Genomic DNA, 54,020 nt, shown 5'->3' on the forward strand with positions numbered 1-54,020 from the left:
CGCCGAGGGTGGCAATTACAAACTCGGACCGCAATCCACGCGACTGCGGCCCTCTCTCCTGACGTCTTCGGCCTCAAAAAGCAGTAGCGCAACAGGCCCACAAGGGGAGAAGGGAAGAGCACGTTACTTGAACACGTGCAGCGCCACATATTGCAGCAGCATGATCGCCTTGGCATCGATGATGCGGCCGTCGGCGATCATCGCCAGCGCCTCGTCGATGGACAGCTCCAGCACCTCGATGTCCTCGCCCTCGTGCTCGAGGCCGCCGCCGTCGCTGACGCGCATCTCGGGCTCGTATTCGGCGACGAAGAAATGAAGCTTCTCGGTGATGGCGCCCGGGCTCATGAAGGCCTCGAACACCTTGTGGACGTGGTGCAGGCGATAGCCGGTCTCCTCTTCCGCCTCGGCCCGGATGCGCTCCTCCGGCTCGGCGTTGTCGAGCACGCCGGCGGCGGCCTCGATCAGGAGGTCGTCGTAACCGCGGATGAAAGCCGGCAGGCGGAACTGGCGCACCAGGATCACGGTCCGTCGCGCGAGATTATACGGCAGCACGGCGGCGGCATTGTCGCGCTCATAGGTCTCGCGGTGCTGGGTCTGCCACTCGCCACTCGCGCGCCGATATTCGAAGGTCGTGGTCTTCAGCGTGGTCCAGCCGTCCGAGAGCACGCGGACGTCCTTGATGCGGACGCGGTCGGAAATGGTCATGGCTGGACCTCAATTGCTTGGCGTGGTGGCGCGGCCGTCGAGCCATTTCTGGAACATCACGGATGTCGACAGCTCGAAGCCGAGCGAGCCGTAGAACGCGTTGGCCTGCGCGTTCTCGCGGCGGACCAGGAGCTGCAGCTTTGCGATATCCGCACGCTGCAGCCAGTTCTCGGCGGCTGCCATCATCACGCGGCCGTAGCCGCGCTTCTGACAGCTGGGATCGACGGCGACGTAATAGACCCAGCCGCGATGGCCGTCATGGCCGACCATCACGGTGGCGACGATCGCGCCATTGTCGCGGCCGACCAGCACGGTGGAATTGTCGCGCCGCCGCGCCAGGGCGATGTCGGCATGCGGATCGTTCCAGGGCCGCGTCAGACCGCAGCGCTGCCACAGCGCGACGACGCCCTCGACATCGGCATCGGTGATCGCATCGATCGCAAGGCGGCCAGGCGAGGCTGAAGCGCTCACAGCACCTTCCCCGGATTCATGATGCCGAGCGGATCGAGCATCGCCTTGATCGCGCGCATCAGTTCGATCGCGGTCCTGTCCTTCACCTCCGGCAGCTCGTCGCGCTTGAGCACGCCGATGCCGTGCTCGGCCGAGATCGAGCCGCCCATGCGCAGCACGATCTCGAACACCACCGCGTTCACATCATGCCAGCGCGCCAGGAAGTCGGCGGTGTTGGCGCCGATCGGCTGGCTGACATTGTAATGCAGATTGCCGTCGCCGAGATGACCGAACGGCACCGGCCGGGCGCCGGGGATCAGCTTCACAACGGCGGCATCGGCTTCCGCGATGAATTCGGGCACGGCGGCGACGGGCACGGAGATGTCGTGCTTGATCGAGCCGCCTTCCGGCTTCTGCGCCGCCGACATCTCGTCGCGCAGCTTCCAGAACGCGCCGCGCTGGGTGAGATTGGCCGCGATCACGGCGTCGTCGACGATCTCCTCCTCCATGGCACGGCTGAGGATCGTCTCCAGCGGCGTGCGGGCATCCTCGCTCGGTGATGACAATTCCATCAGCACGTACCAGGGATGCTTCTCTGCGAGCGGATCGCGCACGTCGATGCCGTGGCGGACGGAGAAATCCACCGCCAGCTGCGACAGCAGCTCGAAGCTCGTCAGCGCATTAGCGGCTTCGCCTTGCGCGATGGTGAGCAGCTTCAAGGCTGCCGCCGGCGACTTCAATCCCACGAAGGCGGTCTCGATCGCCCGCGGCTTCGGAAACAGCTTCAGCGTCGCAGCGGTGATGATGCCGAGCGTGCCTTCGGCCCCGATGAAGAGGTTGTGCAGATTGTAGCCGGTGTTGTCCTTCTTCAGCTTCGACAGCGAATTGAGGACGCGCCCGTCGGCGAGCACCACTTCCAGGCCCAGCGCCATCTCGCGCGCGACGCCATAGGCGAGCGCCGCGGTGCCGCCGGCATTGGTGGAGAGATTGCCGCCGATGGTGCAGCTGCCTTCGGCCCCGAGCGACAGCGGAAGCAGCCGGTCGACCTCGGCGGCCTTGACTTGCGCGATCTGCAGCACCACGCCGGCCTCACACGTCATGGTGTTGGAGGCGGTGTCGACCTCTCGGATCTTGTCGAGCCGGCGCAGCGACACCACCACCTCGCCATTGTGCGGCGTCTGGCCGCCGACGAGCCCGGTGTTGCCGCCCTGCGGCACCAGCGCGATGTTGTGTGCGGAGGCGAGCTTGCAGATCGCGGAGACCTCCGCGGTCGAACCCGGGCGCAGCACCAGCGGCGAACGGCCGTGGAACAGATTGCGCTCCTCGGTGACGTAAGGTTCGATATCGGTCGGGTCGGTAATGGCGTGGCGGTCGCCGACGATCTTACGGAATTGCGCGATCAATTCGGGCGCAAGCGGCGGGGCGGCAGGCTTGTCGATGTTCATGTCCTCGTCTCTTGCTTCACCGCGCCACCGCGGCGCGGCGCAGCCGGTCGTTGATCGCCTCGCCCAGACCATCTTCGGGTATCGGCATCACCGCAATCGCCCGCGGCGCTTTTGCATCGAGGCTGCGAAGATAGCCGAACAGATTCGCCGCGGCCTCGTCGAGATCGGCGGCGGGCGACAAATTCATCACGGCCGAGGCGGCGTCAAGACCGGGCAGGCGCGATGGTCCAAACGCCAGCAGCGCTTCGCCCGGCGCGACCTCACGGGCATTGAGCCGCACATGGGCGCGCGGTGCATAGTGCGAGGCCAGCATGCCTGGCGCCAGCGGCTGGCTATCATCGCTGCCAGCCTCCGCCGGCGGCCGCGCCAGCGGCGCGCCCAGCACCGCCTCGATCCGCTCGCGTGACAGCCCGCCGGGACGAAGCAGCGTCAGTGCGTCGAAGCAGCCGATAATCGTGGATTCCACACCGACCGTAACAGGCCCGGCGTCGATGATCAGGTCGATCCGCCCGGCAAGGTCGCTCTCGACATGGGCAGCCAGCGTCGGCGAGACGTGGCCGGAGATGTTGGCCGATGGTGCCACCACGGCCCCGCCGAAGGCGCGCAGGATCGCCTGCGCGACGGGATGGGCGGGGATGCGGATCGCCAACGTGTCGAGGCCGGCGGTGGCGAGATCCGCCACCGGGCAGTCCTCGGTCTTGGGCACCACCAGCGTCAGCGGCCCCGGCCAGAACGCCTCCGCGAGCGCCAGTGCGCGCGCATCGAACCGCCCGATCCGCCGCGCGGCTTTGAGGTCCGCGACATGCGCGATCAGCGGATTGAACGCCGGCCGGCCCTTGGCGGCGTAAAGATGGGCGATCGCGACGGCATTGGCGGCATCCGCCCCGAGCCCGTAGACCGTCTCGGTCGGAAACGCGACCAGCCCGCCGGCCGCAAGTCGCCGGGCGGCGGCTTCCGCACCGGCCGCGCCGGCCGGCAAAATCAGCGTCTCGACACCCGTTTTCACAGGGATAAAATTCCTCATCTCGGCCGCTTGCAGTGCGTCAAGCCCGACGCTATAAGCCGCCTTCTTGTCGGAGTGTGGCTCAGCCCGGTAGAGCACTGCGTTCGGGACGCAGGGGTCGCAGGTTCGAATCCTGCCACTCCGACCATTCTTCCAAAAGTTGACGTTTTGTTAGGGACTTGGCAGGCGACTGCCGTGCCTTGCGGCGTCTTTTTGCACGGATTGCTGACACCCGTCCACGGCCAAGTCACGCCGGCGGATGGCCGGTTCCGGCGCGCCGGGAACGATAGCGCACCCGGACTGCCTGACTTTCTCGATCCGGCATGGCTCCTGTACAGTGCCGAGGCGGGCGCTGACGCGACGCATGCGTTCTTTGCGCTGGCCGCGCCCACGGGAACGCCGACGCCATTGCACTGACGACATCGCTTATACGATCGCCGTCGGGGAGGAGCTTGGCCATGACGAGATATGTCGACGTCTTCATCTCGCACAAGATGGAGGACACGGAGAAGGCAAAGCAACTGAAGCGGCGCATCGAGGGTTTTGGCCTCTCCTGCTGGATTGACGACGACGATACGGAGATGAAGCGGATCCAGACTTCCTCTCCCGTCGATTACGCGGCGCTCACCGACCGCATCCGCGAGAATCTTCGGACCTGCCGCTGCCTGATCTATGCCTACACCGCCCGCTCGCGCAGCTCGCGCTGGATGCCGTGGGAGCTCGGCTTCTTCGACGGGCGGTGGGGGCGCCGGCTTGTCGGCCTCTACGATCTCGACGAGGGCGCAGAGAAGGCGGAGTCGTCGGGCGAAGAGGAGGCCGGAATTCCGGAGTTTCTCCAGATCTACACCGAGTTGCAGCCGGCGACGCTCGAAGACTTCCTGCAATATGTTCGCTCGCCGCGCGCACTGTCGGATCGCGCCGACGTGGACGTCGATCGCTCGGCCAATCTCGCCGCCGGCCTGATGCGCGATCCCGTCAATGTCTCGATCGACGCGATGCAGTTCTGGATCGCTTACCACCAGGCTTTCCTCGGACGCGCGCTCGGTTCGTCCGGCCCCGATTTCAGCCGGCCGCTGCTGGCCTGGACCGAGATGGCCCGCGCAGCGATGGCGCCGTTCGGGAAGATGATGCAGCCGGTCGCGCCGGGCGCCTTTGACTGGTGGATCCAGCGGCAGGCCGGCGCGAGCATTGCCGCGCAGAGCGAAAGCATGGTGGTTCCCGACTGGCGTCACTTCGCGCCGCATTTTCCCGCGGTCGCGATGCAGTCGCCGTTCGGCGATCCCGATCGAATGGTCAAGTTGCTTCATGACGCCAATGCGGACGCCATCAAGATCAGTCGCTGAGTCCCTGCGAAAATGCCTGCCCGGATGGGGCGCGCGCCTCTCGACGCATCGCCAGACGTTTCGGCCGGACTAGCTGCGAGATGACGCAACGAGGAGGCGTGGCCACGAGACATGCGGCAATTGCCGTGAGGGTGTCGTCCTCGTAATCGCGCTCAGATCGACTCCACGAACGCCTTCAGCGACCGCTCGATCGGCTGGATATCGCCCCGCGTGGGCAAGGCCGCATAGATGTCGCCGCCGAGATCGGCCGGCAGTTTTGATCCGGACTCCCGGATGACCAGAACGTTGTTCTTCCCCTTCTGACCGATGAAGTAGCCCGCCTCGAACACGACGTTGTCACGCGGCACGGCCGCGATGCCGGGCGGCGGATCGGCGAGATCATCGTCCTTCGTGAAGAGAAATATGCCGCCGATCGATCGCGCAGCTGCCTGCTCGATCTGATTCAGAATGGTCCGGCCAGGAATGAAGTCCGTTTGCCAGTCCAGCACCTCGGCACCGAGGCTCTTCAGGTAGGTCTTGATCGATTGTGCGGTCTGGCTCGACGTGCTCGCGTAGCCGAGAAATACGTCCTTGCGCTCCCTCAGCTTGTCCAGCCAGTAATTGAACGGCACCAGAAATTCGTCCGTGTGCAGCCATTCGACGTCTGCATTGCCGTCAAATCCGCCGACGAACCCAGCGAAGTTGAGGTCGAATACGACGCGGCGCTTGATGTCGCGCTGGGCCAGGACCAGCATCGGCAATCCGAGAGTCCGGGTGAGTGCTCCCTCATAATGGTTGAATTCGGTCGGCAGGAGGACCGGCTGCGAATTCGCATCATTGAAATTCCAGCGCGCCATTCCGAGCAGCGCTGCGCCGACGCAGCGCCGCGCGATTTCATCCGCGTCGCGAGGGTGCCAGGATCGCGAAGATGCCAGCCCCGGCTTTCCTCTCGGATTGGTAAAGACCTCCGGGACGAAATTGTGCTTTTCGATCTCGTCGACGATCGCCCATTTCAGACGATTGAGGTTCGGCGGTAGCCAGGGATCCGCGGGCAAGCTCACGTAAATTCGACGCGTGACTGACATTGGCTATCCAGACAATCAAATGCATCCAAAAGCTGCGTGGCCGCAATATATCTACCAATCTGACAGGATGCCTCATTCGAGTCAAAGGGGTTGGTTGCAGGTCAAAGCAAACGCACGGCGGTATGGTGCGATCCGGATCGGCATGCCCTGATCGTCACCTCGCGCCACCACCACCCCCACCAGGAACGCCACCATCAGCGCCGGCACGCCCATCGCTCCTAAGCCCCTCATCGCCCTTCAAACGCAAAACGGCGCGGCCGTGATCGGCCGCGCCGCTGTGATCTTGCGATGTGACGGGCGCTATTCCTCGTAGTCGTAAGGCGCGTAGGCTGATGCGCCCCAGCGGGGCTCGTTGTAGCCGTAACCCGGGCCCGAATAACCGTAGGTGTTGGTAGGTTGCCAACTGCCGATGCGCTGGCATTGGCCCACGCCGGCCATCAACTGGCCGCCACTCATGGCGGGCCCGGCGGCGCCGACTGCTTCTCCGGCCGGTGGGGTGCACGGGCCGGGACCGCGTCCCGCAGCGAGGCTGGGGCTTGCAGCTGCGAGCGGCAAAATCGCGGCCAGAGTTGCGGCGACGCTCACGAGTTTCGTAGGTGTCATGGTTGTCTCCATGTTCGAGGTTCAACGGGGGACCAATCCCGCCTGGCTGGAGACGTTCCGCGCGGAACGGTCGCGATTTCGCGAGCAAGAAGGTTTCCTCGGGTTCACGGAACGCTGCGATTTCCATTCCCGTGAGCGCGCATCATCTGCGAGCCACCAGTACACCGACGAGAAAGGCCACCAGCAGCGACGGCAGCGGGGCGTCGCGCACCATGCCGCGGAGGACGTCTTGCCAGTGCTGCTCCGGCACCAGTTTCGGTGATCGCACGTTGGGCGCGGGCGCGATGCCCCAGTTGGATGCGAGCTCGGCGATCTCGCTTTGCGCGAGGCGCACGCCGTCGCGGACGCGAAAGATCGCGGCCTCGGACCGCTCGCGCGGTGCGAGCAGCATCAAGGTCTCGACCGCAGTGCGCAGCGTCATCTCGCCGTAGCCTTGCAGCCTTACCTGTTCCTCGGGCTCGGACGTCATGCGGAATCCCTCACAGCGTCAAATTCTTCACAATGAGAAGTGGCGCGCGATGGTGAAGGCCGCCGCCGTGCACAGGTCACGTCGCGCGCGAGATCGGCGCGCGTCAGGTGCCTGCTCATGGTCTTGCTCCATGCTTTGCATGGAAATTGCCGCCGCCGCGCTTGGTTCCCTGCGCCGGCGCCGAATCGGCAGGCCGACTATTTCCGCAGCAGCTCGCTCAAGGCCGCCGTCGCCTCGGCGCAGCGGATGTCGTCGATCTCGCGCGACAGGCTGAGCGCGCTCGATCTCAGCTCCTCGAGCTTCCAGCTGTCCGGATGCTGGTTTTCGAGCTGACCGAGACGCTTGTTCAGATCGTCCAGTCTCGATTGAAGCTGCCCGATGCTGGTGGCCCCATTCACTTTCCAAACGCGTTGTGCACGCATCGTCGTTCCCCTGATAGTCTCACGGCCTTGTGAGAGCGGTTCATGGCCGGAATGGGAGTTTGTTTTGTCCAGCTTCAGACAGTGGGGAACCGTTGCAGATCGGCAACGGAATTGTCTGTTTGGGTGCTCACCCCGCGCCGCACGATGATACCCGCAGGCACGGAATTTGATTGTGTCCTCAGTGCGAAGGGCCGCGGCGGCCTCTGTGCGCGGTGATAGGCTCAGGCTTGGTGCACTCGAAAAAATGAGGAATGACGCGTGGCGAGAATTGTGACCATGGCCGCCGGCCAGCTCGGCCCGATCGCGAGGAGCGATACCAGGACCGCGGTGATGGCGCGGCTGATGGCGTTGATGCACGAGGCGCGGGCCTGCGGCTGTGACCTGATCGTCTATCCCGAGCTGGCCCTCACTACGTTCTTTCCACGCTGGTACTTCGAGGATCAGGCCGAGATCGACGGCTTTTTCGAGCGCGAGATGCCCGGTCCCGAGACACAGGCGCTGTTCGATCTCGCGCGTCAGCTCGGCATCGGCTTCTGCCTCGGCTATGCCGAGCTGACGCTCGAGGCCGGGATCGTCAGGCGCTACAACACGTCCATCCTCGTCGACAAGAGCGGCGCGATCGTCCTGAAATATCGCAAGGTGCATCTGCCGGGCCATGCCGAGCACGAACCGTGGCGCGAATTCCAGCATCTGGAGAAGCGCTATTTCGAGCCCGGCAGCGGCTTCGGCGTGATCGATGCCTTCGGCGGGGTGATGGGCATGGCGATCTGCAACGACCGCCGCTGGAGCGAGACCTATCGCGTGATGGGCCTGCAGGGCGTCGAGATGGTGCTGATCGGCTACAACACGCCGGTGCACAATCCGCCCGCGCCGGAGCATGACGATCTCTCGTTGTTCCACAATCATCTGGTGATGCAGGCCGGCGCCTATCAGAACGGCACTTTCGTTGTCGGCGTCGCCAAGGCCGGCATCGAGGAAGGTGTCGATCACATCGGCGGCTCCTGCATCATCGCGCCCTCGGGCGAGATCATTGCGGCCTGCACCACCAAGGGCGACGAGGTCGCGCTGGCGCGCTGCGATCTCGATCTTTGCAACTCCTACAAGCGCACCACCTTCAATTTCGACGTCCACCGCCAGCCGCGCGCCTACGGCATGATCGTCGAGCGGAAGGGCGTGACGATCATGGCGGATGGGACGCCGGTGCCGCCGAGGGGGTGACGCTGTCTCCTTCGTCATTGATTCCTTTCACAACCACGTGTCTTTATTCGGAAACGTTCATTCCCTATTTTCCCGCGATGCAAAAGACTGCCCGCCGCCGCTCCCGGCCTGCCGCCCGTGCGCCCGGCCGCCCCCGGGAATTCGACATGGACACCGCGCTCGACCGCGCCGCGCGTGTGTTTCGCGAGCGCGGCTATCATGCCACCTCGATCGGCGAGCTCTCTGCGGCCATGCGCCTCGCGACGGGGAGCATCTACAAGGCGTTTCGCGACAAGCACGCGGTGTTCCTCGCCGCCTTCGAGCGCTACACGGCCCTGCGCCAGCAGCAGACCCGTAGCGCGGCGGCGTGTGGTGCGAACGGCCGCGAGCGAATCCGCAATGTGCTGCTGTCCTATGTGGAGCATTCCCAGGGCAGCGAGGGGCGGCGTGGCTGCCTCGTCGTCGGCAGCGCGGTGGAGCTGGCCGCGCTCGATCCGGTCGTTGGCGGCCGCGTCAATGCGCAGCTCAAGAGCAACGAAAGCTTCATCGCCGGCCTCATTCGCGAGGGTCAGGCCGACGGCTCGATTCCCCGCCATGTCGCGGCCGACGACACCGCGCGGCTGATGATCTGCATCACGCAAGGCTTGCGCGTCGTCGGCAAGGCCCGCGTGCCCCTCGAGGGCGAGCGCCTCGTCGGCGTCGCGATGAAGCTGCTCGCCTGATTTTTTTGTCACAATAGGGAATGATTATTCTCTATTCATGTGGAGTTGATGCGAATGACCATGAATGCCACGATCGAGACCGCGCCCGGGCCGGATGCAGTGTCGCAGCGCCTGACCTTCGTGCTTGCGGCGGCCTGTGGCATGGTCGCCGCCAACATCTATTATGCGCAGCCGCTGATCGCCCCGATCAGCGCCGCGCTCGGCCTGTCGCATGCAGCCAGCGGGCTGATCGTGACGATGACGCAGATCGGCTACGGCACCGGGCTGCTGCTGATCGTGCCGCTCGGCGATCTCGTCGAGAACCGCGCGCTGATCTGCTCGGTGATCATGCTCGGCGCCGCCGCGCTGCTCGCCGCGGCGTTCGCAACCCATGCGCTGCCGTTCCTGCTCGCGGCGCTGTTCATCGGCCTCGGCTCTGTCGCGGTGCAGATCATCATCCCCTATGCGGCGCATATGGCGCCCGAAGCCATCCGCGGCCGCGTCGTCGGCAACGTCTCGACCGGCCTGATGCTCGGCATCATGCTGGCGCGTCCGGTGTCGAGCTTCGTCACCGCCTTGCTGTCGTGGCACGCGGTGTTCTTCGCCTCCGCCGCGCTGATGATCGCGCTCGCGGCCGTGCTCTGGATGACGCTGCCGAAGCGCAAGCCGGTCACGCGGATGCATTACGGCCAATTGCTGCTGTCGATGCCGCATCTGGTGCGGGCCACGCCGCTGCTGCGGCGCCGCGCGCTGTACCAGGCGAGCCTGTTTGGCGCCTTCACCCTGTTCTGGACCGTGACGCCGCTCCAGCTCGCTGGCGAGTTCGGCTTCTCCCAGCGCGGCATCGCGCTGTTCGCGCTGGCCGGCGTCGCCGGCGTGTTCGCAGCACCGATCGCCGGGCGCCTCGCGGACCGCGGCCATAGCCGGATTGCGACGCTGGTCGCGATGCTGCTCTCGGCCGCCGGCTTCCTCGTGACCTCCATCGGCGCGCCGGGCTCGATGCTGAACCTCGCCTGCCTCGTGGTGGCGGCGATCGCGATCGATATCGGCGTCCAGGGCAATGTGGTGCTGGGCTTCCGCGCCATCTTCGCGTTCGGGCACGAGCACCGCAGCCGCCTCAACGGTCTCTACATGGCGACGTTCTTCGCCGCCGGCGCGGCCGGATCCGCGGTCGGAGCCTGGGCGTTCGCACATGGCGGCTGGACGCTCGCATCGGCCATTGGCCTTGCTTTGCCCGTCGCGGGGTTGCTCTACGCGCTGACCGAGTAGCGCGGTCGGTCGCCGGAACGGTGCGATGCGGCCTATCATGACGCAATTTCCATCTCGCGGATTGATTGTGGTTGTAGTACTTTGGTCGCAACGCACCTGGTTAAAGGGCGGCAGGGGGAGGCTGATGAAGCGTGCGGGGCTGTTTGGCGTACTGCGGGTACAGCCATGGTCGTGGCAGGCGTTTCTGCTCGGGCTCGCCGTCGTCGCGGTGTCGGCCGTGATTCAGGGCATCTGCGTCCTGCTCGGCGCAAAACTTTATTTCGCAGCGTTCCTGCCTAGCCTGTTCGTGCTTGCGCTGATGACGGGCGCACCGGCCGCGGCGTTCGCCGCGCTGCTCACGGTGCCGCTGGTGTGGTGGGCGTTCATCCCGCCCTTCTTCGAGTTCAATGCGCTGACCAGCGCGCATGCCGATTCCATCAACCTGTTCTGTCTTCTCGCCGTCCTCCTGATCGGCCTTGCCGATCTCTGCCGCGCGACGATGACGATCGTCAGAAGCGGCGGGATGAAGCCCTCGGGCGAGAGCGCGGCAACGAATCCGCAATAGACCGCGCCGCGCGCGTTGCGCCCGAGCAACAGTCTGGCAACCATCCGCGAACTTGCCGCGCGCCGCTAACTTTTCGAAAAAGATTTGGCCGCAGTTTCTCCCGCGGGAATGACGAGGGAGTTTTCGCACATGAACGGTCACGCCATCCTGGAGAACGTGCGCCGCTACCGCGGCATCGCATCGCTCTATCGCCAGACCGCAGCATTCCGCCCGGGCCAGAGCTGGTCGCTGCTGGAGCAGGCGAGCGAGTGGGAGGCGCGGGCGCTGTCGGAGCTGGAAGCCTATTTCGCCTCGCGCACGGACCACGCCGCCCCGCTCGCGGCCTGATCGTTGACGGCCTGCACGGCCGCGAACCGCCCGGCGCAGGCGAGATCACCCACGGGGCGATTACGGAGTTGTCTCCGCGCCCTTCTGTGCTAGCAACGGGCCGATCGAAACATTCTTCACGTCGGCCGGGGCACGCGATGACCACCTTCAACCGCATCTTCACGACGGAGCGCCTGCTCCAGATCATCGTGGTGCTGGCGGCGACGCTCGCCATGAAGCTGATGAGCTGAGCGAAGGCCGACCTATCGCCCGCCGAGCTCGGGCACGTCGGGCAGATAGTTCGAGCCTTCCGAGCCGAGAAAATCGAACATCGCCTGCGCAGGCGGCAGCAGCACCTTGTCGCTGCGGCGGATCACGTACCATTGCCGGACGATCGGCAGGCCGGCGACGTCGAGCACGACGAGCCGGCCCTCGGCGAGCTCATGCGCGACAGTGTGGGCCGAGATGAAGGCGATGCCGAGCCCGGCGATGACCGCCTGCTTGATGGTCTCGTTGCTGCTCATCTCCATGCCGATGATCGGCTCGAGATCCGATTTCTGGAACATGCCCTCCATCAGCGTCCGAGTGCCCGAGCCGGGCTCGCGGGTGAGGAAGGTCTCGTGCACGAGGTCGGTCAGGCTGAGGCCGGAATCCTTCTCCAGCCAATGTCCCTTGCGCGCGACGATGATGTGCGGGTTGCGCCCGAGCTGGCGGACGTCGACGGTGACGTCGGCCGGTGGCCGACCCATGACCGCGAAGTCGAGGTCGTAGCCGTGCATGGCCTCGCGGATCTCCTCGCGATTGCCGATGGTGAGTTTGATCTCGATCTTGGGGTAGCGCTTGGAGAACGCCGCGATCGCATGCGGCACGAAGTACTTGGCGGTCGAGACCGCGCCGAGATGCACCGTGCCGCCGGTCCGCCCAGCGAGCAGGTCGAGCGCGCCCTGGCAATCCGTGATCGCGGCTTCGACCCGCTCGGCCAGCGCCAGCACCTCCTTGCCGGCTTCCGTCAGCAGCATGCCGTCGCCGGTTCGCTGCACCAGGGGCAGGCCGGCCAGGTCCTGCAGCTGCCGTAGCTGCTGGGTCACGGCCGGCTGGGTCAGCCCGAGATGGCTCGACGCCGCCGTCACGCTGCCTTTGGCCGAGAGCGCCGCGAGCGAGCGCAGCTGCCGGATCGTCAGATGCCGGAGCTGAGCCGCTGCATGGCTGGGGCCATTATAAGAAAATTCTTTGAGACGCATCATAATTAGAAATTTTCCTTATTAAGCCGCCCCTGTCAATCTCCTGATGCCGCAACTGACCGCAACCTGCCTCCACGGGAGGGAATGGATGCGGCACCGGCAAGGGGATGGACGCAGATGACCGGGCAACTCAGGCTGGACGACCACCTTCATCGGTATTCCGAGACCGCGGCGCATGCGCTGGCCGTGGCAGCCGCGGTCGATGCCATTGCGGCCGCGGCGATCGAGATTGCCGATCTCATTGCCAGCGGCGATCTCGCCGACGCCTCGGGCCTGACCACCGGGCGCAACAGCGACGGCGATCTCCAGCGCGACCTCGACGTCCAGGCGGACGCGATCCTGCGCCGCTGCCTCGGCCGGCTGCCGATCGCCGCGCTGGCGTCGGAGGAGATGCGCGAGGCCCAGATCGTCGATCGTCAGGGGCGCATCTGCATCGCGATCGATCCGCTCGACGGCTCCTCCAACATCGACATCAACATGACCGTCGGCACGATCTTCTCGATCCTGCCCGCCTCGGACGACCTCGCGATCGCCTTCCACCAGCGCGGCTCGGCGCAGCTTGCGGCGGGCTTCGTCACCTACGGCCCGCAGACCTCGCTGGTGCTGACGCTCGGCGACGGCGTCGACATCTTCACGCTCGACCGCAAGGCGGGCTGCTTCCGCCTCGCGCGCAGCGCCGTGCAGATCTCCGAGGCCTGCGAGGAGTTCGCGGTCAACGCCTCGAACCGCCGGCATTGGGATCCGCCGGTGCGCGCCTTCATCGACGAATGCCTCGCCGGCGTCGACGGGCCGGCCAACCACGATTTCAACATGCGCTGGATCGGCTCGCTGGTCGCGGAGGCCCATCGCATCCTCACCCGCGGCGGCGTGTTTCTCTACCCTTCCGATGCGCGGCCCGGCTACGGCGACGGCCGCCTGCGCCTCGTCTACGAGGCGCACCCGATGGCCATGATCATCGAGCAGGCCGGCGGCTCGGCCTCGACCGGGCGCGAGCGCATCCTCGATCTGTCCGCGCAGAGCCTGCACCAGCGCGTGCCGCTGATCATGGGTTCGAGCAACGAGGTGCGGCGCGTCGAGGAGCTGCATTGCGATCCGCTGCTGGTCGCCAGCGTTTCAGCGCCGCTGTTCGCGCGGCGCGGATTCTTCCGGCTCTGAGCGAGGCGTCCCATGTCCAGGAAGCATCCGATCATCTCGATCACCGGCTCCTCCGGTGCCGGCACCACCTCGGTCAAGAAGACCTTCGAGCAAATCTTCTTCCGCGAGAAGGTCAACGCCGCCTACATCGAGGGCGACGCCTTTCATCGCTACGACCGCGCCGAGATGCGTGCGCAGATGGCCAGGGAGGCCGAGCGCGGCAACAAGCATTTCAGCCATTTCAGCCCCGAGACCAACCTGTTCGAGGAGCTGGAGCGCGCCTTCCGCGACTACGGCGAGACCGGCACCGCGGTGACGCGGCACTACGTCCACGACGCCGAGGAAGCGGCGCTGCATGGCGCGGCACCAGGCACCTTCACCGACTGGAAGCAGCTGCCGGAGGATTCGGACCTGCTGTTCTACGAGGGCCTGCACGGCGCCGTAGTCACCGACCAGGTGAACGTCGCGCGCTATGCCGACCTCAAGATCGGTGTCGTGCCCGTCATCAATCTCGAATGGATCCAGAAGCTGCACCGCGACCGCAGCGCGCGCGGCTATTCGACCGAGGCGGTCACCGACACCATCCTGCGGCGGATGCCCGACTACATCCACTACATCTGCCCGCAATTCACCGAGACCGACATCAACTTCCAGCGCGTGCCGACGGTGGATACCTCCAATCCGTTCGTGGCGCGCTGGATCCCGACGCCGGACGAATCGATGGTGGTGATCCGCTTCAAGAATCCGCGCGGTATCGATTTCCCCTATCTGCTCTCGATGTTGCCGCAGAGCTGGATGTCCCGTGCCAATTCGATCGTGTGCCCGGGCGCGAAGCTGGACCTCGCGATGCAGCTGATCCTGACGCCGCTGATCATGCAGCTGATCGAGCGCAAGCGCAGCCTGAAGTGAACAGGGAGAGACTCCGATGAACATCTCCGTCCATGCCGAAGCCGACCTCAATGCGGTCACGCACAACGATCTCGCCAATGCCGTCCGCTTCCTTGCGGTCGACGCCATCGAAGCAGCGCAGTCCGGCCATCCCGGCCTGCCCATGGGCATGGCCGATGTCGCAACGGTGCTGTTCTCGCGCTTCCTGAAGTTCGACTCGGCGCATCCGAACTGGCCGGACCGCGACCGCTTCGTGCTGTCGGCGGGGCACGGCTCGATGCTGCTCTATGCGCTGTTGCATCTCACCGGCGGCGATGTCAGCCTCGATGACATCAAGGCCTTTCGCCAGTGGGGCTCGAAGACGCCGGGCCACCCCGAATATGGCCATACGCCCGGTGTCGAGACCACGACGGGACCGCTGGGCCAGGGCATTGCGACCGCGGTCGGCATGGCTCTCGCCGAGCGGATGGCGAACGCGCGGCATGGCGACGGGCTGGTCGATCACTTCACCTATGTCATCGCGGGCGATGGCTGCCTGATGGAAGGCCTCAGCCAGGAGGCGATCTCGCTCGCCGGCCATCTCGGACTCGGCCGGCTGATCGTGCTGTTCGACGACAACGGCATCTCCATCGACGGTCCGACCTCGCTGGCGACGTCCGACGACCAGCTCGCGCGCTTCGCTGCCTCCGGTTGGTCGGTGCGCCGCGTCGACGGGCATGATCCCGAAGCGGTGGCGCAGGCGATCGCGGAGGAACGGGAGACCGCAAAGCCCTCGCTGATCGCCTGTCGCACAATCATCGGCTATGGCGCGCCTGATAGACAGGGCACCGAGAAAGTGCACGGCGCGCCGCTCGGCACCGAGCAGACGGCAGCGGCGCGGCGGACGCTGGGTTGGGACTATCAACCTTTCGTAGTGCCGATACCGGTGCTCAAGGCTTGGCGGATGATCGGGCAGCGCGGGCAGGTCGACCGCCTCGCCTGGCTCGATCGTTACGAAGGTGCGACGCCGGAGCAGCGCGACCTGTTCGTCGAGGGCAAGGCCGTCGGCTTGCCGTGTGCCTATGCGCTGGCTGCGGCGAAGTTGCGCGAGCGCTTCGCTAGCGAGCGTCCGAAGATCGCAACGCGCCAGGCCTCGCAGCAGGTGCTCGATTCCGTCGCCGGGACGGTCCCGGGTCTGGTCGGCGGCTCGGCCGACCTGACCCATTCGAATCTGACGCACGCAAAGGCGCAGGCCCCGGTCAAGAGCGGCGCGTTCGCCGGCGACTATATCCACTATGGCATCCGCGAGCACGGCATGGCCGCAGCGATGAACGGCCTTGCGCTGCATGGCGGCTTCATCCCCTATGGCGGCACGTTCCTGGCGTTCTCCGACTACAGCCGGCCGGCGATCCGACTTGCGGCCCTGATGCGGCTGCGCGTCATCCATGTGATGACGCACGACTCGATCGGTCTCGGCGAGGACGGCCCGACGCACCAGCCGGTCGAGCATCTCGCCGCGCTGCGTGTCATTCCGAACCTGCTGGTGTTCCGCCCCGCCGATGCCGTGGAGACGCTGGAGGCCTGGGATTGCGCGCTTGCGGCGGAGCATCGCCCCTCAGTGCTGTGCCTGTCGCGGCAGGCCTTGCCGACCTTCCGCAGCGATGCCCGCGGCAGAAACCGCGTCGCGAACGGTGCCTATCTCGTCGTCTCGCCGGACGGCGGCCGCGACGTGACGCTGATTGCAACGGGCTCGGAAGTCTCGATTGCCCTGGAAGCCGCCCGCCTGCTCGCGACCGAGCACGTTCGCGCGGCCGTGGTCTCGGCGCCGTGTTTCGCGCTGTTCGAGGAGCAGCCGGATCATTACCGCGCCTCGGTGCTCGGCACCGCGCCGCGCGTCGGCATCGAGGCCGCTGTCGCCGGCGACTGGCATCGCTGGATCGGCACCGACGGTGAGTTCGTCGGCATGCGCGGCTTCGGTGCCTCGGCCCCGGCGCCGGTGCTGTACCGCGAATTCGGCATCACGCCGCAAAGCATTGCGGAAGCTGCCCGCCGGGCGATCGCCCGCAAAAGCCAATAAGGAGGACGATTCTTGGCCCGTATCACACTTCGCCAACTGCTCGATCACGCTGCCAGCCACGGTTACGCCGTGCCGGCGTTCAACATCAACAACATGGAGCAGGGCATCGCGATCATGCAGGCGGCGGCCGCGGTCGATGCGCCGGTCATCATCCAGGCCTCGCGCGGCGCGCGCAGCTACGCCGGCGATCTCATGCTCTCGCACATGATCGACGCGCTGGAGCGGACCTATCCGGACATTCCGCTCTGCATGCACCAGGACCATGGCAATGACGAGGCGACCTGCGCTTCCGCCATCGCCCACGGCTTCACCTCGGTGATGATGGACGGCTCGCTCAAGGCCGACGCCAAGACCGCGGCCGACTATGATTACAACGTCGCCATCACCCGCCGCGTCGTCGATCTCGCGCACTGGGTCGGCGCTTCCGTCGAAGGCGAGCTCGGCGTGCTCGGCTCGCTCGAGCACGGCGGCGGCGAGCAGGAGGATGGCCACGGGGTCGAGGGCAAGGTCGGTCACGACCAGCTCCTGACCGATCCGGACCAGGCCGTCGACTTCGTTCGGGCAACCAGGGTCGATGCGCTCGCCATCGCGATGGGCACCTCGCACGGCGCCTACAAGTTCAGTCGCAGGCCGGATGGCGATATCCTGGCGATGCGGGTGGTCGAGGAGATCCACCGCCGGCTGCCGAACACGCATCTGGTCATGCACGGCTCGTCCTCGGTGCCGCAGCGGCTGCAGGACATGTTCAACCAGTTCGGCGGCGAGATGCCGCAGACCTGGGGCGTGCCGGTGGAGGAGATCGTTCGCGGCATCCGCAGCGGCGTGCGCAAGGTCAATATCGACACCGATTGCCGGCTGGCGATGACCGCGGTGTTCCGCAAGGTGGCGGCGGAAGCGCGCTCCGAGTTCGACCCACGCAAGTTCCTGAAGCCGGCGATGGACGCGATGCGCGAATTGTGCCGCGAGCGGTTCGAGCAGTTCGGTACCGCAGGCCACGCCAGCAAGATCAAGGTCATTCCGATGAGCGAGATGGCACGGCGCTATCGCGCCGGCGAACTCGACCCGCGCATCGATGCCCGCGAACCCGTGGCGGCCTAGTCCATCGGAAAGCGCAGAGAAAAGAGCAGGAGAGAGACATGAACGCACATACAGGCACGGTCCGCGGCAAAGAGCGCTATCGCTCCGGCGTGATGGAATACAAGCGCATGGGCTATTGGGAGCCCGACTACACGCCAAAGGACACCGACGTCATCGCGCTGTTCCGCGTCACGCCGCAGGACGGCGTCGACCCGATCGAGGCATCGGCCGCTGTGGCAGGCGAATCCTCGACCGCGACCTGGACGGTGGTGTGGACCGACCGCCTGACCGCGGCCGAGAAGTATCGCGCCAAGTGCTACCGCGTCGATCCTGTTCCGGGCTCGTCCGGCTCGTACTTCGCCTACATCGCCTATGATCTCGACCTGTTTGAGCCGGGCTCGATCGCCAACCTCTCGGCCTCCATCATCGGCAACGTGTTCGGCTTCAAGCCGCTGAAGGCGCTGCGGCTCGAGGACATGCGCTTTCCGGTCGCCTATGTGAAGACGTTTCAGGGGCCGGCGACCGGCATCGTGGTCGAGCGCGAGCGGCTCGACAAGTTCGGCCGGCCGCTGCTCGGCGCCACGGTGAAGCCGAAGCTCGGTCTGTCCGGCCGCAACTACGGCCGCGTGGTCTATGAGGCGCTGAAGGGCGGGCTCGACTTCACCAAGGACGACGAGAACATCAACTCGCAGCCCTTCATGCATTGGCGCGATCGCTTCCTCTACTGCATGGAGGCGGTGAACCGCGCGCAGGCCGCCTCCGGCGAGGTGAAAGGGACCTATCTCAACGTCACCGCCGCCACCATGGAGGACATGTACGAGCGGGCGGAGTTCGCCAAGGAGCTCGGATCGTGCATCGTGATGATCGACCTCGTGATCGGCTACACCGCGATCCAGTCCATGGCCAAATGGGCACGGCGCAACGACATGATCCTGCATCTGCATCGCGCCGGCCACTCCACCTATACGCGGCAGAAGAACCATGGCGTGTCGTTCCGCGTCATCGCGAAATGGATGCGCCTTGCCGGTGTCGACCACATCCATGCTGGCACGGTGGTGGGCAAGCTCGAAGGCGATCCCAACACCACGCGCGGCTACTACGATGTCTGCCGCGAGGACTTCAACCCGACCAAGCTCGAGCATGGCCTGTTTTTCGACCAGTCCTGGGCGAGCCTCAACAAGATGATGCCGGTGGCCTCCGGCGGCATCCATGCCGGGCAGATGCACCAGCTGCTCGATCTGTTAGGGGAGGACGTCGTGCTGCAGTTCGGCGGCGGCACCATCGGTCATCCCATGGGCATTGCGGCCGGCGCGACTGCCAACCGCGTGGCGCTGGAAGCGATGATCCTCGCCCGCAACGAGGGCCGCGACTATGTCCACGAGGGCCCGGAGATCCTGGCCAAGGCGGCCCAGACCTGCACGCCGCTGAAGGCCGCGCTCGAGGTCTGGAAGGACGTCACTTTCAACTATCAATCCACCGACACGCCGGACTTCGTACCGACGGCGCTGGAAACCGTCTGAGGAGATTTGAGATGAAGATCACCCAGGGCTGCTTCTCGTACCTGCCGGATCTGACCGACGAGCAGATCACCAGCCAGGTGCAGTATTGCCTCGCCAATGGCTGGGCGGTGAACATCGAGTTCACCGACGATCCGCATCCCCGCAACACCTATTGGGAGATGTGGGGCCTGCCGATGTTCGATCTCCAGGATGCTGCCGGCGTGATGATGGAGCTCGCCGAGTGCCGCAGGATTTGCGGCGACCGCTACATCCGCATCAGCGGCTTCGACGCCAGCCACGGCTGGGAATCGGTGCGGATCTCCTTCCTCGTCAACCGGCCGAAGCAAGAGACGGAGTTCGAGCTGGTGCGACGGGAGGTCGACGGCCGTGCGGTCCGCTACACCACGGTTCGAAAGCCGGCCGCGCACGCGCCAGCTTAGGTCATCCGCTTCCGCGCGGAGCTCTCCCTGCTCCGCATCCTGGCGGACCACTGCTTCGCCGCCTCGCTCGCGGCGAAGCTCTTTTCTTCGAGGGTAGTCATGCTCGATGTCCCCCACGCAACCACGACCGAACATAGCGAAACTCATTTCGATCTCCGCAAGGAGGCTGAAGCCGCCGGGATCACCGAGACGCTGCAACAGCTCGATCGGGAACTGATCGGGCTCAAGCCGGTGAAGAACCGTGTGCGCCAGATCGCCTCGCTGCTGCTGATCGAGCGCATCCGGCAGCGGGCCGGACTAGCCTCCGCGCCGCCAACGCTGCACATGTCGTTCACCGGCAACCCGGGAACGGGCAAGACCACCGTGGCGCTGCGCATGGCCAGAATCCTGCACGGGCTCGGCTTCGTGCGCCGCGGGCAGGTGGTCTCGGTGACACGCGACGATCTCGTCGGCCAGTATATCGGCCACACCGCGCCGAAGACCAAGGAGATCCTTAAAAAGGCGATGGGCGGCGTGCTGTTCATCGACGAGGCCTATTATCTGCATCGTCCCGACAACGAGCGCGACTACGGCCAGGAATCGATCGAGATCCTGCTCCAGGTGATGGAGAATCAGCGCGAGGACCTGGTCGTGATCCTCGCCGGCTATGGCGAGCGGATGACAAGCTTCTTTGCCTCCAATCCCGGTTTCCGCTCGCGCATTGCCCATCACATCGAATTCCCTGACTACGCAGAGGCCGAGCTGCTGGTCATTGCCGAGCTGATGCTGAAGGAGCGCGGCTATCGCTTCTCGACGGCGGCGCGCGAGGCGTTCGAGAAGTACGTCGCGTTGCGCCAGACCCAGCCGTTCTTCTCCAACGCGCGCTCGATCCGCAACGCCGTCGACCGCATCCGCCTGCGGCAGGCCGATCGGCTGGTGTCCGATCTCGATCGCATGCTCGATGTCGCCGACCTCGAAACCATCGATGCCATGGACGTGCTCGCCAGCCGGGTGTTCAGCGGCGGTGCGGATGCGCGGAGTACAGTGCCATGACGAAAGAGATCATGATCGCTCTCTCGATCCTCGCCGCGGATTTCGCGCGTCTCGGCGAGGAGGTCGCCGCGATCGACGCCGCTGGGGCCGACTGGATCCACTGCGACGTCATGGACGGACACTTCGTGCCGAACATCAGCTTCGGTGCCGACGTCATCAAGGCGATCCGCCCCTATTCGAAGAAGCCGTTCGACGTGCATTTGATGATCGCGCCGACAGATCCCTATCTCGAGGCGTTCGCGAAAGCCGGAGCGGACATCATCACGGTGCACGCCGAAGCGGGTGCGCATCTCGACCGCTCGCTTCAGGCGATCCGCTCGCTCGGCAGCAAGGCTGGCGTCAGCCTTTGTCCATCGACGCCGGAAACGGTGATCGAGTATGTGCTCGATCGGATCGATCTCGTGCTGGTGATGACGGTCAATCCGGGCTTTGGCGGCCAATCCTTCATCGCATCGCAGATCGACAAGATCAGGCGGCTCAGGACCATGATCGGCGAGCGGCTGATCCGGCTCGAGGTCGATGGCGGTATCACGCGCGACAATGCCGCGGCCGTGACTGCAGCGGGCGCCGACGCGCTGGTCGCCGGCTCCGCCGTGTTTCGCGGCAAGAGCGCTGGCGAATACGCCGCCAATATCGCGGCTATTCGCATCGCCGCGGAGACCGGCCGGGTTCCGAGGCCGCAAGATAGTTCCGCGCCCGCGAAGCGGCCCGAAGGAAGTACGCTCATCCGGTAGATCGTGGGCGGTATCATCGAGCCATTGCACCGAGGCATTCGGTGTGTCGTGAAGCCGGATTTCCCCGTGATCCTACGGGAAATCGAGCGTGAGTCGGCAATCCTTTCATGACGGGGTAACCAACGGTGTCGAACGACGCACGCAATTAACGACGACGCAATGCGCCGCGCCACAATCTGTGGTTCAAGAATCGCGGAGCGCGTGGGATGCACATTCGATATCTTCACTGGAATGTTGCCCATGGCTGGCGCGGAGCGGACGCCCTGCGCGAGCCTCCGCAGCTCGTGCTTTATTTCGGCAGTCGCGAGCAATTGGCGAACGGCCAACGTCATCGCGAGCTGCGCCGTCTCCATCCTGACAGCCATATCGTCGGTTGCAGCACCGGCGGACAGATCCATGGCGATGACATCTGCGATGATGAGGTTGTCGCCGTGGCGCTGCGCTTCGCGCATACGCAGGTGCGGCTGGTGCATGAGGTCGTCGAGACCCGCGACGCGTCGCGGGCTTGCGGTGAGCGTCTTGCCCGTCAGCTGGCGGCCGCGGATCTGGCTGGTCTGTTCGTCCTGTCGGACGGGTTGGCGGTGAACGGCGGGGAATTGCTTGCCGGCATCACCGAGGTTTTGGGGCCCGACTTGCCCGTCACGGGTGGGCTCGCCGCCGACGGCACGAAGTTCGAACAGACGCTGGTCGCGGCCGACGCCGAGCCGGCGCCGAAGCGCGTGGCGGCAATCGGATTCTACGGTGCCTCGTTCCGTTTCGCGCATGGTTGTGCCGGCGGTTGGGATGTGTTCGGCCCGCGCCGCAAGGTGACCAAGTCGCAAGGACCGGTGGTCGTGGAGCTCGATGGCGAGCCGCCGCTGGACCTCTACGCCCGCTATCTCGGCGAGGAAGAGGCTGAGGCGATGCCAGGTTCGGGTTTGGCATTCCCGTTGCGCATTCACGACGAGGCCGCGCCCGATCGGCAGATCGTGCGTTCGGTGTTCGCGGTGGATCGCGATGCCCGCACCCTGACATTTGCCGCGGACATTCCGGAAGGCTGCACTGCGCAGTTGATGCGGGCGAATTTCGACAGCCTCGCTGCAGGTGCCGGCGAGGCCGGCCGGCAGGCGGGCGGCGCGATCGCGAATGGAATTACCGGCGACAAGCTTGCGATCCTGGTGAGCTGTACCGGCCGCCGCAGGGTGATGGGACAGCGCACGCAGGACGAGCTGGATGCCGTCGCCGCCGAGCTCGGCGACGACGTCGTCCGGATCGGATTCTACTCCTACGGCGAGATCGCTCCGCCGGCTGCGTCCGGCCGCTGCGAACTGCACAACCAGACCATGACTGTCACGGTCCTCGCGGAGGCGGCGGCGTGACCATGCATCGGCTGCTCGCCAGACAGATCCGCCAGTCGACGGACGAATCCGGGAAGGTCGATATGACCAGGCTCGGCGAGCTCGTCAGTGCGGCCTATGAGGAGAGCGACTGCGATCGCCGCCGTACCGACCGCGCGATCAAGCTGATGATCGAGGAGCTGGAGCAGACGCATAAGCGGGCCGAACAGGATCTGCTGCACGCGCGCGAATTTCTCGACAGCATCATCGAGAACGTTCCGATCGCCGTGTTTGCCAAGGATGCAAGGGATTCCCGCTACGTCCTGCTCAATCGCGCCGGCGAGGAATATTACGGGATGCCGCGCGAGGCCATGCTGGGCAAGACGCCCGAGCAGATCTTTCCGGACGAGGTTGCCCGCGTCGTCAACGAGCAGGATCGCCGGGTCGTCGAGAGCGGCAACCCGATGTTCCTGGAGGGGCATCTGCTCGAATTCGGCGCCAAGGGCCGCGATCGTCTCGTCAATTCGCGCAAGCTGCTGATCCGGGACGGCAGCGGCGCCCCGCAATACCTGGTCGGTGTGATCGAGGACGTCACCGAGAGGATCACGAACGAAGCGCGGATCAGCCATCTTGCGCAGCATGATGCGCTCACGGACCTACCGAACCGCAGCGCCTTCAACGCGGCGCTCGACGAACGGCTGGAGCGGGCGCAGGAGGCGTCGACCAGCTTCGCCGTGCTGAGCCTCGATCTCGACCGCTTCAAGGAGGTCAACGACGTGTTCGGTCACCCCGTCGGCGACATACTGATGCGGGCGGCCGCCGACCGGCTTGCCGCGGAAGCCGACGGCGCCTTCGTCGCCCGAATCGGCGGCGACGAGTTCATGATCCTGATGCCCGACGATGCCAGCCGTGAGCACGTTCTGGCGCTGGCCGAACGCCTGGTCGAGACGATCGGCAAGGAGCTCGAGGTCGACGACTATCTCTCCCACGTAGGCCTCAGCGTCGGCATCGCGTTCTATCCGGACGATGGCGTGAACGCGGCGACGCTGCTCGCCAACGCCGACTCGGCTCTCTACCGCGCCAAGCGCGAGGGCAGGGGCCGCGTCCGCTGCTTCGAGTCCGAGATGGACCAGGAGCTGCGCGACCGCAGGCTGTTGCAGCACGACCTGCGGCAGGCGCTGGAGCAGAACCAGCTCCTGGTCTATTTCCAGCCGCAGGCGCGGGTGGATGGCGAGGTCATCGGCTTCGAGGCGCTGCTGCGATGGAATCACCCGACGCGCGGCTTCGTGCCGCCGGACCAGTTCATTCCGCTCGCGGAAGAGAACGGGCTGATCGTCGAAATCGGCGAATGGGTGCTGCGCGAGGCGTGCCGCGAGGCGGCATCCTGGCCGCGGCCGTTGCAGGTCGCGGTCAATCTGTCGCCGGTCCAGTTCCAGGCCGGCGATCTCGAGCGCTCGATCCACCAGATCTTGTTGGAGACGGGGCTGACGCCGACGCGGCTCGAGGTCGAGATCACCGAGGGCGTGCTGATCGGCGATTTCACCCGCGCGCTCAATCTTCTGCGGCGGCTGAAGGCCCTCGGCATCCGCATCGCCATGGACGATTTCGGTACCGGCTATTCCGCGCTGTCCTATCTGCAATCGTTCCCGTTCGACAAGATCAAGATCGACCGCAGTTTCATCTCCAACCTGGAGGCGACGCCGCAATCGGCCGAGATTGTCCGCGCCGTGCTCAGCCTTGCGCACGCGCTGAAGATCCCGGTCATTGCCGAGGGAGTGGAGACGGAAGCCCAGCGTGCTTTCCTGGAGCGCGAGGCCTGCGAGGAGATGCAAGGCTATCTCGTCGGCCGGCCCGACCTGATCGAACGCTATCTCGACCTGGTCGGCCTCGCCGTGGAGCGCCGCCTCTACGCCTAGCATTGGACACAGAGTTCCAAGCGGGCGCTTGGAACTAAAATCCTTGCCGGCGCTTCTCGAAAATTAACTTGGTTCAGGCGCGTTGTGCGCGCAGCAAATGTTTTGCATAAGCGCCATCGGCCTGACGCAAATCAGGGCAATAAGCCCGTGAACGCGAGGGAGGGTCTCATGGAGAACGTACGTCGCTACCGGGCGCTGGCGTCCCTCTGCCGTCAGCAGGCGGCCTACCGGCCGCTCCAGAACTGGGAACTCCTCGGCCAGGCCGAACATTTCGAACATCTCGCAGAAATCGAGCTCAAGGCGCATTTCGACGCGTGCAATGTGCATCGCGGCGAGGACGTCGCCGCGCCCGCGCCATGGGAGGCTCCCGTCGCGGCGTGACGGCGCCAGCCGGCTCGCCTCAATGGGACATCAGCGTCGGGACCGTCATGGCATCCAGCATGGCGCGGGTGACGCCCCCGAGAACGCGTTCCTGCAATCGCGAATGGCCGTAGCCGCCCATCACCAGGAGATCCAGACTCTCGTCGGCCGCCAGCGACAGGATCGTCGGCTGAATGTCGGCGCGCGCGGCGGTCAGGCTGACCGTGCGGGTCGACAGTCCGCGCCGGCCGAGATGTCTGGCCAGCCCGCTCGCTGAAGCTTCGCCGGCGCCGGCCTCGGTCTCGTTGACGCTGATGATCACGATCTCTTCGGCGCGCGCCAGGAACGGGGCGGCGTCGCGCATGGCCCGGGCGGCAACGCGGCTGCCGTCCCAGCAGATGCCGATCCGCTTCGCATTGAAGGCTCCCCGGAACGTGTAGGGCAGGAACAGCACCGGGCCGCCCGCTCGGAACAGGATCTCGCTCGGCACGTCGTTGTCGAACGAGCCCTGCGCCGGATCGGGCTGGAGCACGACGTTGAGATCGTGCAGCCGTGCCATCTCGCCGAGCGAGCCGGCGGCATCCGCCGGGATCGCGCCGAGTGCGTGGCAGGTATGGGAGATGCCGGCGTTCGCCGCCTCGCTCTCGAATACCGCGAGCGTAGCCTCGGCCCGCTCCACGGCGCGCTCGCGTTCAAGCTCGAACACGGCCGCCACCGCCGCGCCGCCTTCCATCACGTAAGCCGCACTGGTGGCGACATAGCCGACCGCGACCGCGTCGAGATGCGCGTTGAGGTTCGCCGCGAGCGAGACCGAGCCGTCGATCGCGGGACGCATGGGACGTTCGGTGGGAATGTGGACGAGAATGTCTTTGTACATGGCGCGCCTCCGCTGAGCATCATCCGAGGAGCGCAGTTTTTCACCGCGCGAAGGCGGCGCGTTGAGCTGTATCAAACGTCCGGATGGCCTGCCGCGCCCCGCTCATCCATTCTTTGCCGAGATTTAATCGGACGGACGGGACGCCGTAAGGTGGCAGCGACCATGTTGCGGGCAAGGCGACACCAGCTCAACATGGACATTTCGACATGAACGATCGCGTCAATTCCGACACCACCACGTCTCGCAGGATATTGCGGCGGCGTGGGCTCGCGCTGCTCGGCACCGTGGCCGCGCTCGGCGTAGCCGCCCTGGCCATTGCGCCGGGCGCCTCGCCGTACGGCATCAACGCCTTCATTGCGCCGGCTCAGGCGGCCGAAGCCGCCGCGACGCCGCCCGGCTTCGGCGATCTCGTCAGCAGGGTCAAACCCGCGGTGATCTCGGTGCGGGTCAAGATCGATCAGGATAACGACAAGAGTGCGATGCTGCAGCAGAACCGGATGGATTCGGACGAGGACACGCCGTTCGACCAGTTCTCGCGACAATTCGGTTTCCGCTTTCCGGGCGGTGCGAACGGCATGCCGCGCCAGCGCCACCAGATGATCACGGGCGAAGGCTCCGGCTTCTTCATTTCCGCCGACGGCTACGCCGTGACCAACAATCACGTCGTCGATCGCGCCCAGTCCGTGCAGGTGACGATGGACGACGGCACGACATACACCGCGAAGGTCGTCGGCACCGATCCTAAGACCGATCTCGCGCTGATCAAGGTCGACGGCAGGAAGGACTTTCCCTTCGTCAAGTTCTCCGACCAGAAGCCGCGCATCGGCGACTGGGTGGTCGCGGTCGGCAATCCCTTCGGTCTAGGCGGCACCGTAACCGCCGGCATCGTCTCGGCCAGCGGCCGCGACATCGGCAACGGTCCCTATGACGACTTCATCCAGATCGACGCGCCGATCAACAAGGGTAATTCCGGCGGCCCGGCCTTCGACATGAACGGCAACGTGATCGGCGTGAACACTGCGATCTTCTCGCCCTCGGGCGGCTCGGTCGGCATCGGCTTCGATATCCCGGCTTCGACCGCCAAGCTCGTCGTCGCGCAATTGAAGGACAAGGGCGCGGTCACCCGGGGCTGGCTCGGCGTGCAGGTGCAGCCGGTGACGTCGGATATTGCCGACAGCCTCGGGCTCAAGGAGGCGCGCGGCGCGATCGTCGACCATTCGCAGGATGGCAGCCCGGCGGCGAAGGCCGGCATCCAGGCGGGCGATGTCATCACCGCCGTCAACGGCACCACGATCCAGGACTCCCGCGACCTCGCCCGCACCATCGCCGGCTTGGCGCCGGGCACGTCCGTGAAGCTCGATGTGTTCCACAAGGGCGACAGCAAGACGGTGACCCTGGCGCTCGGCGAACTGCCGAACGAGCGGCAGGCCAAGGTCAATGGCAATGCCGATGAGGGCAGGGGGCAGCCGGGTGCTGGCACGCCGCGTCTCGGCCTCAGCCTGGCGCCCGCCGGTGACGTCCAGGGCGCAGGCCAGAACGGGGTTGTCGTCACCGAGGTTGATCCGCAAGGTCCGGCCGCGCAACGCGGCATCCAGACCGGCGACGTCATCCTCAATGTCGGCGGCAAGGCGGTCAGCAATGTCGGCGAGGTGCGCTCCGAGCTTGCGCAGGCCAAATCGTCCGGCAAGCGCAGCGTGCTGCTCCAGGTCAGAAGCGCGGAGGCCACCCGCTTCGTCGCGGTGCCACTCGCGTAACGCGAACTCGATCGTCAGAAATCCAGAAAGGCGGCCCTCGGGCCGCCTTTCGCGCGCCCAGGCAGCTCGCACCAGGCCCGATAACATTCTCGTTAACGGCAGGGATGATGACCGGTGCGTCCGAAAAAGCCGTGTTCGCTGATCACACTCGCTGGAGCATCCCGGTGCTGCGGCAACGTCGCCGCCGAAACGGGTTGCAAGCGTGGAACTTCGAACCTCCCGGTGCTTTGTGGAACTTGCCGGTGGTTCACAAGGATCGGTGCCGACATGGATCGATTGAAGCTCTCGCTCAGGAGTGCGCTGCTGGTGGTGCCATTGGTGCTCTCAGGCGAAAACGCGCTCGGACGCGACGACGGCCGCTACGCGAATTCCCCTCTAAAGCCATGGTTCGACGGTTTGCGCAGCCATCTCGGTCCGTGCTGCTCGGACGCGGACGGTTTCGCCGTTGCCGATCCCGATTGGGAGTCGCACAACGGGCGTTACCGTGTGCGCCTGGACGGGCAGTGGATCGATGTGCCGGATGAGGCCGTCATCACCGAGCCGAACCGGGCCGGTCGTACCATGGTGTGGCCGGTCAAGACTGCGTTCGGGATCTCGATCCGCTGCTTCATGCCGGGGAGCATGATCTGAGACCGGTCAGCGCGACCGCTTGGATGATTTGCGCTTCGATGATTTCTTGCTGGATGATTTCTTGGACGACGTCCTCGACGATTTCTTGGACGTCTTCTTGGACGTCTTCTTGGCGCTTTTGCGCTTCGAAGCCTTCTTCGGGACCTTCTTGCCCTTCTTGCGCGCCTTCGACAGTCCGATCGCGACCGCCTGCTTGCGGCTCTTGACGCGGCCCCCGCGCCCGCCACGGCCGCTTTTCGCTGTGCCCTTCTTATAGCGCCGCATCTCGCTGGCGACATCGCTGCCCGAGCTGCGTGAGTAGCGGCGCTTCTTTGCCTTGCGTGCCATGCATGTTCTCCCTCGGTGGGAAGAACCATTCGGCACCGCCATGGTTCCGGCAGCGCGGGCGACGCGGGCCTAGAAGGAATTTGCCAGCTCGATCTCCGCTTCCAGCGCCTGGATGCGCCTTGCGGCCTCACTGAAGGATAGACCCCGCACATATTGGCCGGGCTGATAGGCCTCCTCGCTGAGCCGCTTCAGCTTAAGTCCCTGCGCCCGCGTCATTTGCTCGCCGAGAAAAAACCTGGCGTCGTATTTACCTTGAATCTGCATCTGGCTTCTCCGTCCTGAAATCGTGACTTGACTATATGTTCTTATTTTGTTCTAACAAGCCATGGACAACAGAATTAATGAAATTCGACGTAAAATCAGAGCGTTGAGGCTCGAAATGGCCGACGTCGAGGCGTCGGTGCGCGACCTCGTCGAGCGCGATCGCGACTGCACGGAAAGGGCCCTGGCGCAGATGGACCTGCGCCGGAAAATCAACTTCTTGATTGCCGAATGGAAGTCGGCTGGCGGCAGCGATGTTCTGCCCGACGTCCGCAATCGGGTGCGCCTTCGTGCCGCGAAGACCGGCGGCAATCCTGTGCGCCCAGCCGAGCGCCGCGGAGATCGTTGGCGCCGCTGAGAAGGCCAAGTGCCGACCCCAAAGATGGAAGATGAAGGGCTCCGCAATGCGGAGCCCTTCACGATTCCAGGGAGCGCCTATGTGGTGGTGGTCATCTTCCCAGGGCTCTCGCGGCGGGAAAACACCCCGGTTGATTTGAAGCAGGCCGCAAACCATCCGTCGCAGCAAGGGTTCCCAGCGCGGCGTCTTCCGTGCGTCACCCACGCTTCAAGTTTGCTTGTCCTCGGCCAGGATGAACACGGCGCCGGTGAGCGTCGCGCCGATCGCAAAGGTCGTCACCAAGGTGAGGGCGAAGACCATCGTGGCCTGGCTTCCGCCATTGCTCAGCAGGTTGGCGACGGCTGGATTCGACAGGACGAGGGCGAGACTGAAGGTGAGGCCGAGCGCTGCGCCCATCATTGCATGCGTCATCAGCTTGATAAGGCCGCTGGCAGAGACAAGCTCAGACGACTTTCTGGCGCGCATGGACGGCATCCCGAACTGCCACGCCAACGCGCACGTGATCCCCTGGTTCCGTTCCGCTGAGGGAATTGTTATCGCCCGTTTCATCGGGCGTTCATGCCGGGCTTGCCAAGATGGGCGCCAGCAAGATGGGAACACCGAAACGGGAACTTCGATATGGGTAAGGTCGTCTTTCTTTACCGCTCGCTGGCCTATCGCAACGCGGCCGCGGACATCCTGCGCAAGGCGCGCGAGCTCCCGCTTGGCGCGGAGCGGAGCGCAGCCCGCCGCTACGCGAGGGCGCTGCGCGATCTCGCCCGAACGGAAGCCTGGCTCGAAGGGCGCGTCGCGCGCGGACCACGCACGGCGCAGCGCATGAGCAGCGCAGCGTCAGGTTAACCGGATGCGCGTTGCAGTTCGGCAGACCCGGCGGTGTCGAACTTGCTTGGTGCAGCCGCCGCGGTCTTGCGAGTCAACGGCACCTCCAGACGGCACAGCAGGCCCTCGGCGCGCCAATCGAACTGCGCCTGTCCGCCAAGCTGGGACTCGATGCTCGCAAGCAGGCTTCGCGTGCCGAAGCCGCGCGATTTCGGGGTCTTGACCAGGGGACCGCCGGATTCCTCCCAGCTCAGCGTGAGCAGCTCCTCGTCGACCTGCCAATCGATCGCGAGCCGCCCCGCTCGCGTGGATAGCGCGCCGTACTTTGCCGAGTTGGTGAAGAGCTCGTGCAGCGCGAGCGCCAGCGTCTGGGCCGTCGCCGGCAGCAACTGAACTTCGGGCCCTGCCAATTTGATCTGGTCGCCGAGCGAATAGGGCGCAAGCTCCTCGTCGATCAGCCTGGAGAGCTCGGCGCCCTGCCAGCTCGACAGCGACAGGATGGTGTGCACACGCGCCAGCGCATTGATACGCCCCTCGACGGCGTTGACATAGGCCTTGACCTCGTCGGCCCGGGTGAGGCGCACGATCGATTGCGCCAGCGCCAGCGCGTTCTTCGCGCGATGATCGACCTCCCGCGCCAGCAGGTTCTGCCGCTCCTCGGCGCGCTTGCGCTCGGTGATGTCTACGGTCACGCCGCTGACGCGCACCACGCGCCCGCTCTCGTCCGTGGTTGCGGCCGCCGTGCCGACGCACCAGCGTACCTCGCCGTCGGGCCGGAGGATGCGGAACTCCGTCTCATAGGCGCGCGTGCCCTTGTTGAATTCGGCGATCGCCTTGCGCAACTGGTCGACGTCGTCGGGGTGCAGCAGGGCCTGAACGTTGGCCGGATTGACCTCGAAATTGTCGGGGCTGACGCCGAAGATATTGTATTGCCCCTCGTCCCACATCCAATCGCCGCTGACCCAGTCCCAGTCCCAGGACCCCATCTTTCCTGCCGCGATCGCCATGCTGCGCCGCTGCTCGCTCTCGCGCAGCTTCGCGGTGGAAGCCTCCAGTTCCGCGGTGCGGGCGCGGACGCGATCCTCGAGCTCGTGGTTCAGCCGTTCGAGCTCGCGCGTCTTGCGGTAAAGCTCGGCAAACACCTTGATCTTGGCGCGCAGTACCTCCGGCACGACCGGCACCGGCACGTAATCGACCGCGCCCATCTCGTAGCCGCGCAGCCGGTCGATGTCGCTGACCTGGATGGCCGAGATGAAAATCATGGCGGTCTTCTGAAAGCGCGGATGCTCACGGATCATCGCGGCGAGCTCGAAGCCGTCGAGCTCGGGCATGCAGACGTCGACCAGGATCACCGCGATCTCGGTCTTGAGCAGCACCTCCAACGCCTCGCGGCCCGAGGAGGCGATCACGAGGTTCTCGCCGAGATCCTTCAGGATCACCTCGTAGGCGAGCAGCTTGGCCGGCTGATCGTCGACGAGCAGGATGTTGACCTTTTCCTGGTCCATACGCGGGCCCAACTCAGCGATGCAGCCACATGCGGATCGCAAGCAGCAATTGGTCGGTGTTGACCGGCTTGGCGAGGTAGTCGGACGCGCCGGCTTCGAGGCATTTTTCGCGGTCGCCCTTCATCGCCTTGGCGGTCAACGCGATGATCGGCAGACGGGCGAAGGCCGGGTTCTCGCGGATCACGCCGATGGTCTGATAGCCATCCATCTGCGGCATCATGATGTCCATCAGCACGATCGCGATCTCCGGATTGGATTCGACCAGCGTCACCGCCTCGCTGCCGGTCGTGGCCGTCAGCACCTTCATGCCGCGTCGTTCCAGCACGCTCGACAGCGCGAAGATGTTGCGGGCGTCGTCGTCGACGAGCAGGGCGGTCTTGCCGATCAGATCCTCGTCGGAACTGTTCAGCTTCTCCAACATGCGCTGCTTCTCGACCGGCAACTCCGTGATCACGCGGTGCAGGAACAACGCGGTCTCGTCGAGCAGGCGCTCGGGCGATTCCACGCCCTTGACCACGATGCTGCGCGCCATGGTGTGAAGCTCGGCATCCTCCTCGGCGGAAAGCTCGCGGCCGGTGAACACCACGACGGGGATGTTCGACAGCGCCTCGTCGTTGCGGATCTGATCGAGCACCTCGAAGCCGCTCATGTCGGGCAGCCTGAGGTCGAGCACCACGCAATCGCAGGGCTGCTCGCGCAACGTCGTGAGCGCGCCGGCCCCGGTATCCGTGGCCACGATCTCGATGTCGTCATGGTGCAGCAGCTCGCGGATCGAGAGCCGCTCGGCCTCGTTGTCCTCGACGATCAAGAGCCGCTTGCGCCGCGGCCGCGCATATTCCTTGATCTGCGTCAGCGCGGCCGAGACGCCCTCGGTCGTCGTCGGCTTGTTGACGAAGGAGAACGCGCCGCGCGCCAGCGCATGCTGGCGGTCCTCGTCGAGCGTGATGATCTGCACGGGGATGTGGCGGGTGAGCGGATTGTGCTTGAGCTGGCTCAGCACGGTCCAGCCGAGCATGTCGGGCAGGAACACGTCGAGCGAGACGGCCGTCGGCTGGTATTGCTTGGCGAGCTCGAGGGCCTCGGCGCCGCGCGCGGCGACCAGGACCTTGAAGCCCTTGTCGCGGGCCAGATCGACCAGCACGCGGGCATAGTGCGGGTCGTCCTCGACGATCAGGAGGATGGTATCGCCGGGTTCGAGGTTGAGGCGGTCGTCGGGCAGCTGCTCGATGACGCGCTGCTGGTCGGGCGCGGCAGGCTGCAGCGCCGGCGGCTGGCCATATTGCTGCGGTGCCGGCGCCCGCGGCGCGAGGGTCGGGCCGGAATATTTCAAGGGCAGATAGAGCGTGAAGGTCGAGCCCTTGCCCGGCGCGCTGCGCAGGTGGATCTCGCCGCCGAGCAGGCTGGCCAGCTCGCGGCTGATCGCAAGGCCGAGGCCGGTGCCGCCATATTTGCGGCTGGTGCCGGCATCGGCCTGCTGGAACGCCTCGAAGATCAGCTTCTGCTTCTCCAGGGGAATGCCGATGCCGGTGTCGGACACTTCGAAGGCGATCACGGCCGGCGCCGAGTTCAGCACCGGATGATCCGTCCCCCAGCCGCCGATTGCGCCGGCGACCTTCAGGCGCACTTCGCCTTCGGCGGTGAACTTGAAGGCGTTGGAGAGCAGGTTCTTCAGAACCTGTTGCAGCCGCTTGGAGTCGGTCACGATGCTGCGCGGCAGGTTCGGATCGACGTCGATCTTGAACGACAGGTTGCGGTTGTCGGCCTCGTGCCGGAACGGCCGGCCGACGGTCTCGAGCAGGTTCGCGGTCAGGATTTCCTCGGCGTCGACCGTCACGGTGCCGGATTCGATCTTGGAGAGATCGAGAATGTCGCTGATGAGGTTCAAGAGGTCGGTGCCGGCGCCATGGATGGTGCGGGCGAACTCGACCTGCTTGGCCGAGAGGTTGCCGTCGGGGTTGTCGCTGAGCTGCTGTCCGAGGATCAGGATCGAGTTTAGGGGCGTACGCAGCTCGTGGCTCATATTGGCGAGGAATTCGGACTTGTACTTCGAGGTCAGCGCGAGTTCGGTCGCCTTCTCCTCGAGCGCGCGGCGGGCCTGCTCGATCTCCTGGTTCTTGCGCTCGACTTCGACGTTGCGTTCGGCGAGCTGCTGCGCCTTCTGCTCGAGCTGGTCGTTGGTCTGCTGCAATTCGCGCTGCTGGGTCTGCAGCTCGCCCGCGAGCTGCTGCGATTGCTTGAGCAGGCCTTCGGTCTGCATCGTGGCCTCGATCGAATTGAGCACGATGCCGATCGAGTCGGTGAGCTGTTCCAGGAACGTCATCTGCGAGGTCGTGAAGGAGATGAGCGAGGCGAGCTCGATCACGGCCTTGACCTGGCCCTCGAACAGCACCGGCAGCACCACGAGGTTTTTCGGCGCGACGCGGAACAGCGCCGAGTTGATCGGCACCACGTCCGAGGGAATGTCGGAGACGACGCGCGGCCGCTTGTCGAAGGCGCATTGGCCGATCAGGCCTTCGCCGAATTGCAGCACCGGCTGATAGGGGTAGACGCCGTCGCTGGCGTAGGAGGCGAGCAGCAGGAGCTGCGGATCGTTCTCGTTCTCGACCTGGTAGATCACGCCGGTGTGGGCGTTCACCAGTGGCGACAATTCGGTCAGCAGCAGCCGGCCGACGGTGGTGAGGTCGCGCTGGCCCTGGAGCATGTTGGTGAACTTGGCGAGGTTGGTCTTGAGCCAGTCCTGCTCGGTGTTCAGCTCCGTCGTGAGACGGAGGTTGGTGATCATCGTGTTGATGTTGTCCTTCAGCTCCGCCACTTCGCCGCGGGCGTCGACCTGGATCGACCGCGTCAGGTCGCCCTTGGTCACCGCGGTCGCGACTTCCGCGATCGCGCGCACCTGCGAGGTCAGGTTGGCCGCGAGCAGATTGACGTTGCCGGTGAGATCCTTCCAGGTGCCGGCCGCGCCGGGCACGTTGGCCTGGCCGCCGAGCCGGCCTTCGACGCCGACCTCGCGCGCCACCGAGGTCACCTGATCGGCGAAGGTCGCGAGCGTCTCGGTCATGTTGTTGATGGTGTCGGCGAGAGCGGCGACCTCGCCCTTCGATTTCACCGTGAGGTTCTGCTTCAGGTCGCCATTGGCGACAGCGGTCACCACCTTGACGATGCCGCGCACCTGCTCGGTCAGGTTCGCCGCCATGAAGTTGACCGTGTCGGTGAGATCCTTCCAGGTGCCGGCGACGCCGGGCACCTGGGCCTGGCCGCCGAGCTTGCCTTCGGTGCCGACCTCGCGGGCGACGCGCGTCACTTCGCCGGCGAAGGCGTTGAGCTGGTCCACCATGGTGTTGATGGTGTTCTTCAGCTCGAGGATTTCGCCCTTCACGTCCACCGTGATCTTGCGCGAGAGGTCGCCGCGCGCGACCGCGGTCGTCACCTCGGCGATGTTGCGGACCTGGGTGGTGAGGTTCGCAGCCAAGAGGTTGACGTTGTCGGTGAGATCCTTCCAGGTGCCGCCGACGCCGGGCACGACGGCCTGACCGCCGAGCCGGCCCTCGGTGCCGACCTCGCGCGCCACGCGCGTGACTTCGGCGGCGAAGGAGCGGAGCTGCTCGACCATGGTGTTCAGCGTGTCCTTCAGGAGAAGGATCTCGCCGCGTACGTCCACCGTGATCTTCTTCGACAGGTCGCCGCCGGCGATGGCGGTCGCGACCTCCGCGATGTTGCGGACCTGCGCCGTCAGGTTGGAGGCCATGAAGTTGACGTTGTCGGTGAGGTCCTTCCAGGTGCCGGCGACGCCGGGCACTTCGGCCTGGCCGCCGAGCTTGCCTTCGGTGCCGACCTCGCGCGCCACGCGCGTGACTTCGCCGGCAAAGCCGTTGAGCTGGTCCACCATGGTGTTGATGGTGTTCTTGAGCTCGAGGATTTCGCCCTTCACGTCGACGGTGATCTTGCGCGAGAGGTCGCCGCGCGCGACCGCGGTCGTCACCTCGGCGATGTTGCGGACCTGGGCGGTGAGGTTGCCCGCCATCGAGTTCACGGAGTCGGTCAGGTCCTTCCAGGTGCCGGCGACGCCGGGCACGTTGGCCTGGCCGCCGAGGCGGCCTTCGGTGCCGACCTCGCGCGCCACGCGCGTCACCTCGCCCGCGAAGCGGTTGAGCTGGTCGACCATCGTGTTCAGCGTGTCCTTGAGCTGAAGGATCTCGCCGCGCACGTCCACGGTGATCTTGCGCGACAGGTCGCCGCCGGCGATCGCGGTCGCAACTTCGGCGATGTTGCGGACCTGGGCGGTTAGGTTGCCCGCCATCGAGTTGACGGAGTCGGTCAGGTCTTTCCAGGTGCCGGCGACGCCGGGCACGTCGGCCTGGCCGCCGAGCTTGCCGTCGGTGCCGACCTCGCGGGCGACGCGCGTGACTTCGCCGGCAAAGGCGTTGAGCTGGTCGACCATGGTGTTGAGCGTTTCCTTCAGCTGAAGGATTTCGCCGGACACGTTCACCGTGATCTTCTTGGACAGGTCGCCCTTCGCCACCGCGGTTGCGACCTCGGCGATGTTGCGGACCTGGCCGGTGAGGTTCGAGGCCATCGAGTTGACGCTGTCGGTGAGGTCCTTCCACGTGCCGCCGACGCCGCGCACCACGGCCTGGCCGCCGAGCTTGCCTTCGGTGCCGACCTCGCGCGCCACGCGGGTGACTTCGCCGGCGAAGGCGTTGAGCTGGTCCACCATGGTGTTGATGGTGTCTTTCAGCTCGAGGATCTCGCCGCGGACGTCCACGGTGATCTTCTTCGAGAGGTCGCCGCCGGCGACCGCGGTGGTCACCTCGGCGATGTTGCGGACCTGCGCGGTCAGGTTCGAGGCCATCGAGTTGACGCTCTCGGTCAGGTCCTTCCAGGTGCCGGCGACGCCGAGCACGTTGGCCTGGCCGCCGAGCCGGCCCTCGGTGCCGACCTCGCGGGCGACGCGCGTCACTTCGCCGGCGAAGGCGTTGAGCTGGTCGACCATGGTGTTGAGCGTCTCCTTCAGCTGAAGGATCTCGCCCGAGACGTTCACCGTGATCTTCTTCGACAAATCGCCGCTCGCGATGGCGGTCGCGACGTCGGCGATGTTGCGGACCTGCGCGGTCAGGTTGGAGGCCATGAAGTTGACGTTGTCGGTCAGGTCCTTCCAGGTGCCGGCGACGCCCGGCACCTGGGCCTGGCCGCCGAGCTTGCCCTCGGTGCCGACCTCGCGCGCCACGCGGGTGACTTCCGAGGCGAACGAGTTGAGCTGGTCCACCATGGTGTTGATGGTGTCCTTCAGCTCCAGGATTTCGCCGCGCACGTCCACGGTGATCTTGCGCGAGAGGTCGCCGCGCGCCACGGCGGTGGTGACGTTGGCGATGTTGCGCACCTGTGCGGTGAGATTGCCGCACATCGCGTTGACGGAGTCGGTCAGGTCCTTCCAGGTGCCGGCGACGCCCGGCACGATGGCCTGGCCGCCGAGCTTGCCGTCGGTGCCGACCTCGCGCGCCACGCGCGTCACTTCGGAGGCGAAGGAGCGCAGCTGGTCCACCATCGTGTTGATGGCTTCCTTCAGCTGGAGAATCTCGCCACGGACGTCGACCGTGATCTTCTTGGAGAGGTCGCCGTTGGCGACTGCGATCGTCACCTCGGCGATGTTGCGAACCTGGTTGGTCAGGTTGTTCGCCATCGAGTTGACGCTCTCGGTCAGATCCTTCCAGACGCCGGTCACTTCGGGCACCTGGGCCTGACCGCCGAGCTTGCCCTCGGTGCCGACCTCGCGCGCCACGCGCGTCACCTCCGAGGTGAACACGCCGAGCTGCTTGATCATGGTGTTGACGATGGTCGCCGACTGCAGGAATTCGCCGCCGAGCGGACGGCCGTCGACGTCGAGCTTGACGGTCTGCAGCAGGTCGCCTTGGGCGACGGCCGCGACGGCGCGCGTCACCTCGCGCGTCGGCCACAACAGGTCGTCGATCAGCGTGTTGACCGAACCTTCCATGTCGGCCCAGGAGCCCGACGCAAGGCCGAATTTCACGCGCTGACGGGTCTTGCCTTCGCGTCCCACCACTTGGCCCACCAGCTCGAGCTGCTGCGCCATGCGCTGATTGGCGGCGATAATTTCGTTAAAGGTGTCGGCAATCTTGCCGTCGATGCCGAGATAGTCGCCGCTCATGCGCACCGAAAAGTCACCGCTGCGCATAGCCTGGAGCGCGAGCAGCAGTTCGCCCCGCGAATCCGGCTCGGACGTACCGTTGATTTTTGGCTTTGGGACGCGACGACCGGAGCGTGATGCAGTTCCGGAATCGAGGTCGCTCATACTGTTTCCCCCGCAGGCGTCGGCCGAATCCGAGGCAAGACGCGTTCGACGAAATAAGAGCGTCAGCCAAATTCTAAATCAAGCGCCAACGTACGGCACCGCGAAATGGAACCCGCCTTGCTCAGCCCAACCGAGCTAACGTTGATCGGCCGGCTTGGTTCCATGCCTCAAGGCAAAAGGCCGCGAGGCCGGTCGCCCACGCGTCCCCGTCCACATCATCCTTCGGAACGGAGCGCTGAGCCTGACGGTTAGCCACCGCAGACAGGGAGAACGGTTATGAAAGCAGCAATTGCCGCCCTCGCCATCACGGCGCTTGCCGCGGGATCGGTTCTGGCCCAGGGCGGTGCGCCAAGCGGCCGCGGCTCCGTGACGGGCGACCCCGCCGCAAGCTCCGCCAACCCGCGGGCGGACACGCCGACCACTGGCGCGGCTAGCCGCTCCAATCCGAGCGGAAGCGGCACGTCGTCGTCCGGCGGCAAGGACGACAACGGCGATGCGGGCCGCGACAAGATGCCGGAGAGCGACCGCACCGTGCGGCCGCAGAGCCAGCAACGGTCGAGCGACAAGTAAAGGTTACTTGTCAGCCATGGTGCGCTCGGCGTCCCTGACCTGCGCGCGCAGCAGCGGCAGTTGTTCGCGCGCGAACACTGCGAGCGCCGCATTGTCGGGCGCCGCCAGATAGCGTTCGAGCAGGCTGATGATCGACTCATACTCGGGAATTTGCGCGGCATAGAAACTTCTGACATAGGCGGGACCATCCGACATGTCGGGCTCGATCAGGCTCGCGCTCGGGGATGTCGCCCTACCGAGGTGCAGTTCCGCGCCGATGGCCTCCTGGACCTCTTTCAGCCTCTTGTCGCGCTTAGCCGCTTCCTCGGCGCGCAGGGCGGCCAGATTCTTGACCTCCGCGTTGCCCTTGAGGTCGGTGTTCTCGAGCAGCCCCTGTTGAAACCGGCTGAAATTGTAGGCGCCGCTGATCACCTCGATCGCGGAGGGTGGCTGTGCGCCGGGCTTTCGTTCGCCAACGCTGTCGGCCAGCGACGAGCTGCTGATCAATGCCAGGATGATTGCCGCGACAACTCGCATCGATCCCCAATGACGAACCGCCTGCGAAAGTTCCCGACTATTACGATCCGGTAAGCGGCTTGCGGCGCCAGAGTTCCGTCCCCACGTCCTCGGTATGAAACAGTCTGAGATATTCAGAGACAACGCCGACAACTGTCTCCAGCTTGCCGAGCGTGCCGACGGACAGCCCGCCCATAAGCGCTATTCGCGCATGGCCGACGCCTGGACGGCACTCGCCAACGAGCAGGATTGGCTCGACGGCGAGGTTTCGCCCGTTCCGGCTCATCCAGCTCCAAAGCGGAACGGGTGAGCTCGTTCTCACAAATCTGCATGTGAGACCGCTCACGGAAGGCACGCAGCTAATTTGGAATCATCCGGGAACGTCGGTCGCGGCGATTTCCAATTGCAGAAGGAGGTTTGGCGATGGCTCCACGTCTGGCTCTTCTTTCCCTCGTCCTCGCCTTTGGCGTCACCGTCGCGTTCGCGACCGTGACGACGGTGCGGCAGGTGCATATCGAGAATGCATCCGCCGTCCACGCCGCGCGCAGCTGATTGCTGCGGCGGAACATTCGCCGCCGCAATGCGTAAGCGCTCCGACACATCAGTAGAAGCGAGAGCGCATCATGGCCCATTCCGACCAAGGCATCGTCAAGGACAAGCGTGGCGAGGAGCAGCCGCGCGACAAGGAACGTGCGCAATCCGTTCACAAGACGGATCCGAAAGGCTCGCCTTCGCGTGAAGCGACGCGCGATCCCAAACTGAACGACAACCTCAAGACGCCTGGTTCCGGCGCCATGCCGGACGGCTCGAGCGACGCCACGGGCTAAGCTCTCACCAGGAACGAATTCGTGCAGGAAGAGTCGACGGATTGCTGCCGGTAGTCACGCCCCCGGTGCACCGGAAGCAATCTCCAAGGACGGCCCTGGCACCCACCGTGCCGGGGTCGCTTGGCTTTGGAGAGGGCCTCGTTGTGTTATCCGCCGCTGCTCTCCGGGTCCCCCTGAGTATGTCCTTCGGGCCCGCGGCCAAACACGCCGAAGCTGCTTGACTTCACGCCGGCAGCGGCATCGACGCCCACAGCGGCCAGTCCGCACTTGAGGAGTTCGCGGACTGCTGCCGCCCGCGTCGGCATGCGGTGTTTGAACCGGAAATCATCGATGGCAGCCAGTTCTTCCGGTGAAAGCATGACCTGGAGGCGCTCGGCGCGAAGGTCGTTCATGGCGATCACGCAAATTGAGTAGGTTGAGTAGCTTACTCAACGAACCAGCCTGATGAGAGTTCCGCGAAAGCCGACGAAGCCTCCAAATAAGTTAAGAAAACAAAATAAATCAATGATTTAGAAGCGCGTCCCGCCATGGGGCATTGTTCCCGAAAGGGAGAGGGGCCATGACGGAAAGCCAGGTTACCCCGCAAGCTTTCCGAAGAGCCCGCAGCCCCCGAGCCGGTGCGGCCAAGCCAGCAGAAGATCATCGATGAGTCGAGCGCTGGGCCAACAGCCCCGGCCTCCAGCCCCCGCAATCGCAGCCGTCGGGGGCGAAAGCGAGCTAGGGCTTGGCGAAACCAGAGCCCGTTGCCGACGGCGAATGGTCCGATCGGCGCGATCGATGCGAGACAATGCGAAGCTTGCGCCTAAGCCAAAAGGCCGACACGGACACGATGGCCCAGACCGTCAGCGCTGCGATGAAAGCGAAAGCGACGCTTGCTCCGATGACGACATGGAAGGCGGCGGCGAACGCGGCGAGGCCGATGCTGCCGAGGGCGGCGCCTGCGGCATCAAGCGCCGCCGCCTGCTGCCCGCGCCGCCGCCCGCTCAGGCCAGCCTTCTCCTTGGCGTGACGCTCGTGGCTTTCGATCAGCGTCGCGCTGGCACAGAAGATGGCCGGAAGAGCAAGAAAGAGCCCGCCGACGGACGGGCCGAACTTCGAGCCGATAACGCCCGCGAGCACTGTCGCACCGCCGCCGAGCACGAAGCGAATGGCGTACTCGTACCACCGCGTCTGTTTCAGCGCCGATGTCGATAGCTTCACCAGCATCAGGCGGCACCTCCCAGGCCGGCGAGCAGGCCGAAGGCGACCACGACCCACGCGGCAAAGGCGAGGATCGTTGCCGGAAGCGCGCCGAGACGGAACCTCATCAGGAGGTGGCAGACGACGACGCTGTAGCAGGCGAGCGCGATGGCGCCATGGATCATCGTCCAGCTCTCGGCCGCAGCATATTGCGGGCCGTGCTGGACCACTGCGATGCCGAGGGTGGCGAGCGCCACCGACGGCGCGGCGCCGAGCAGCCCGGCAAAGCTCTTCGGCCGCAGCATGTCACCGAGGATCGCGAAGACGGATACGATCAGGCCGCCGGCGACGAAGCGCATGAGATATTCGGTCATGGCTGTGCCTCCGACCCCCCGCGCTGCCGGTGCTGTGACCTCGTCAGCGTGAACGGCCTGAGCAATCGCTCGACGACGATGCCGAGCGTGAAGCCTGCCAGGACGTCGCTCGCCCAGTGTGCGAGCAGCGCGACGCGCGTGAGGGACAGCGCTACGGCGAAGGAGCGTACCAGCCTGCGCGGGGCCGGCGGCAACAGGCCTGCGGCGGAGGCGAGGGCGCCCATATGCACGGCGTGACCTGAGGGAAATGCATCGCGTGCCCGTCCCGAAAAGGGAACGCCGTGCCGATGGCCGCTCAACGTCAGCCGGTCCGGCCTCGTCTGATCGAACACGGATTTCAAGACATGTGGCAGCACGGTCGTCACCAGCGACACGATCAGGACGTGATCGGCAACGGGACGCTGCTGCCGATGCCAGAGGCGGCTGTAGAGCCAACCCGCCGCCGCGAGTGCCACCAGGACATGCTCGTCGGCGCCCCAGGTCATGGCCTGGGCAGCATGCTCGAGCCCCGAGTTGGTATTGTGCGCGATCCCGTTGGCGATCGCCGTATCGATCCGGGTGGGTTTGACTGCTACTAAGGCCATCGATCCGTCGGAGATATTTCCTCCATGACAGTTTTGTAAAACCTGGAAGCAAAGAAGGTTCCTGGGCTCGAACCGCCAGGCACCGCCAGCGGCTGCGCGATGAAGTTCTCATCGCGCGCCAGGAAGGACGCCGGAAGAGCCGGCGTCCTTCAAGTATGGGTTACTTGTTGGATTGGCCGACGTTCGGCGCCCTGCCGAGGTTCTTGGCCATCTCGAGGTGGTGCTTCAACGCTGGGAGCGTCTTGCCGGCCCAATCCTTGAGCTCGGCATTGTCGCCGCCCTTGGCGTAACGTTCGAACAGCGACACGGCATCCTCGTGCGCGCTGACCTGGTAGGAGTTGTAGTCCGAGCTGAAATCCTTGCCGCTCGCGTTCTTGAGCTTGTCGATCTTGTTCTGATGCGAGCTGTCGAGCGCTGTCGGCAGCTTGGCCTGCACCTTGCCATTGCCGACCAGTCCCTTGAGCTCATTGCTCGTCTTGGTGTGGTCCGTGATCATCTGCTGCGCGAAGGTTTTCTCCTCCGCGCTGCCTTTCTGCTGGGCGAGCTTGCTCGATTCGATCTCGAACATATCGCTGATCGCGACCTGAGTGACGAAGTCGGCGGTCGCAGGCGCAACGCCGAGCGCCGAATTCACGCCGGTCTTTTCGCCGAGTGACTGGGCGAGGGCAGGGCCTGCGAGAATCATGCAGGCAAGGGCGATGATTGTGCGTTTCATGGTCAAATCCTTCCCAAAGGTCGCGCGGCCGCTTGCCGGCGACGTGCGCCGACCAACACGCCGCCGGGGCCGGGGTTCCTAACGGCTAATCCGCGGGATTACGTCCCGTGCGCGGATTGATGGGATCCGTCGGCTTGCGTCGAAGCCGCTCGGGCAGGAACGGTTCGGCGGCCGTAGCGGTCGCGTCTGCCCTTACGTCGGCGTGGTGCTGCGCCTGCTCGTGGGACGTGCGGTTGTCGTTGATCCTGCGCTTGACGTCGAGACCGTCGACCGGATCGTTGACGCCGTGCTGGATGTCGCGGAAATCACTCATGGCTCACCTCATTGCTTTCCGGGCAGGATCGATTCCAGCACCTGCCGTGCGGCTCCCTTGATCATTCCGCTCTCGTTCGGGTCGCCCTTCATAAGGGCGAGCGAGAAGTTCTTCGCCTGCTGCAAGGTGATGTGCGGCGGCAGCGGCGGCACCTCCGGATCGGTTTTCACTTCCAGCACGACGGGCATTTCGCTTGTAAGCGCCTGGTCCCAGGCCGAGCCGAGCAGCTGTGGGCTGTCGACGAAGATGCCGCGCAGGCCGATCAGCTCGGCGAAGCGCGAATAGGAGACATTGGGAATGCGCTGTGACGCCTCGAACTTGGGATCACCGTTGATGATGCGTTGCTCCCAGGTGACCTGATTGAGGTCCTCGTTGTTGAAGACACAGACAATGAAACGCGGGTCCTTCCAGTCGCGCCAATACTTCGCAGCGGTGATCAGCTCGGCCATGTTGCTCATCTGCATGGCGCCGTCCCCGACCAGTGCAATCACGGGGCGGTCCGGATAGGCGTATTTGGCCGCGAGCGCGTAAGGCACCGCAGCGCCCATCGAGGCAAGCCCGCCGGAGAGCGAGGCTGTCATGCCGCGCCGTATTTTCAGGTCGCGGGCGAACCAGTTGGCGCAGGAGCCGGAATCGCTGGTGATGATGGCGCGGTCGGGCAGGCGCGGTGATAATTCCCAGGCGACGAGCTGCGGATTGACTGGCGCGGCGGGCTGATGCGCGCGGCCATCCAATGTCTTCCACCACGTTGCAACGTCGTCCTGGATGCTCTGGCGCCAGGCCCCGTCGCTCTTGGGTTTCAGCCGCGGCAACAAGGCCCGCAGCGTCTCGGCCGCATCTCCGACGAGGCCGACCTCCATGGGAAATCGAATCGACATCATGCCGGCGTCGATGTCGATCTGGACGCCGCGCGCGCTGCCTTCCTTCGGCAGGAATTCGGCGTAAGGAAAGGCCGAGCCCACCATCAGCAGGGTGTCGCATTCCATCATCAAGTTGTAGCTGGGCTCGGTGCCGAGCAGGCCGATCGAGCCGGTGACCCATGGCAGGTCGTCGGGCAGCGCGGCCTTGCCGAGCAGCGCCTTGGCGCAGCCGGCCGACAGCCGGTCGGCGACCGCGATGATCTCGTCGGTGGCGTGAAGCGCGCCGGCGCCGACCAGCATCGCGACCTTCCTGCCGGCATTGAGGATATCAGCGGCGCGGTCGAGATCGACGTCGTGTGGGATGACTTTAGGCGCGCTGTATCCGACGCCCGAGTGCAGCGTGCCGTGCGCGCGGGGCGGGTCCTCGTAAGCCTCCTCCTGCAGGTCGTTGGGCAAGATGATGACGGTGGGAGTCCGCCGCGCCAGTGCGATCCGCACCGACCGATCAATCAGGTGTCGCACCTGCGCTGGCGAGGAGGCCTGCATGACGTAGGCGCCGGCGACGTCCTTGAACATCGAGAGGAGGTCGAGTTCCTGCTGATAGTGACCGCCGAGGGCGTTGCGCGATTGCTGGCCGACGATCGCCAGCACCGGCTGGTGATCGAGCAGCGCATCGTACAGCCCGGTGACGAGATGCGAGGCGCCGGGACCGGAGGTCGCAATGCAGACGCCGAGCTCGCCTGAGAATTTCGCGTAGGCGGTCGCCATGAACGCCGCCATTTCCTCGTGCCGCGCTTGCACAAAGCCGATCTTGCCGTCCGCCCGGTTCATCGCACCGAACACGCCGTTGATGCCGTCGCCGGGATAGCCAAAGATGTGGCGCACGCCCCATTGGTGCAGGCGCTCAATGATGAAGTCGGAGACGGTCTGGGACATTGCGGGCGGCTTTCTCTGTTGCGGCCTCGGTAGCCTCAGAGAACCGGCTCTTTGTGGTGATGTTCCCAAAGCTTTTGCGGAATACGCGCCGGAACGATCACGCACCCCTTTCGGTTGATTCACAAATTGCTGAGTGGAGAATGACGATGCTGAATCAGGGCGAACTGGACCGCAACGAGATGGGTCGGCTGATCGGAAGCGACAAGGTCGAGGGAACCGCTGTCTTTGGCGCCGATCGCAACAAGATCGGATCGATCGAACGGGTCATGATCGACAAGATCAGCGGCAAGGTCTCTTACGCGGTGCTTGGTTTCGGCGGCTTTCTCGGCCTCGGCAATGATCACTATCCGTTGCCTTGGCAGTCGCTGAAGTACGACACCGAGCTCGGCGGTTACGTGACTGCGATCACCGCCAAGGATCTGGAAGGCGCGCCGAAATACGATGAGAAGACCGACTGGAACTGGAGTGACGACGCCGCCGTGCGCGGCATCAACTCCTATTACGGCGTTCCCTTCGCTTGAGCTTTGTGAGGCGCGCCGCCTCACTCGGCCGGCCGCTTCGGCAGCGGCTTTGCCGCCCTTCGCCAGCGCCAAATTCGGCCTGCGCGGCCGCGCAGGCGATTGCGCGCGAGCTTGGGCCGAAGAACATCCACGTCGCTCATCTCATCATCGATTCGGCGTCGACCCCGAATGGGTGCGCCAGCGCCGGTTTGAGGCGCTCGGCCCCAATGCGCTCGATAATCCCGACCTGCTGATGCCGCCATCGTCGGCGGCGAACGCCTATTGGCAGCTTTACCAGCAGCCGACGAGCGCCTGGACCTTCGAGATGGAGATCCGTCCGTTCGGAGAGAAATGGTGACCGCGGCGCGAAAGTCCGGCTAGACTGACCTCAACATCAAGCAAATTCCGGGAGGACCTTCAGTGAAGACCGCGATCACCGAACTGTTCGGCATCGAGCACCCGATCATCCAGGGCGGCATGCATTTCGTCGGCTTCGCCGAGCTGGCCGCTGCCGTCTCCAATGCCGGCGGGCTCGGCATCATCACCGGTCTCACGCAGAAGACGCCGGAGCTGCTCGCCAAGGAAATCGCGCGCTGCCGCGACATGACCGACAAGCCGTTCGGCGTCAACCTCACCTTCCTTCCGACCTTCGCCGCGCCGCCTTATCCGGAATACATCGCGGCCATCGTCGAGGGCGGCATCAAGGCGGTGGAGACCGCGGGCCGCAGTCCGGAAGCCTACATGCCGGCGCTGAAGGCCGCCGGCATCAAGGTCATCCACAAATGCACCTCGGTGCGCCACTCGCTGAAGGCCGAGCGCATCGGCTGCGACGCCGTTAGCGTCGACGGCTTCGAGTGCGGCGGCCATCCCGGCGAGGACGACATTCCCAACATGATCCTGCTGCCGCGTGCGGCGGAAGAGCTGAAGATCCCGTTCGTAGCCTCGGGCGGCATGGCCGATGGGCGCAGCCTGGTCGCGGCGCTCTCGCTGGGCGCGGCCGGCATGAACATGGGCACGCGCTTCATCGCCACCAAGGAAGCGCCGGTGCACCAGAACGTGAAGGACGCGCTGGTCGCGGCGACCGAGCTCGACACCCGCCTGATCATGCGGGCGTTGCGCAACACCGAGCGCGTCCTGAAGAACGCCAATGTCGACCGCCTGCTCGAGATCGAGCGCGAGAAGGGCGCCAAGCTCACGATCGACGACATCCACGACCAGGTCGCGGGCGTCTATCCCAGGATCATGCTGGACGGCCAGATGGACGCCGGCGCCTGGAGCTGCGGCATGGTCGCAGGCCTGATCCACGACATCCCATCCTGCAAGGAGCTGATCGATCGCATCATGGGCGAGGCGGAAACCATCATCCGCAACCGCCTGATCGGGTTCCTGGACGGGACCGGGGCGACGCGAAAGGTCGCCTGACACCGTCAAACTTCTTAACCACGGCGGCATTTGACCGCTGGAATTGCGCGCGGCGCCTCCTAGATAAGGGTAAATTACCCCTTTCATTCATCGATTTCAGGAGGCGTCCGTGGTCCTGAAAAGCGCTCCCTTCGCAATTGCCTTTGCCCTCGTGGTCGCAGGGGCCGGTGTTGCGCGCGCCGACGACTACAAGCCAGGCGAATATCTCGGTCTCGATCTCTCCAAGGCGGTGCTCTCGCCGAAACGTCTCGGGCCGGAGACGCACTTCGCGCCGATCGCACTCGAAGCGCGTGGCGGCAACGAGGCCCAGGCGCGCGTTGAGCCGGTCGACGTGCCGAAGCAGGTTGCCGCCCAACGGGTTCGCGCGGCCGAGCCGAAGGGCGCGCATGCGGCGAGCACCCAGCCGCGCGGCGCCGCGCGCGCCAAGCTTGCACACCGCCGCGGCAATCCGCTCGATGCGCAGGCGATGGACACCCGCATTCAGACCTGGCCATGCCGCTCCGGCGGCATCTGCAACTGGAAGCGGTGATCACAGGCGTCATCCCCGCGTCGCAAAACCGTAGGCGCGGAGTCAAGAAACCGTAAGCCGGGAGTCAAGGAGCGCAGGCACCTTCCGTCGCGATTCGACGAAGGTCTCCTGAATGGCAACGCTCCGCGCCTCGCGCGCATGGACCCGGCGGCAGTTCCTGGTCCGCTCCGCCTCCAGTCTCGCCGTCGCCTCGCTCGCGAAGCCTCATTTGAGCCGCGCCGCCGATCGGCCGCGGATCGCAGGCGGCATCCAGTCCGGCGATGTCTCCGGCGGCTCCGCGGTGATCTGGGCGCGCGCCGACCGACCCGCGCGGATGCAGGTGGAATGCTCGACCGTCGAGAGCTTCAAGACCATCATCGCCTCGGCCTCCGGCGATGCGCTGCCCGACGCCGATCTCACTGCAAAACTCCTGCTGGCGGATCTGCCGCCCGGGCAGGACATCTTCTACCGCGTCCGCTTCGACGACATCGCCACCGGTCTCCTCGGTGAAAGCCGCGTCGGCCATTTCCGCACCGCGCCGGCAGCGCGCCAGTCGATCTCGTTTCTGTGGTCCGGTGACACCGCGGGCCAGGGCTGGGGCATCGACGTCTCCCGCGGCGGCTATCGCAGCTATCGCACCATGCGCGACAACAATCCGGATTTCTTCATCCACTGCGGCGATCACATCTACGCGGACTGCACGATCCCTTCCGAACAGAAGCTGCCGAATGGCGAGACCTGGCGCAACATCGTCACCGAAGAGAAATCGGAGGTGGCGCACACCCTGGCGCAGTTCCGCGGCAACTACAAATACAACCATCTCGACGAACACTTTCGCGCCTTCCATGCAGAGGTGCCGATGTTCGCGCAATGGGACGATCACGAGGTGACCAACGACTGGTCGCCGATCGGGAGCTGTGACGAGGCCGGTTACGAGGACGACGGCACCCCGCGCCTGGTCGCGCGCGCGCGCCGGGCCTTCTTCGACTTCATGCCGATCCGCGACATCGGCGCGCGACACGGCCGCGTCTATCGCAAGATCGCCTATGGCCCGCTGCTCGACGTCTTCATGATCGACATGCGAAGCTACGGCGACGAGAGCTGGAACAAGGGCGACGATCACCGCGGCTGGATCCTGGGCGCCGGGCAGCTCGCCTGGCTGAAGCGCGAGCTTGCCGCTTCGCGCGCGACCTGGAAGGTGATCGCGGCCGATTTGCCGATCGGCTTGATCAGCCTGGACGCCGTCGCGCTCGGCGATGGGCCGCCCGACCGGCGCGAGCACGAGATCGCGGATCTGCTCGCCTCCATCAAGCGTGCCGGCATCCGCAACATCGTCTGGCTCACTGCCGACATGCACTACACCGCCGCGCATTATTACGATCCGAACAGGGCGCAATTTAGGGATTTCGAGCCGTTTTGGGAGTTCGTCTCCGGCCCGCTGCACGCCGGCAGCTGGAGCCCGGGCCAGCTCGACGACACCTTCGGCCCGGTCGCGATGTACCAGCATGGCTGCAGCGCTGAGCAAGGCGACAATCTGGCGCCCTGTTTCGGCTTGCAGTACTTCGGGCGGGTCGACATCGACGGCCGCAGCGGCGTGATGACGGTGAGGCTGAAGGACGTCGACAATCGCGACCTCTGGTCCGTCGACATCGTGCCGCAGCCGCAGGTGCATCCTTCGCTGGTGGCGCAGCGTTCGTAGGCCGCTAACCCGATCTTGATTGGCCGCCGCGCTCCTCCAGCGCTAGGGTGGGAGCCCCGCCACTTCTTCTCCATCACTTGAAATGTCTGCTCACGCGGTATCGCCGCGCGCATCGGGCGGGCTGGATTGCTCAGGAGCCTGTTCCATGGACCATTTGAAAACACAGGGCATCAGCATGCCCAAGCTCGGCCTCGGCACCTTTCGCATGCAGGGCGATGCCTGCCGTGCCGCGGTCGAGAGCGCGCTTTCGATCGGCTATCGCCACATCGACACGGCCGAGATGTACGCCAACGAGGAGGCGATCGGCACGGCCATCGCCGCCTCCGGCGTGCCGCGCGGCGAACTGCACGTCACCACGAAAGTCTGGCACGAGAACCTCAGCTCTGACGCGATCCGCCGCGCTTTCGACGCCAGCCTCGCGAAGCTCCGGCTCGACCATGTCGACCTCTATCTCGTGCATTGGCCGTCGAAAGCCGCGAACTGGGGCGCGGTGTTCGAGACCCTGATGACGCTCAAGGAGGAGGGGCGCACGCGCGCCATCGGTGTTGCCAACTTCACGACCGCGCTGCTCAAGGTGGCGGTCGAGGAGATCAAGGCGCCGATCGCCTGTAACCAGGTCGAATACCACGCCATGCTCGATCAATCGAAGGTGCTGGCCTATCTCCAGCCGCGGTCGATCCCGCTGGTCGCCTATTGTCCGCTGGCGCAGGGGCGTTTCGCGAGCGATCCGGTGCTGGCCGACATCGGCGCCCGGCACAATGCCACCGCTGCGCAGGTCGCGTTGAAATGGCTGCTCGACCAGGCCGGCGTCGCCGCGATCCCGAAGGCCTCGCGGCGCGAGAGCCAGCAGGCCAATCTCGACGCGCTGAAGATCACGCTCGACGATGCCGATCGCAAAAAAATCGCCGCGCTGGCGAAGGACAGACGCTGCGTCAATCCCGGCTTCGCGCCGGCGTGGGATTAGCTCCAGTGATCGTGCAATAGAAATGGCCCCATGAGGGGCCATTTCCTTGTCGCGTTGCGCATCAGTCCCAGTGGTGATGGCGATGGCTGCGCTTGATCACGACGACCTTGTCACCGCGATGGTGGCGATGCCAGCCATGGTGACGATGTCCGCGGAATTCGGCGCGGGCGCCGTACGGGCCGTGGTGATGATGATGATAGCCGCCGCTGCGCTTGATCACCACCGTCTCCGCGCTGGCCAGCGTCGGCGCCGCGATCATCAGCGCGCCCACAGCCGCAACCACATAACCAAGCTTCTTCATGATGTCCTCCTCCAAACCAATGCAGATCTAAACCGTAGATTTGCGCGAACGTTCCGGAGGAACGGCAAGAGAATTCTGAACGGATGTTCAGACGAAGGCGTGCTAGTCGCAGCGCTGCTGCACGGGCGTCGGCAAACCTGTGGCAACGTATTTCCCGTTCCTGATCGTGTACTCGCCGCGCTCGCTGCGATTGTAGATGGCGCGCAGGCTGCCGTCCTTCTGCAACAGCAATCCGAACTCACGGGCCTGACGCAGCGAGGGGAAGTACACCATCAGATTGAGCAGGCCCTCGGCATTGACCGTGGCGGACACCACCTCGTTCTCGTCCCTGGCCTCGCCGAAATTGCGCCGGTACATCACCGGCCGTCTTTCCGGATTTCGTAAGTCAAGCGCGCGCCCCGGTCGCGGTCGGGCCTACCTGCGCAATCGACAGCCCACGAGCCGAGCAGGCCCCATTGCTCCACGGTCGCGGCCAGCGTCTCGGCACCGGCCGTCGCGGCGAACGCGACCCACAGCACCGCAGCCGCGATCCAGCGGCCCGAACAAGGCATCATGTCCTGAACAACCCCCGCCTCGAACAATTCCAACGTCTACCATCCCGCGCGGGAACGTGCCACGGCAGCCGCCGACCGCTCGCGAATTTGATCCGCGTCAATGAGGCCGAGCGGTTCGAAGGTAAGATGGCGTTTCCCGAAGGCGAACGTGGATAGAGCAATGCTGAATCAAGTCATGGATTTTGCGGGCGAAGTGCTGCCGGGGAGCTGTGCCGTACCGCCTTATTCCGAGGCCGCGTTTCTGAGCGAGCTGGGGGATCGATTGCGGTCCTCCCGCATGCGCTGCGACCTGTCGCGCCGGGAGCTCGCCCGCCGTTCCGGGATTTCCGAGCGCTACATCGCCCAGATCGAGGCCGGCAAGGGCAATGTCTCGATCGTGCTTTTGCTGCGACTGGCGTCCGCGATCCGCGGCAGCCAGCCGCAGGCGGCCTGACGCGTCGAGGTGACCGCCATGGGGCAGCTGGTACTGGCGGCCAAGGTCACCCATGTTCCATCATTGATGCTGTCGGAGATATCCGGCAGCCCCTTACGTGCCGCGCGCAAAGCTGCCGTCGATTCTTTGCGCGAGCTCGGCCGGCGGGCGAAGGAGCGCGGCGTCACCTGCTTCGTGGTGTTCGACACCCACTGGCTCTCCAATTTCGGCTACCACATCAACGCCAATGCGCGGCATCGCGGCTCGTTCACGAGCCACGAGGCGCCGCAGATGATCCAGGATCTGCGCTACGATCTGCCGGGCGATACGAAGCTGGCCGACGCCATCGCCGCCAGGGCCGCAGACGCGGGTCTCAGCGTCATTGCCCATCAGGTGGCGAGCCTCGGGCTCGAATACGGCACCATCGTGCCGATGCACTACATGAACCCGGACGGCTTTGCGAAGGTGGTCTCGATCGCCTCGCCGCTGTTCACCTCGTTCGAGGAAAGCCGGATCCTCGGTGAAGCCACCCGGCGGGCGATCGATGCATCCGGTGAACGGGTCGCAATCCTCGCCAGCGGCTCGCTCTCGCATCGGCTCTGGCCGAACAGGAAGCTGGGTCCCGAGGCGTGGACGAGCGTGGCCAGCGAATTCAATCGTCAGGTCGATCTGCGCGTGCTCGAGCTGTGGCAGGGCCGCCGCTACCGCGAATTCCTCGACATGCTTCCGGACTATGCCACCAAGTGCAACGGCGAGGGCGGCATGGCCGACACTATCATGCTGTTTGCAGCCCTCGGCTGGTACGACTACCGCGGCACCGCCGAGCAGCTCTGCGATTATTTTCCGTCGTCCGGGAGCGGTCAGGTCAACGTGGAATTTCACGTCGAGGCGTAGGCATCCGCCTCAGGCTCGCTTCTCCACATTGGCGCTGCGGGCCGGCATGCCGAACTCCCTGCGGCAGACATCGGCCAGCACGGCGACGCCCTCGCGGATCTGCTCATGCGTCGGGCTGGCAAAGCACAGCCGCAGCCGCGAGGCGGAATGGCCCTTGTTAGTCGACCATTCCGGCCCCGGATTGATCGAGACGCCGGCGGCGAGCGCGGCCTGATACAGCTTCAGCGTATCGACCTGGTCGGGCAGCTTGACCCAGAGGAAGATGCCGCCCTTGGGCTCCTCGAATTCGGCGGCGGTCCCGAACTGCTCGTTGAGCGCTTCCATCAGCGTGTCGAGCTTGCTGCGCAGCGCCTTGGTCAGGGCCGGCACGTGCGTTGAAAAATGCGACCTGCAATAGCTGGCGAGCACCATCTGCTCCAGCGCACCGGAGCCCGCATCCGTCTTCAGCGCCAGCATCCGCGACATCACCTCCCAGGGCGCCACGACGAAGCCGACGCGCAGTGCTGGCGCGATCGACTTGGAGAACGAGCCGATATGAATCACGCCGCCGCTCTCGCTCATCGCGTAGATCGCGGGCGGCCGCTGCCCTGACCAGATGAGGTCGGCATAGCAATCGTCCTCGAAGATCGGCACGCCATATTCGGCCGCGAGCCGCACCAGTTCGGCGCGGCGGCTCTCGGGCATGATGCTGCCGGTCGGGTTCTGCACCGTCGGAATGGTGTAGATGTATTTCGGCCGGATGCCGCGGCGCTTCAGGTCGGCCAGCGTGGAGGCCAGCAGGTCCATGCGCATGCCGTCCTTGTCGAGGGGAATGCCGACGACGTTGACGCCTAGCCGCGCCAGGCGGGTCAAAGAGCCCTGATAGCTCTCCTGCTCGACAATCACGGTGTCGCCGCGCGTCAGCAGGGTGGCGTTGACGAGGTCGAGCGCCTGGAGCGAGCCGGAGACGATCAGGAGGTCGTCGACCGTGCAATTGATGCCGGCATCGCGCTCGAGTTTCGTCACCAGGAATTCGCGCAAGGGCAGGTAGCCCTGCGGCCCATGCGCCAGCCCGTAGGTGGCGAGCGAGCGGCCCTCGCGTCGCAGCGCCGTGTTGGCCGCTTCGATCAGCTCGTCGAGCGGCACCTGTTCGGAATCGTTGTTGCCGCCGACGAAGCTGTATTTGGCAAGGCCCGTCCAGCGCGCAGACGGGGCCGGCAGCCCTGCTGGAAACAGGGGCGCGAAATCGAAGCTGGACGTCATGGGAGCGTTCCTCGTTTTGTTCTTGTTGAGCGTCGGCTTTGCACCGGCGCCGCCTTTACGTCTTGCCAGCCGTCCGGGTCGGACGGCCTCACTTCTTTGTGGCCGTCCTGGTCGGACGGCCCTGGCTGATGAAAGCGTAATGCGCGTTGGCGATGCCGCCAACCATCAAGGCTTCGACCGCCGGCTCGGCGATCTCGCCCGCGGCGGCCCAGTCGACCAGAAAATTGGCGCCGGTCCCGCCGCGCACGTCGTCGGTCGGAATGAAGATCGAGACGGTGGCGAGCGGCCGTAGCGCCACCGGCGTCTTCAGATAGCTCTCAACCTGCTTGCCTGCGGTGTCGAAATAGGCGATGCGTTTGATGACCAGGGGCTGGGTCTCGGAGGCGTTGTGTACGCTCAGCGTCACCGAGAAGTCGACACGCAGCTTGCCCTGGCTCATTGCGACGCTGGAATAGGCGGGCACGTAGAAACCGCCGGAGACGGCGAGGTCCTCCTTCGGCAGCGGGGTGAGCGAATCGGCAAAGTTTTGTTCGATATTGACTTTGGATTGCGCGGCGGCGGGCACGGCAAAGGCGAGGGGACCTAGCAGCATGGCTGCGATGAGCCCATTCCGCATGTG

Annotated in this window: 61 protein-coding genes, 1 tRNA gene and 1 pseudogene; 34 read left to right on the plus strand and 29 right to left on the minus strand. The window is 65.3% G+C overall.

Annotated features, from left to right (window positions below):
* Nucleotides 1–123: 123 nt before the first annotated feature.
* Genes AC24YW_RS25725 through AC24YW_RS25740 form a run of 4 tightly spaced genes read right to left on the minus strand, consistent with a single transcriptional unit; the run spans nt 124 to nt 3,624 of the window.
* On the minus strand, nt 124–705 hold the full coding sequence (locus AC24YW_RS25725) for an NUDIX hydrolase (protein ID WP_036003663.1): 582 nt from the start codon (nt 703–705) through the stop codon (nt 124–126).
* Nucleotides 706–714: 9 nt separating this feature from the next.
* Complete coding sequence (locus tag AC24YW_RS25730) at nt 715–1,176, minus strand: GNAT family acetyltransferase (protein ID WP_487485350.1); 462 nt, start codon at nt 1,174–1,176, stop codon at nt 715–717.
* Complete coding sequence (locus AC24YW_RS25735; protein WP_487485351.1) at nt 1,173–2,600, minus strand: FAD-binding oxidoreductase; 1,428 nt, start codon at nt 2,598–2,600, stop codon at nt 1,173–1,175. Before AC24YW_RS25735 ends, AC24YW_RS25730 begins: the two co-directional genes overlap by 4 nt.
* A gap of 16 nt (nt 2,601–2,616) precedes the next feature.
* Nucleotides 2,617–3,624, minus strand: a complete 1,008-nt coding sequence (locus AC24YW_RS25740; protein WP_487485352.1) for an L-threonylcarbamoyladenylate synthase — start codon at nt 3,622–3,624, stop codon at nt 2,617–2,619.
* A gap of 50 nt (nt 3,625–3,674) precedes the next feature.
* Between AC24YW_RS25740 and AC24YW_RS25745 the strand changes: the two genes are divergently transcribed.
* Nucleotides 3,675–3,751: transfer RNA gene (locus AC24YW_RS25745), tRNA-Pro, on the plus strand.
* A gap of 310 nt (nt 3,752–4,061) precedes the next feature.
* Nucleotides 4,062–4,946 carry a toll/interleukin-1 receptor domain-containing protein gene (locus tag AC24YW_RS25750; protein ID WP_487485353.1) on the plus strand — a complete coding sequence of 295 codons (885 nt, stop codon included), beginning with the start codon at nt 4,062–4,064 and terminating at the stop codon, nt 4,944–4,946.
* A gap of 152 nt (nt 4,947–5,098) precedes the next feature.
* On the opposite strand, the gene AC24YW_RS25755 is transcribed toward AC24YW_RS25750, so the two are convergent.
* From AC24YW_RS25755 to AC24YW_RS25775, 5 genes are all read right to left on the minus strand, one after another.
* Nucleotides 5,099–5,986, minus strand: a complete 888-nt coding sequence (locus AC24YW_RS25755) for a nucleotide-binding protein (RefSeq protein ID WP_487485354.1) — start codon at nt 5,984–5,986, stop codon at nt 5,099–5,101.
* A gap of 105 nt (nt 5,987–6,091) precedes the next feature.
* The gene (locus AC24YW_RS25760) at nt 6,092–6,217 is read right to left on the minus strand and encodes a hypothetical protein (RefSeq protein ID WP_487485355.1); all 126 of its coding nucleotides are present in this window, start codon (nt 6,215–6,217) and stop codon (nt 6,092–6,094) included.
* A 93-nt stretch (nt 6,218–6,310) separates the two neighbouring features.
* Nucleotides 6,311–6,613: a hypothetical protein gene (locus AC24YW_RS25765; protein WP_487485356.1), complete on the minus strand. Its 303-nt coding sequence runs from the start codon at nt 6,611–6,613 to the stop codon at nt 6,311–6,313.
* Nucleotides 6,614–6,755: 142 nt separating this feature from the next.
* On the minus strand, nt 6,756–7,082 hold the full coding sequence (locus AC24YW_RS25770; RefSeq protein ID WP_487485357.1) for a hypothetical protein: 327 nt from the start codon (nt 7,080–7,082) through the stop codon (nt 6,756–6,758).
* A gap of 197 nt (nt 7,083–7,279) precedes the next feature.
* Nucleotides 7,280–7,504: a hypothetical protein gene (locus tag AC24YW_RS25775; RefSeq protein ID WP_487485358.1), complete on the minus strand. Its 225-nt coding sequence runs from the start codon at nt 7,502–7,504 to the stop codon at nt 7,280–7,282.
* 258 nt (nt 7,505–7,762) lie between these two features.
* Here AC24YW_RS25775 and AC24YW_RS25780 point away from each other — a divergent pair, with 258 nt between their 5' ends.
* The 5 genes from AC24YW_RS25780 to AC24YW_RS25800 all read left to right on the plus strand — a co-directional run bounded on the left by AC24YW_RS25780 (nt 7,763) and on the right by AC24YW_RS25800 (nt 11,542).
* Nucleotides 7,763–8,722 carry an N-carbamoyl-D-amino-acid hydrolase gene (locus AC24YW_RS25780; protein WP_487485359.1) on the plus strand — a complete coding sequence of 320 codons (960 nt, stop codon included), beginning with the start codon at nt 7,763–7,765 and terminating at the stop codon, nt 8,720–8,722.
* 77 nt (nt 8,723–8,799) lie between these two features.
* The gene (locus AC24YW_RS25785; protein WP_487485360.1) at nt 8,800–9,423 is read left to right on the plus strand and encodes a TetR/AcrR family transcriptional regulator; all 624 of its coding nucleotides are present in this window, start codon (nt 8,800–8,802) and stop codon (nt 9,421–9,423) included.
* Nucleotides 9,424–9,477: 54 nt separating this feature from the next.
* Nucleotides 9,478–10,671 (plus strand): MFS transporter, encoded by a 1,194-nt coding sequence (locus tag AC24YW_RS25790; protein ID WP_487485361.1) that lies wholly within the window; start codon nt 9,478–9,480, stop codon nt 10,669–10,671.
* A gap of 124 nt (nt 10,672–10,795) precedes the next feature.
* Nucleotides 10,796–11,215 carry a DUF4118 domain-containing protein gene (locus tag AC24YW_RS25795; RefSeq protein ID WP_487485362.1) on the plus strand — a complete coding sequence of 140 codons (420 nt, stop codon included), beginning with the start codon at nt 10,796–10,798 and terminating at the stop codon, nt 11,213–11,215.
* A 129-nt stretch (nt 11,216–11,344) separates the two neighbouring features.
* Nucleotides 11,345–11,542, plus strand: a complete 198-nt coding sequence (locus AC24YW_RS25800; RefSeq protein ID WP_157286986.1) for a hypothetical protein — start codon at nt 11,345–11,347, stop codon at nt 11,540–11,542.
* 242 nt (nt 11,543–11,784) lie between these two features.
* On the opposite strand, the gene AC24YW_RS25805 is transcribed toward AC24YW_RS25800, so the two are convergent.
* Nucleotides 11,785–12,762: a LysR family transcriptional regulator gene (locus AC24YW_RS25805; protein WP_487485674.1), complete on the minus strand. Its 978-nt coding sequence runs from the start codon at nt 12,760–12,762 to the stop codon at nt 11,785–11,787.
* Between the two features lie 117 nt (nt 12,763–12,879).
* On the opposite strand from AC24YW_RS25805, the gene AC24YW_RS25810 reads away from it, so the two are divergent.
* The 11 genes from AC24YW_RS25810 (at nt 12,880) to AC24YW_RS25860 (ending at nt 25,235) form a co-directional block, all read left to right on the plus strand.
* Entirely contained in the window at nt 12,880–13,917 is a 1,038-nt protein-coding gene (locus tag AC24YW_RS25810; protein WP_487485363.1) for a class 1 fructose-bisphosphatase, read from the plus strand.
* 12 nt (nt 13,918–13,929) lie between these two features.
* Complete coding sequence (locus AC24YW_RS25815; protein ID WP_487485364.1) at nt 13,930–14,805, plus strand: phosphoribulokinase; 876 nt, start codon at nt 13,930–13,932, stop codon at nt 14,803–14,805.
* Between the two features lie 16 nt (nt 14,806–14,821).
* The gene (tkt, locus tag AC24YW_RS25820) at nt 14,822–16,840 is read left to right on the plus strand and encodes a transketolase (protein ID WP_487485365.1); all 2,019 of its coding nucleotides are present in this window, start codon (nt 14,822–14,824) and stop codon (nt 16,838–16,840) included.
* Between the two features lie 12 nt (nt 16,841–16,852).
* Nucleotides 16,853–17,938 carry a class II fructose-bisphosphate aldolase gene (gene fba, locus AC24YW_RS25825; protein ID WP_487485366.1) on the plus strand — a complete coding sequence of 362 codons (1,086 nt, stop codon included), beginning with the start codon at nt 16,853–16,855 and terminating at the stop codon, nt 17,936–17,938.
* 38 nt (nt 17,939–17,976) lie between these two features.
* Complete coding sequence (locus AC24YW_RS25830) at nt 17,977–19,437, plus strand: form I ribulose bisphosphate carboxylase large subunit (RefSeq protein WP_487485367.1); 1,461 nt, start codon at nt 17,977–17,979, stop codon at nt 19,435–19,437.
* An 11-nt stretch (nt 19,438–19,448) separates the two neighbouring features.
* A complete protein-coding gene (locus AC24YW_RS25835) occupies nt 19,449–19,856 on the plus strand; it encodes a RuBisCO small subunit-like domain-containing protein (protein ID WP_487485368.1) in 408 nt (135 codons plus the stop codon).
* Nucleotides 19,857–19,955: 99 nt separating this feature from the next.
* On the plus strand, nt 19,956–20,888 hold the full coding sequence (gene cbbX, locus AC24YW_RS25840; RefSeq protein ID WP_487485369.1) for a CbbX protein: 933 nt from the start codon (nt 19,956–19,958) through the stop codon (nt 20,886–20,888).
* Nucleotides 20,885–21,622 carry a ribulose-phosphate 3-epimerase gene (rpe, locus tag AC24YW_RS25845; protein WP_487485370.1) on the plus strand — a complete coding sequence of 246 codons (738 nt, stop codon included), beginning with the start codon at nt 20,885–20,887 and terminating at the stop codon, nt 21,620–21,622. Before cbbX ends, rpe begins: the two co-directional genes overlap by 4 nt.
* A 206-nt stretch (nt 21,623–21,828) precedes the next feature.
* Entirely contained in the window at nt 21,829–22,980 is a 1,152-nt protein-coding gene (locus tag AC24YW_RS25850) for an FIST signal transduction protein (RefSeq protein ID WP_487485371.1), read from the plus strand.
* 2 nt (nt 22,981–22,982) lie between these two features.
* Nucleotides 22,983–24,854, plus strand: a complete 1,872-nt coding sequence (locus AC24YW_RS25855; protein ID WP_487485675.1) for a putative bifunctional diguanylate cyclase/phosphodiesterase — start codon at nt 22,983–22,985, stop codon at nt 24,852–24,854.
* Nucleotides 24,855–25,022: 168 nt separating this feature from the next.
* Nucleotides 25,023–25,235 carry a hypothetical protein gene (locus AC24YW_RS25860; RefSeq protein ID WP_487485372.1) on the plus strand — a complete coding sequence of 71 codons (213 nt, stop codon included), beginning with the start codon at nt 25,023–25,025 and terminating at the stop codon, nt 25,233–25,235.
* 19 nt (nt 25,236–25,254) lie between these two features.
* Here AC24YW_RS25860 and AC24YW_RS25865 read toward each other — a convergent pair whose 3' ends face one another.
* Nucleotides 25,255–26,091 carry a universal stress protein gene (locus AC24YW_RS25865; RefSeq protein WP_487485373.1) on the minus strand — a complete coding sequence of 279 codons (837 nt, stop codon included), beginning with the start codon at nt 26,089–26,091 and terminating at the stop codon, nt 25,255–25,257.
* Between the two features lie 206 nt (nt 26,092–26,297).
* Here AC24YW_RS25865 and AC24YW_RS25870 point away from each other — a divergent pair, with 206 nt between their 5' ends.
* On the plus strand, nt 26,298–27,845 hold the full coding sequence (locus tag AC24YW_RS25870) for a Do family serine endopeptidase (protein ID WP_487485374.1): 1,548 nt from the start codon (nt 26,298–26,300) through the stop codon (nt 27,843–27,845).
* 267 nt (nt 27,846–28,112) lie between these two features.
* A complete protein-coding gene (locus AC24YW_RS25875) occupies nt 28,113–28,475 on the plus strand; it encodes a hypothetical protein (RefSeq protein ID WP_487485375.1) in 363 nt (120 codons plus the stop codon).
* Between the two features lie 6 nt (nt 28,476–28,481).
* Here the strand turns inward: AC24YW_RS25875 and AC24YW_RS25880 are convergent, their stop codons facing one another.
* Both AC24YW_RS25880 and AC24YW_RS25885 read right to left on the minus strand, forming a co-directional pair.
* Nucleotides 28,482–28,802 carry a DUF6496 domain-containing protein gene (locus AC24YW_RS25880; RefSeq protein ID WP_487485376.1) on the minus strand — a complete coding sequence of 107 codons (321 nt, stop codon included), beginning with the start codon at nt 28,800–28,802 and terminating at the stop codon, nt 28,482–28,484.
* Nucleotides 28,803–28,871: 69 nt separating this feature from the next.
* Nucleotides 28,872–29,066, minus strand: coding sequence for a DUF3072 domain-containing protein (locus tag AC24YW_RS25885; RefSeq protein ID WP_487485377.1), 195 nt, complete (start codon nt 29,064–29,066; stop codon nt 28,872–28,874).
* Nucleotides 29,067–29,181: 115 nt separating this feature from the next.
* Here AC24YW_RS25885 and AC24YW_RS25890 point away from each other — a divergent pair, with 115 nt between their 5' ends.
* Entirely contained in the window at nt 29,182–29,421 is a 240-nt protein-coding gene (locus tag AC24YW_RS25890) for a hypothetical protein (RefSeq protein WP_487485378.1), read from the plus strand.
* 207 nt (nt 29,422–29,628) lie between these two features.
* Here the strand turns inward: AC24YW_RS25890 and AC24YW_RS25895 are convergent, their stop codons facing one another.
* Entirely contained in the window at nt 29,629–29,886 is a 258-nt protein-coding gene (locus AC24YW_RS25895) for a hypothetical protein (protein ID WP_487485676.1), read from the minus strand.
* A 153-nt stretch (nt 29,887–30,039) separates the two neighbouring features.
* Here AC24YW_RS25895 and AC24YW_RS25900 point away from each other — a divergent pair, with 153 nt between their 5' ends.
* Nucleotides 30,040–30,261 (plus strand): hypothetical protein, encoded by a 222-nt coding sequence (locus AC24YW_RS25900; protein ID WP_487485379.1) that lies wholly within the window; start codon nt 30,040–30,042, stop codon nt 30,259–30,261.
* Here the strand turns inward: AC24YW_RS25900 and AC24YW_RS25905 are convergent.
* Entirely contained in the window at nt 30,258–31,745 is a 1,488-nt protein-coding gene (locus AC24YW_RS25905) for an HWE histidine kinase domain-containing protein (RefSeq protein ID WP_487485380.1), read from the minus strand. The two genes, AC24YW_RS25900 and AC24YW_RS25905, sit on opposite strands and share 4 nt — an antisense overlap.
* A gap of 13 nt (nt 31,746–31,758) precedes the next feature.
* The gene (locus AC24YW_RS25910) at nt 31,759–38,052 is read right to left on the minus strand and encodes a HAMP domain-containing protein (protein WP_487485381.1); all 6,294 of its coding nucleotides are present in this window, start codon (nt 38,050–38,052) and stop codon (nt 31,759–31,761) included.
* A 276-nt stretch (nt 38,053–38,328) separates the two neighbouring features.
* Here AC24YW_RS25910 and AC24YW_RS25915 point away from each other — a divergent pair, with 276 nt between their 5' ends.
* A complete protein-coding gene (locus AC24YW_RS25915) occupies nt 38,329–38,622 on the plus strand; it encodes a hypothetical protein (RefSeq protein WP_487485382.1) in 294 nt (97 codons plus the stop codon).
* Between the two features lie 3 nt (nt 38,623–38,625).
* On the opposite strand, the gene AC24YW_RS25920 is transcribed toward AC24YW_RS25915, so the two are convergent.
* Nucleotides 38,626–39,138: a DUF305 domain-containing protein gene (locus AC24YW_RS25920; protein ID WP_487485383.1), complete on the minus strand. Its 513-nt coding sequence runs from the start codon at nt 39,136–39,138 to the stop codon at nt 38,626–38,628.
* Between the two features lie 94 nt (nt 39,139–39,232).
* Here AC24YW_RS25920 and AC24YW_RS25925 point away from each other — a divergent pair, with 94 nt between their 5' ends.
* From AC24YW_RS25925 to AC24YW_RS25935, 3 genes are all read left to right on the plus strand, one after another.
* On the plus strand, nt 39,233–39,427 hold the full coding sequence (locus tag AC24YW_RS25925) for a hypothetical protein (RefSeq protein ID WP_487485384.1): 195 nt from the start codon (nt 39,233–39,235) through the stop codon (nt 39,425–39,427).
* Between the two features lie 113 nt (nt 39,428–39,540).
* Nucleotides 39,541–39,669 (plus strand): hypothetical protein, encoded by a 129-nt coding sequence (locus AC24YW_RS25930; RefSeq protein WP_487485385.1) that lies wholly within the window; start codon nt 39,541–39,543, stop codon nt 39,667–39,669.
* 71 nt (nt 39,670–39,740) lie between these two features.
* Nucleotides 39,741–39,944, plus strand: a complete 204-nt coding sequence (locus tag AC24YW_RS25935; protein ID WP_487485386.1) for a hypothetical protein — start codon at nt 39,741–39,743, stop codon at nt 39,942–39,944.
* Between the two features lie 146 nt (nt 39,945–40,090).
* Here AC24YW_RS25935 and AC24YW_RS25940 read toward each other — a convergent pair whose 3' ends face one another.
* The 7 genes from AC24YW_RS25940 to AC24YW_RS25970 form a co-directional block, all read right to left on the minus strand.
* Nucleotides 40,091–40,336 carry a hypothetical protein gene (locus tag AC24YW_RS25940; protein WP_487485387.1) on the minus strand — a complete coding sequence of 82 codons (246 nt, stop codon included), beginning with the start codon at nt 40,334–40,336 and terminating at the stop codon, nt 40,091–40,093.
* A gap of 325 nt (nt 40,337–40,661) precedes the next feature.
* On the minus strand, nt 40,662–41,150 hold the full coding sequence (locus tag AC24YW_RS25945) for a DUF3147 family protein (RefSeq protein WP_487485388.1): 489 nt from the start codon (nt 41,148–41,150) through the stop codon (nt 40,662–40,664).
* Complete coding sequence (locus tag AC24YW_RS25950) at nt 41,150–41,497, minus strand: DUF3147 family protein (RefSeq protein ID WP_487485389.1); 348 nt, start codon at nt 41,495–41,497, stop codon at nt 41,150–41,152. Before AC24YW_RS25950 ends, AC24YW_RS25945 begins: the two co-directional genes overlap by 1 nt.
* On the minus strand, nt 41,494–42,081 hold the full coding sequence (locus tag AC24YW_RS25955; protein WP_487485390.1) for a phosphatase PAP2 family protein: 588 nt from the start codon (nt 42,079–42,081) through the stop codon (nt 41,494–41,496). The genes AC24YW_RS25950 and AC24YW_RS25955 overlap by 4 nt, the downstream gene beginning before the upstream one ends.
* Before the next feature lie 160 nt (nt 42,082–42,241).
* On the minus strand, nt 42,242–42,796 hold the full coding sequence (locus AC24YW_RS25960; RefSeq protein ID WP_487485391.1) for a DUF4142 domain-containing protein: 555 nt from the start codon (nt 42,794–42,796) through the stop codon (nt 42,242–42,244).
* An 85-nt stretch (nt 42,797–42,881) separates the two neighbouring features.
* Nucleotides 42,882–43,109 (minus strand): hypothetical protein, encoded by a 228-nt coding sequence (locus AC24YW_RS25965; RefSeq protein WP_487485392.1) that lies wholly within the window; start codon nt 43,107–43,109, stop codon nt 42,882–42,884.
* 8 nt (nt 43,110–43,117) lie between these two features.
* Nucleotides 43,118–44,905 carry a thiamine pyrophosphate-requiring protein gene (locus AC24YW_RS25970; protein WP_487485393.1) on the minus strand — a complete coding sequence of 596 codons (1,788 nt, stop codon included), beginning with the start codon at nt 44,903–44,905 and terminating at the stop codon, nt 43,118–43,120.
* A gap of 146 nt (nt 44,906–45,051) precedes the next feature.
* Here AC24YW_RS25970 and AC24YW_RS25975 point away from each other — a divergent pair, with 146 nt between their 5' ends.
* The 6 genes and pseudogenes from AC24YW_RS25975 (at nt 45,052) to AC24YW_RS26000 (ending at nt 49,998) form a co-directional block, all read left to right on the plus strand.
* A complete protein-coding gene (locus AC24YW_RS25975) occupies nt 45,052–45,426 on the plus strand; it encodes a PRC-barrel domain-containing protein (RefSeq protein ID WP_487485677.1) in 375 nt (124 codons plus the stop codon).
* Nucleotides 45,427–45,459: 33 nt separating this feature from the next.
* Nucleotides 45,460–45,763, plus strand: a pseudogene (locus AC24YW_RS25980) (Rossmann-fold NAD(P)-binding domain-containing protein); the annotation flags it as partial.
* 62 nt (nt 45,764–45,825) lie between these two features.
* A complete protein-coding gene (locus AC24YW_RS25985) occupies nt 45,826–46,827 on the plus strand; it encodes an NAD(P)H-dependent flavin oxidoreductase (protein WP_487485394.1) in 1,002 nt (333 codons plus the stop codon).
* A gap of 109 nt (nt 46,828–46,936) precedes the next feature.
* A complete protein-coding gene (locus AC24YW_RS25990) occupies nt 46,937–47,356 on the plus strand; it encodes a hypothetical protein (RefSeq protein WP_487485395.1) in 420 nt (139 codons plus the stop codon).
* A 112-nt stretch (nt 47,357–47,468) separates the two neighbouring features.
* Nucleotides 47,469–49,034 carry an alkaline phosphatase D family protein gene (locus AC24YW_RS25995; RefSeq protein ID WP_487485396.1) on the plus strand — a complete coding sequence of 522 codons (1,566 nt, stop codon included), beginning with the start codon at nt 47,469–47,471 and terminating at the stop codon, nt 49,032–49,034.
* 145 nt (nt 49,035–49,179) lie between these two features.
* Nucleotides 49,180–49,998, plus strand: a complete 819-nt coding sequence (locus AC24YW_RS26000) for an aldo/keto reductase (RefSeq protein ID WP_487485397.1) — start codon at nt 49,180–49,182, stop codon at nt 49,996–49,998.
* 61 nt (nt 49,999–50,059) lie between these two features.
* On the opposite strand, the gene AC24YW_RS26005 is transcribed toward AC24YW_RS26000, so the two are convergent.
* The 3 genes from AC24YW_RS26005 to AC24YW_RS26015 all read right to left on the minus strand — a co-directional run bounded on the left by AC24YW_RS26005 (nt 50,060) and on the right by AC24YW_RS26015 (nt 50,886).
* Entirely contained in the window at nt 50,060–50,299 is a 240-nt protein-coding gene (locus tag AC24YW_RS26005; RefSeq protein ID WP_487485398.1) for a hypothetical protein, read from the minus strand.
* Between the two features lie 102 nt (nt 50,300–50,401).
* A complete protein-coding gene (locus AC24YW_RS26010) occupies nt 50,402–50,659 on the minus strand; it encodes a hypothetical protein (protein ID WP_487485399.1) in 258 nt (85 codons plus the stop codon).
* Nucleotides 50,656–50,886, minus strand: coding sequence for a hypothetical protein (locus AC24YW_RS26015; RefSeq protein WP_487485400.1), 231 nt, complete (start codon nt 50,884–50,886; stop codon nt 50,656–50,658). Before AC24YW_RS26015 ends, AC24YW_RS26010 begins: the two co-directional genes overlap by 4 nt.
* A gap of 127 nt (nt 50,887–51,013) precedes the next feature.
* On the opposite strand from AC24YW_RS26015, the gene AC24YW_RS26020 reads away from it, so the two are divergent.
* Nucleotides 51,014–51,286: a helix-turn-helix domain-containing protein gene (locus tag AC24YW_RS26020; protein WP_487485401.1), complete on the plus strand. Its 273-nt coding sequence runs from the start codon at nt 51,014–51,016 to the stop codon at nt 51,284–51,286.
* Nucleotides 51,287–51,304: 18 nt separating this feature from the next.
* Nucleotides 51,305–52,159, plus strand: a complete 855-nt coding sequence (gene hpaD, locus AC24YW_RS26025) for a 3,4-dihydroxyphenylacetate 2,3-dioxygenase (protein ID WP_487485402.1) — start codon at nt 51,305–51,307, stop codon at nt 52,157–52,159.
* Between the two features lie 9 nt (nt 52,160–52,168).
* Here the strand turns inward: hpaD and AC24YW_RS26030 are convergent, their stop codons facing one another.
* Nucleotides 52,169–53,401, minus strand: coding sequence for an aminotransferase-like domain-containing protein (locus tag AC24YW_RS26030; protein WP_487485403.1), 1,233 nt, complete (start codon nt 53,399–53,401; stop codon nt 52,169–52,171).
* Between the two features lie 88 nt (nt 53,402–53,489).
* A complete protein-coding gene (locus AC24YW_RS26035) occupies nt 53,490–54,017 on the minus strand; it encodes a DUF3124 domain-containing protein (RefSeq protein WP_487485404.1) in 528 nt (175 codons plus the stop codon).
* Nucleotides 54,018–54,020: the final 3 nt, after the last annotated feature.

This window comes from Bradyrhizobium sp. USDA3516 (assembly GCF_057651995.1).

Bases quoted from the DNA above. Each gene is read 5' to 3' on its own strand.
- AC24YW_RS25830 (WP_487485367.1), top strand. From the start codon at position 17,977: ATGAACGCACATACAGGCACGGTCCGCGGCAAAGAGCGCTATCGCTCC.
- AC24YW_RS25775 (WP_487485358.1), bottom strand. From the start codon at position 7,504: ATGCGTGCACAACGCGTTTGGAAAGTGAATGGGGCCACCAGCATCGGG.
- rpe (WP_487485370.1), top strand. From the start codon at position 20,885: ATGACGAAAGAGATCATGATCGCTCTCTCGATCCTCGCCGCGGATTTC.
- AC24YW_RS25965 (WP_487485392.1), bottom strand. From the start codon at position 43,109: ATGAGTGATTTCCGCGACATCCAGCACGGCGTCAACGATCCGGTCGAC.
- AC24YW_RS25880 (WP_487485376.1), bottom strand. From the start codon at position 28,802: ATGGCACGCAAGGCAAAGAAGCGCCGCTACTCACGCAGCTCGGGCAGC.
- AC24YW_RS25895 (WP_487485676.1), bottom strand. From the start codon at position 29,886: ATGCGCGCCAGAAAGTCGTCTGAGCTTGTCTCTGCCAGCGGCCTTATC.
- AC24YW_RS25765 (WP_487485356.1), bottom strand. From the start codon at position 6,613: ATGACACCTACGAAACTCGTGAGCGTCGCCGCAACTCTGGCCGCGATT.
- AC24YW_RS25900 (WP_487485379.1), top strand. From the start codon at position 30,040: ATGGGTAAGGTCGTCTTTCTTTACCGCTCGCTGGCCTATCGCAACGCG.
- AC24YW_RS25890 (WP_487485378.1), top strand. From the start codon at position 29,182: ATGGCCGACGTCGAGGCGTCGGTGCGCGACCTCGTCGAGCGCGATCGC.
- AC24YW_RS25875 (WP_487485375.1), top strand. From the start codon at position 28,113: ATGGATCGATTGAAGCTCTCGCTCAGGAGTGCGCTGCTGGTGGTGCCA.
- AC24YW_RS25810 (WP_487485363.1), top strand. From the start codon at position 12,880: ATGACCGGGCAACTCAGGCTGGACGACCACCTTCATCGGTATTCCGAG.
- AC24YW_RS25920 (WP_487485383.1), bottom strand. From the start codon at position 39,138: ATGCGAGTTGTCGCGGCAATCATCCTGGCATTGATCAGCAGCTCGTCG.
- AC24YW_RS25860 (WP_487485372.1), top strand. From the start codon at position 25,023: ATGGAGAACGTACGTCGCTACCGGGCGCTGGCGTCCCTCTGCCGTCAG.
- AC24YW_RS25835 (WP_487485368.1), top strand. From the start codon at position 19,449: ATGAAGATCACCCAGGGCTGCTTCTCGTACCTGCCGGATCTGACCGAC.
- AC24YW_RS25740 (WP_487485352.1), bottom strand. From the start codon at position 3,624: ATGAGGAATTTTATCCCTGTGAAAACGGGTGTCGAGACGCTGATTTTG.
- AC24YW_RS25950 (WP_487485389.1), bottom strand. From the start codon at position 41,497: ATGACCGAATATCTCATGCGCTTCGTCGCCGGCGGCCTGATCGTATCC.
- AC24YW_RS25935 (WP_487485386.1), top strand. From the start codon at position 39,741: ATGGCCCATTCCGACCAAGGCATCGTCAAGGACAAGCGTGGCGAGGAG.
- AC24YW_RS25975 (WP_487485677.1), top strand. From the start codon at position 45,052: ATGCTGAATCAGGGCGAACTGGACCGCAACGAGATGGGTCGGCTGATC.
- AC24YW_RS25940 (WP_487485387.1), bottom strand. From the start codon at position 40,336: ATGAACGACCTTCGCGCCGAGCGCCTCCAGGTCATGCTTTCACCGGAA.
- tkt (WP_487485365.1), top strand. From the start codon at position 14,822: ATGAACATCTCCGTCCATGCCGAAGCCGACCTCAATGCGGTCACGCAC.
- AC24YW_RS25930 (WP_487485385.1), top strand. From the start codon at position 39,541: ATGGCTCCACGTCTGGCTCTTCTTTCCCTCGTCCTCGCCTTTGGCGTC.
- AC24YW_RS25955 (WP_487485390.1), bottom strand. From the start codon at position 42,081: ATGGCCTTAGTAGCAGTCAAACCCACCCGGATCGATACGGCGATCGCC.
- AC24YW_RS25790 (WP_487485361.1), top strand. From the start codon at position 9,478: ATGACCATGAATGCCACGATCGAGACCGCGCCCGGGCCGGATGCAGTG.
- cbbX (WP_487485369.1), top strand. From the start codon at position 19,956: ATGCTCGATGTCCCCCACGCAACCACGACCGAACATAGCGAAACTCAT.
- AC24YW_RS25735 (WP_487485351.1), bottom strand. From the start codon at position 2,600: ATGAACATCGACAAGCCTGCCGCCCCGCCGCTTGCGCCCGAATTGATC.
- AC24YW_RS25800 (WP_157286986.1), top strand. From the start codon at position 11,345: ATGAACGGTCACGCCATCCTGGAGAACGTGCGCCGCTACCGCGGCATC.
- AC24YW_RS25905 (WP_487485380.1), bottom strand. From the start codon at position 31,745: ATGGACCAGGAAAAGGTCAACATCCTGCTCGTCGACGATCAGCCGGCC.
- AC24YW_RS25960 (WP_487485391.1), bottom strand. From the start codon at position 42,796: ATGAAACGCACAATCATCGCCCTTGCCTGCATGATTCTCGCAGGCCCT.
- AC24YW_RS25865 (WP_487485373.1), bottom strand. From the start codon at position 26,091: ATGTACAAAGACATTCTCGTCCACATTCCCACCGAACGTCCCATGCGT.
- hpaD (WP_487485402.1), top strand. From the start codon at position 51,305: ATGGGGCAGCTGGTACTGGCGGCCAAGGTCACCCATGTTCCATCATTG.
- AC24YW_RS25725 (WP_036003663.1), bottom strand. From the start codon at position 705: ATGACCATTTCCGACCGCGTCCGCATCAAGGACGTCCGCGTGCTCTCG.
- AC24YW_RS26035 (WP_487485404.1), bottom strand. From the start codon at position 54,017: ATGCGGAATGGGCTCATCGCAGCCATGCTGCTAGGTCCCCTCGCCTTT.
- AC24YW_RS25815 (WP_487485364.1), top strand. From the start codon at position 13,930: ATGTCCAGGAAGCATCCGATCATCTCGATCACCGGCTCCTCCGGTGCC.
- AC24YW_RS25870 (WP_487485374.1), top strand. From the start codon at position 26,298: ATGAACGATCGCGTCAATTCCGACACCACCACGTCTCGCAGGATATTG.
- AC24YW_RS25795 (WP_487485362.1), top strand. From the start codon at position 10,796: ATGAAGCGTGCGGGGCTGTTTGGCGTACTGCGGGTACAGCCATGGTCG.
- AC24YW_RS25995 (WP_487485396.1), top strand. From the start codon at position 47,469: ATGGCAACGCTCCGCGCCTCGCGCGCATGGACCCGGCGGCAGTTCCTG.
- AC24YW_RS25945 (WP_487485388.1), bottom strand. From the start codon at position 41,150: ATGCTGGTGAAGCTATCGACATCGGCGCTGAAACAGACGCGGTGGTAC.
- AC24YW_RS25805 (WP_487485674.1), bottom strand. From the start codon at position 12,762: ATGCGTCTCAAAGAATTTTCTTATAATGGCCCCAGCCATGCAGCGGCT.
- AC24YW_RS26005 (WP_487485398.1), bottom strand. From the start codon at position 50,299: ATGAAGAAGCTTGGTTATGTGGTTGCGGCTGTGGGCGCGCTGATGATC.
- AC24YW_RS25915 (WP_487485382.1), top strand. From the start codon at position 38,329: ATGAAAGCAGCAATTGCCGCCCTCGCCATCACGGCGCTTGCCGCGGGA.
- AC24YW_RS25910 (WP_487485381.1), bottom strand. From the start codon at position 38,052: ATGAGCGACCTCGATTCCGGAACTGCATCACGCTCCGGTCGTCGCGTC.
- AC24YW_RS25855 (WP_487485675.1), top strand. From the start codon at position 22,983: ATGCATCGGCTGCTCGCCAGACAGATCCGCCAGTCGACGGACGAATCC.
- AC24YW_RS25970 (WP_487485393.1), bottom strand. From the start codon at position 44,905: ATGTCCCAGACCGTCTCCGACTTCATCATTGAGCGCCTGCACCAATGG.
- AC24YW_RS25885 (WP_487485377.1), bottom strand. From the start codon at position 29,066: ATGCAGATTCAAGGTAAATACGACGCCAGGTTTTTTCTCGGCGAGCAA.
- AC24YW_RS26020 (WP_487485401.1), top strand. From the start codon at position 51,014: ATGCTGAATCAAGTCATGGATTTTGCGGGCGAAGTGCTGCCGGGGAGC.
- AC24YW_RS26000 (WP_487485397.1), top strand. From the start codon at position 49,180: ATGGACCATTTGAAAACACAGGGCATCAGCATGCCCAAGCTCGGCCTC.
- AC24YW_RS25850 (WP_487485371.1), top strand. From the start codon at position 21,829: ATGCACATTCGATATCTTCACTGGAATGTTGCCCATGGCTGGCGCGGA.
- AC24YW_RS25925 (WP_487485384.1), top strand. From the start codon at position 39,233: ATGAAACAGTCTGAGATATTCAGAGACAACGCCGACAACTGTCTCCAG.
- AC24YW_RS25750 (WP_487485353.1), top strand. From the start codon at position 4,062: ATGACGAGATATGTCGACGTCTTCATCTCGCACAAGATGGAGGACACG.
- AC24YW_RS25770 (WP_487485357.1), bottom strand. From the start codon at position 7,082: ATGACGTCCGAGCCCGAGGAACAGGTAAGGCTGCAAGGCTACGGCGAG.
- AC24YW_RS25785 (WP_487485360.1), top strand. From the start codon at position 8,800: ATGCAAAAGACTGCCCGCCGCCGCTCCCGGCCTGCCGCCCGTGCGCCC.
- AC24YW_RS26030 (WP_487485403.1), bottom strand. From the start codon at position 53,401: ATGACGTCCAGCTTCGATTTCGCGCCCCTGTTTCCAGCAGGGCTGCCG.